Annotated in this window: 52 protein-coding genes and 1 pseudogene; 28 read left to right on the top strand and 25 right to left on the bottom strand. The window is 67.1% G+C overall.

What is annotated here, in order from left to right; all coding sequences use genetic code 11:
- Nucleotides 1–39: 39 nt before the first annotated feature.
- Genes GWK61_RS00260 through GWK61_RS00250 form a run of 3 tightly spaced genes read right to left on the bottom strand, consistent with a single transcriptional unit; the run spans nt 40 to nt 2706 of the window.
- Nucleotides 40–1269: an FAD-dependent oxidoreductase gene (locus tag GWK61_RS00260; protein ID WP_194903638.1), complete on the bottom strand. Its 1230-nt coding sequence runs from the start codon at nt 1267–1269 to the stop codon at nt 40–42.
- Entirely contained in the window at nt 1269–1457 is a 189-nt protein-coding gene (locus GWK61_RS00255) for a ferredoxin (protein ID WP_194903636.1), read from the bottom strand. Before GWK61_RS00255 ends, GWK61_RS00260 begins: the two co-directional genes overlap by 1 nt.
- Nucleotides 1458–1494: 37 nt before the next feature.
- The gene (locus tag GWK61_RS00250) at nt 1495–2706 is read right to left on the bottom strand and encodes a cytochrome P450 (protein WP_194903634.1); all 1212 of its coding nucleotides are present in this window, start codon (nt 2704–2706) and stop codon (nt 1495–1497) included.
- A 522-nt stretch (nt 2707–3228) separates the two neighbouring features.
- Here GWK61_RS00250 and GWK61_RS00245 point away from each other — a divergent pair.
- The 9 genes from GWK61_RS00245 to GWK61_RS00205 all read left to right on the top strand — a co-directional run bounded on the left by GWK61_RS00245 (nt 3229) and on the right by GWK61_RS00205 (nt 14293).
- Entirely contained in the window at nt 3229–4023 is a 795-nt protein-coding gene (locus GWK61_RS00245) for a FadR/GntR family transcriptional regulator (RefSeq protein WP_228561508.1), read from the top strand.
- A 33-nt stretch (nt 4024–4056) separates the two neighbouring features.
- Entirely contained in the window at nt 4057–4860 is an 804-nt protein-coding gene (locus tag GWK61_RS00240; RefSeq protein ID WP_194903631.1) for a FadR/GntR family transcriptional regulator, read from the top strand.
- Between the two features lie 304 nt (nt 4861–5164).
- Nucleotides 5165–6640, top strand: coding sequence for a glutamine synthetase family protein (locus GWK61_RS00235; protein WP_194903630.1), 1476 nt, complete (start codon nt 5165–5167; stop codon nt 6638–6640).
- 36 nt (nt 6641–6676) lie between these two features.
- The gene (locus tag GWK61_RS00230) at nt 6677–8140 is read left to right on the top strand and encodes an aldehyde dehydrogenase family protein (protein WP_323747349.1); all 1464 of its coding nucleotides are present in this window, start codon (nt 6677–6679) and stop codon (nt 8138–8140) included.
- Nucleotides 8130–8873 (top strand): substrate-binding periplasmic protein, encoded by a 744-nt coding sequence (locus tag GWK61_RS00225; protein ID WP_194903625.1) that lies wholly within the window; start codon nt 8130–8132, stop codon nt 8871–8873. Before GWK61_RS00230 ends, GWK61_RS00225 begins: the two co-directional genes overlap by 11 nt.
- A gap of 19 nt (nt 8874–8892) precedes the next feature.
- Entirely contained in the window at nt 8893–9615 is a 723-nt protein-coding gene (locus GWK61_RS00220) for a gamma-glutamyl-gamma-aminobutyrate hydrolase family protein (protein ID WP_228561507.1), read from the top strand.
- 215 nt (nt 9616–9830) lie between these two features.
- Nucleotides 9831–11333: an APC family permease gene (locus GWK61_RS00215; protein ID WP_194903622.1), complete on the top strand. Its 1503-nt coding sequence runs from the start codon at nt 9831–9833 to the stop codon at nt 11331–11333.
- 74 nt (nt 11334–11407) lie between these two features.
- Nucleotides 11408–12784, top strand: a complete 1377-nt coding sequence (locus GWK61_RS00210) for an aspartate aminotransferase family protein (RefSeq protein WP_194903620.1) — start codon at nt 11408–11410, stop codon at nt 12782–12784.
- Nucleotides 12785–12835: 51 nt separating this feature from the next.
- Entirely contained in the window at nt 12836–14293 is a 1458-nt protein-coding gene (locus GWK61_RS00205; protein ID WP_194903618.1) for an aldehyde dehydrogenase, read from the top strand.
- A 122-nt stretch (nt 14294–14415) separates the two neighbouring features.
- Here GWK61_RS00205 and GWK61_RS00200 read toward each other — a convergent pair whose 3' ends face one another.
- The 4 genes from GWK61_RS00200 to GWK61_RS00185 all read right to left on the bottom strand — a co-directional run bounded on the left by GWK61_RS00200 (nt 14416) and on the right by GWK61_RS00185 (nt 19154).
- Entirely contained in the window at nt 14416–15381 is a 966-nt protein-coding gene (locus GWK61_RS00200) for a zinc-binding dehydrogenase (protein ID WP_194903616.1), read from the bottom strand.
- Between the two features lie 68 nt (nt 15382–15449).
- Nucleotides 15450–16271 (bottom strand): enoyl-CoA hydratase/isomerase family protein, encoded by an 822-nt coding sequence (locus GWK61_RS00195; RefSeq protein ID WP_194903614.1) that lies wholly within the window; start codon nt 16269–16271, stop codon nt 15450–15452.
- A gap of 31 nt (nt 16272–16302) precedes the next feature.
- Nucleotides 16303–17556, bottom strand: a complete 1254-nt coding sequence (locus tag GWK61_RS00190) for an MFS transporter (protein WP_194903612.1) — start codon at nt 17554–17556, stop codon at nt 16303–16305.
- Between the two features lie 44 nt (nt 17557–17600).
- On the bottom strand, nt 17601–19154 hold the full coding sequence (locus GWK61_RS00185; RefSeq protein WP_194903610.1) for an AMP-binding protein: 1554 nt from the start codon (nt 19152–19154) through the stop codon (nt 17601–17603).
- Between the two features lie 138 nt (nt 19155–19292).
- Between GWK61_RS00185 and GWK61_RS00180 the strand changes: the two genes are divergently transcribed.
- The 10 genes and pseudogenes from GWK61_RS00180 to GWK61_RS00140 all read left to right on the top strand — a co-directional run bounded on the left by GWK61_RS00180 (nt 19293) and on the right by GWK61_RS00140 (nt 28572).
- On the top strand, nt 19293–20465 hold the full coding sequence (locus GWK61_RS00180; protein WP_323747348.1) for a CaiB/BaiF CoA transferase family protein: 1173 nt from the start codon (nt 19293–19295) through the stop codon (nt 20463–20465).
- A 100-nt stretch (nt 20466–20565) separates the two neighbouring features.
- Nucleotides 20566–21717: an acyl-CoA dehydrogenase family protein gene (locus GWK61_RS00175; protein ID WP_194903608.1), complete on the top strand. Its 1152-nt coding sequence runs from the start codon at nt 20566–20568 to the stop codon at nt 21715–21717.
- Nucleotides 21718–21744: 27 nt separating this feature from the next.
- On the top strand, nt 21745–22251 hold the full coding sequence (locus tag GWK61_RS00170) for a MaoC family dehydratase (RefSeq protein ID WP_194903606.1): 507 nt from the start codon (nt 21745–21747) through the stop codon (nt 22249–22251).
- 32 nt (nt 22252–22283) lie between these two features.
- Nucleotides 22284–23474 carry a thiolase family protein gene (locus GWK61_RS00165; RefSeq protein WP_194903971.1) on the top strand — a complete coding sequence of 397 codons (1191 nt, stop codon included), beginning with the start codon at nt 22284–22286 and terminating at the stop codon, nt 23472–23474.
- Nucleotides 23474–23620, top strand: a pseudogene (locus GWK61_RS61440) (zinc ribbon domain-containing protein); the annotation flags it as partial. The gene GWK61_RS00165 and the pseudogene GWK61_RS61440, both read left to right, overlap by 1 nt.
- 63 nt (nt 23621–23683) lie before the next feature.
- The gene (locus GWK61_RS61435; RefSeq protein WP_438939748.1) at nt 23684–23881 is read left to right on the top strand and encodes a Zn-ribbon domain-containing OB-fold protein; all 198 of its coding nucleotides are present in this window, start codon (nt 23684–23686) and stop codon (nt 23879–23881) included.
- A gap of 1 nt (nt 23882) precedes the next feature.
- Entirely contained in the window at nt 23883–25091 is a 1209-nt protein-coding gene (locus tag GWK61_RS00155) for a CaiB/BaiF CoA transferase family protein (protein ID WP_194903604.1), read from the top strand.
- Nucleotides 25081–26229: a CaiB/BaiF CoA transferase family protein gene (locus GWK61_RS00150; RefSeq protein WP_194903603.1), complete on the top strand. Its 1149-nt coding sequence runs from the start codon at nt 25081–25083 to the stop codon at nt 26227–26229. Before GWK61_RS00155 ends, GWK61_RS00150 begins: the two co-directional genes overlap by 11 nt.
- Nucleotides 26230–26252: 23 nt before the next feature.
- Nucleotides 26253–27584: a phenylacetate--CoA ligase family protein gene (locus tag GWK61_RS00145; protein ID WP_194903602.1), complete on the top strand. Its 1332-nt coding sequence runs from the start codon at nt 26253–26255 to the stop codon at nt 27582–27584.
- 52 nt (nt 27585–27636) lie between these two features.
- On the top strand, nt 27637–28572 hold the full coding sequence (locus GWK61_RS00140) for a LysR family transcriptional regulator (RefSeq protein ID WP_194903601.1): 936 nt from the start codon (nt 27637–27639) through the stop codon (nt 28570–28572).
- A gap of 262 nt (nt 28573–28834) precedes the next feature.
- On the opposite strand, the gene GWK61_RS00135 is transcribed toward GWK61_RS00140, so the two are convergent.
- From GWK61_RS00135 to GWK61_RS00090, 10 genes are read right to left on the bottom strand one after another with little or no spacing between them, the layout of a single operon-like run.
- A complete protein-coding gene (locus GWK61_RS00135; protein WP_194903600.1) occupies nt 28835–29992 on the bottom strand; it encodes a CoA transferase in 1158 nt (385 codons plus the stop codon).
- Nucleotides 29985–30806, bottom strand: a complete 822-nt coding sequence (locus tag GWK61_RS00130; protein ID WP_194903599.1) for an enoyl-CoA hydratase/isomerase family protein — start codon at nt 30804–30806, stop codon at nt 29985–29987. Before GWK61_RS00130 ends, GWK61_RS00135 begins: the two co-directional genes overlap by 8 nt.
- Nucleotides 30803–32476, bottom strand: coding sequence for a CoA-transferase (locus tag GWK61_RS00125; protein ID WP_194903598.1), 1674 nt, complete (start codon nt 32474–32476; stop codon nt 30803–30805). The genes GWK61_RS00130 and GWK61_RS00125 overlap by 4 nt, the downstream gene beginning before the upstream one ends.
- 10 nt (nt 32477–32486) lie before the next feature.
- A complete protein-coding gene (locus GWK61_RS00120) occupies nt 32487–32939 on the bottom strand; it encodes a MaoC family dehydratase (protein ID WP_194903597.1) in 453 nt (150 codons plus the stop codon).
- A complete protein-coding gene (locus tag GWK61_RS00115; protein WP_194903596.1) occupies nt 32936–34150 on the bottom strand; it encodes an acetyl-CoA C-acetyltransferase in 1215 nt (404 codons plus the stop codon). The genes GWK61_RS00120 and GWK61_RS00115 overlap by 4 nt, the downstream gene beginning before the upstream one ends.
- Complete coding sequence (locus GWK61_RS00110) at nt 34143–35021, bottom strand: HTD2 family dehydratase (protein ID WP_194903592.1); 879 nt, start codon at nt 35019–35021, stop codon at nt 34143–34145. The genes GWK61_RS00115 and GWK61_RS00110 overlap by 8 nt, the downstream gene beginning before the upstream one ends.
- Nucleotides 35021–35740: a 3-oxoacyl-ACP reductase FabG gene (gene fabG / locus GWK61_RS00105; RefSeq protein ID WP_194903591.1), complete on the bottom strand. Its 720-nt coding sequence runs from the start codon at nt 35738–35740 to the stop codon at nt 35021–35023. The genes GWK61_RS00110 and fabG overlap by 1 nt, the downstream gene beginning before the upstream one ends.
- Nucleotides 35741–35749: 9 nt before the next feature.
- Nucleotides 35750–36898, bottom strand: a complete 1149-nt coding sequence (locus GWK61_RS00100; protein WP_194903590.1) for an acyl-CoA dehydrogenase family protein — start codon at nt 36896–36898, stop codon at nt 35750–35752.
- Nucleotides 36895–37734 (bottom strand): HpcH/HpaI aldolase/citrate lyase family protein, encoded by an 840-nt coding sequence (locus GWK61_RS00095; RefSeq protein WP_194903589.1) that lies wholly within the window; start codon nt 37732–37734, stop codon nt 36895–36897. Before GWK61_RS00095 ends, GWK61_RS00100 begins: the two co-directional genes overlap by 4 nt.
- Nucleotides 37731–38888, bottom strand: coding sequence for an acyl-CoA dehydrogenase family protein (locus GWK61_RS00090; RefSeq protein ID WP_194903588.1), 1158 nt, complete (start codon nt 38886–38888; stop codon nt 37731–37733). The genes GWK61_RS00095 and GWK61_RS00090 overlap by 4 nt, the downstream gene beginning before the upstream one ends.
- A 227-nt stretch (nt 38889–39115) precedes the next feature.
- Between GWK61_RS00090 and GWK61_RS00085 the strand changes: the two genes are divergently transcribed.
- The 3 genes from GWK61_RS00085 (at nt 39116) to GWK61_RS00075 (ending at nt 42441) form a co-directional block, all read left to right on the top strand.
- The gene (locus GWK61_RS00085) at nt 39116–39793 is read left to right on the top strand and encodes a GntR family transcriptional regulator (RefSeq protein WP_194903587.1); all 678 of its coding nucleotides are present in this window, start codon (nt 39116–39118) and stop codon (nt 39791–39793) included.
- Between the two features lie 374 nt (nt 39794–40167).
- Entirely contained in the window at nt 40168–41220 is a 1053-nt protein-coding gene (locus tag GWK61_RS00080) for a LacI family DNA-binding transcriptional regulator (RefSeq protein WP_194903586.1), read from the top strand.
- A gap of 204 nt (nt 41221–41424) precedes the next feature.
- Complete coding sequence (locus GWK61_RS00075) at nt 41425–42441, top strand: glycoside hydrolase family 5 protein (RefSeq protein ID WP_228561504.1); 1017 nt, start codon at nt 41425–41427, stop codon at nt 42439–42441.
- A gap of 329 nt (nt 42442–42770) precedes the next feature.
- Here the strand turns inward: GWK61_RS00075 and GWK61_RS00070 are convergent, their stop codons facing one another.
- Genes GWK61_RS00070 through GWK61_RS00060 form a run of 3 tightly spaced genes read right to left on the bottom strand, consistent with a single transcriptional unit; the run spans nt 42771 to nt 44420 of the window.
- Complete coding sequence (locus tag GWK61_RS00070; protein WP_194903585.1) at nt 42771–43190, bottom strand: (R)-mandelonitrile lyase; 420 nt, start codon at nt 43188–43190, stop codon at nt 42771–42773.
- Between the two features lie 31 nt (nt 43191–43221).
- Complete coding sequence (locus tag GWK61_RS00065) at nt 43222–44064, bottom strand: SDR family NAD(P)-dependent oxidoreductase (protein WP_194903584.1); 843 nt, start codon at nt 44062–44064, stop codon at nt 43222–43224.
- Nucleotides 44065–44096: 32 nt separating this feature from the next.
- Entirely contained in the window at nt 44097–44420 is a 324-nt protein-coding gene (locus tag GWK61_RS00060; RefSeq protein ID WP_194903582.1) for a carboxymuconolactone decarboxylase family protein, read from the bottom strand.
- A gap of 221 nt (nt 44421–44641) precedes the next feature.
- Between GWK61_RS00060 and GWK61_RS00055 the strand changes: the two genes are divergently transcribed.
- Entirely contained in the window at nt 44642–45544 is a 903-nt protein-coding gene (locus tag GWK61_RS00055) for a helix-turn-helix transcriptional regulator (RefSeq protein ID WP_194903581.1), read from the top strand.
- Nucleotides 45545–45969: 425 nt separating this feature from the next.
- On the opposite strand, the gene GWK61_RS00050 is transcribed toward GWK61_RS00055, so the two are convergent.
- Complete coding sequence (locus GWK61_RS00050) at nt 45970–47322, bottom strand: amidase (RefSeq protein WP_194903579.1); 1353 nt, start codon at nt 47320–47322, stop codon at nt 45970–45972.
- 125 nt (nt 47323–47447) lie between these two features.
- Nucleotides 47448–47921, bottom strand: a complete 474-nt coding sequence (locus GWK61_RS00045) for an Lrp/AsnC family transcriptional regulator (protein WP_194903577.1) — start codon at nt 47919–47921, stop codon at nt 47448–47450.
- 113 nt (nt 47922–48034) lie between these two features.
- On the opposite strand from GWK61_RS00045, the gene GWK61_RS00040 reads away from it, so the two are divergent.
- The 4 genes from GWK61_RS00040 (at nt 48035) to GWK61_RS00025 (ending at nt 51678) form a co-directional block, all read left to right on the top strand.
- Nucleotides 48035–48928, top strand: a complete 894-nt coding sequence (locus GWK61_RS00040) for an alpha/beta hydrolase (protein ID WP_194903575.1) — start codon at nt 48035–48037, stop codon at nt 48926–48928.
- Entirely contained in the window at nt 48919–49818 is a 900-nt protein-coding gene (locus GWK61_RS00035; protein WP_228561503.1) for a tryptophan 2,3-dioxygenase, read from the top strand. Before GWK61_RS00040 ends, GWK61_RS00035 begins: the two co-directional genes overlap by 10 nt.
- Before the next feature lie 33 nt (nt 49819–49851).
- Nucleotides 49852–50310 carry a nitroreductase/quinone reductase family protein gene (locus GWK61_RS00030; protein WP_228561502.1) on the top strand — a complete coding sequence of 153 codons (459 nt, stop codon included), beginning with the start codon at nt 49852–49854 and terminating at the stop codon, nt 50308–50310.
- Nucleotides 50311–51003: 693 nt separating this feature from the next.
- Complete coding sequence (locus GWK61_RS00025) at nt 51004–51678, top strand: TetR/AcrR family transcriptional regulator (protein WP_369125538.1); 675 nt, start codon at nt 51004–51006, stop codon at nt 51676–51678.
- 266 nt (nt 51679–51944) lie between these two features.
- On the opposite strand, the gene GWK61_RS00020 is transcribed toward GWK61_RS00025, so the two are convergent.
- The 3 genes from GWK61_RS00020 to GWK61_RS00010 form a co-directional block, all read right to left on the bottom strand.
- Nucleotides 51945–53018 carry an iron-containing alcohol dehydrogenase gene (locus GWK61_RS00020; protein WP_194903571.1) on the bottom strand — a complete coding sequence of 358 codons (1074 nt, stop codon included), beginning with the start codon at nt 53016–53018 and terminating at the stop codon, nt 51945–51947.
- Nucleotides 53019–53062: 44 nt separating this feature from the next.
- Entirely contained in the window at nt 53063–54046 is a 984-nt protein-coding gene (locus GWK61_RS00015; RefSeq protein WP_194903569.1) for an amidohydrolase family protein, read from the bottom strand.
- Nucleotides 54047–54165: 119 nt separating this feature from the next.
- On the bottom strand, nt 54166–55116 hold the full coding sequence (locus GWK61_RS00010) for a VOC family protein (RefSeq protein WP_194903567.1): 951 nt from the start codon (nt 55114–55116) through the stop codon (nt 54166–54168).
- A gap of 278 nt (nt 55117–55394) precedes the next feature.
- On the opposite strand from GWK61_RS00010, the gene kynU reads away from it, so the two are divergent.
- Entirely contained in the window at nt 55395–56690 is a 1296-nt protein-coding gene (kynU, locus tag GWK61_RS00005; RefSeq protein WP_194903565.1) for a kynureninase, read from the top strand.
- Nucleotides 56691–56967 lie beyond the last annotated feature (277 nt).

The following is a 56967-nucleotide window of genomic DNA, read 5'->3' as shown; positions in this document are numbered from 1 at the left end:
GTGCCGCGTGGGCGACAATGCTCGAACTGGATTGGAACCTCATGCTGTCGAACCGATTTGAACAAATGCGGACCGTAGCTCGCGCTGGCGAGCTGGACTCAGGTTGAGGGCGAGCGTTCCGACGTGCTGTCCTGAGCGGTGGTACGTGGCCAGTAGCCCGGAGCCGAGATGAGCGGTGTCGCCTTCCGTGACGACGACCTCATCGCCGAGCCCGGGTGAGCCGTAGCTTTGGAACCGGAGTCCGAACTGGTCGCTCCAGAACGACGGGATCGGGGCGAAGGGGACTACGTCAGGTGGCTCGTCCCGGAGAAGTGACAGCAGCGTTCCGGCAGCGCGTTTTGCGGTGTCTCCCGGGATCGACCAGTGCTCTACTCGTCGAGGGATGTCGTCGAACAACGGGTTGGGAAATCTGACGACGTCGCCGACCGCGACCGTTCGGGATGTCCCTGCGACGAGAAGGTCGTTTCCGGCCAGTACGCCGTCGCGGAGGTCGAGTGAGTTCCCCTGCAACCACTCGACGTTGCAGGCCGAGCCGATCGCCTCGACGACGAGGTCCGCGGGCAGCACTTCGCCGGTGCTCAGCGCGACGCCATCGATCCGGGCATCACCGGTGAAGCCCGCGACTTCACCCCCGGTGACGAATCGGACGCCGTGCCCTTCATGGTGGCGCTGGACGGCGTCGGCGACGATCTGCCCGAGCACTCGGACCATCGGCGGGCCGGCGGGTTCCACGATGGTCACGGTGTGACCGAGGCTGCTCAGCGTCGAGGCCACCTCGCAGCCGACAAAGCCGGCCCCGACCACCACGACATGCAGGTTTCTCGGCGGAGCGATCGCAGTGCGGATCCGGTGACAGTCTTCGACTGTGCGCAGCACATGGCGTCCGAGAGCGGGGCCGGGGACGTTCAGCCTCCGCGGCCGCAAGCCTGTGGCTATAACGAGTCCGTCATACGAAGCGTAATGGTCATCTTCGGTGATCAGCGTGCCAGAGGCCAGGTCTGCGCTGATCACGGGGTCGCCGAGCCGGAACGTGACGTCGCCCGTGCTCGCCCGCCGGCGAAGGAGCAAACGCTCGGCCAGCTCGGTAATGCTCTGGTGATCGCTGGAAGCCAGGGCTTCCTTGGCGAGTGGCGGCCGGTTGTAGGGCAGGTGCGCCTCTGCTCCGAATACCGTGATCGGACCGGAGTGTCCTGCGGACCGCAGCTGCTCAGTCGCCCGCAGGCCCGCCAAAGACCCGCCGACGACAGCGATCCGAGGCGGGCCGGCCATCAGTTCTCGACCAGAATCGCCTGCACCGGGCAAACATCCGCTGCCTCCTCGATGTCGTCGCGTACCTCCTCGGCGGGGGAGGTCTCGTACTCCAGACTGCCCTGGTCGTTGATGCGAAACACGTCGGGCGCGGCGATAGCGCACTGACCGTGGTCCTGGCATTTGGCCATATCGACGATGACGCGCATGGGGGGCTCCTGGTGATTCCGTTGGTCGGCGTGGCTGTCAGTCCGAGAGTGTGAAGCCGATGGGCAACCGGACAGGCCCGGTGTTTCCGGAGTCCGGCAGCCAGCTCTGGCCGGGCAGGATCCGGATGCCGCGCAGCCGGCGTGCGAGCAGCGTGAGCGCCTCGCTCATATCGGAACGGGCAACGAAGTGTCCAAGGCAGTGGTGCGCTCCGCCGCCGAATCCGAAGTGCGGCTGACGTTCCACGGTGATGTCGAAGCTGTTGTCGAAGGACCTCGGATCGGTGCCGGCGGCTTCCGTATAGAGGTGGATGGTGGTGCCCGCCAGCAGGTCCAATCCTTGAAAGGTGAAGTCCTCCAGGACCTCGCGGGTCACCCACCGAACTGTCGGGTTCACTCGCATGACCTCCTCGACCGCCCGGCTGCCAAGCTCGGGTCGCTCTCGGAGCAGGTCCCACTGGTCGAGGTGGCGGCTGAAGGTCTGCATCGCCAGGCCGAGCTGGCGGTGTGTGGTGTCGTACCCGCCAAGGATGAGCATCACCATGGCATCGCGGAGCTCGATGTCGCTGAGCCGTCCGTCCTCGGGAAGTGTCGCGTTGGTCAGCGCGCTCACGAAGTCCGCGCGTGGCTGGGCGCGCCGATCGGCGATCACGGCGTCGGCGTAGGCGTAGAGATTGCTCAGCGCACTCTCGATCTTGGGCATGTCGTTTCGCATGGAGACACCCAGTGCCAGAGCCAAAGTATTCGACTCCCGCACGATGACGGGATATTCGTCCTCCGGGAGCCCGAGCATGATCGCGAGAACTCGCGCCGCGTACGGCTCGGCGAACTCCGAGAGGAACTCGCAGCTCTCGCCGTGCTGGAAGCCTTCGACCAGCTCGGCGGCCAGGTTCTGAAAGCGGGGCGCCAAGGGGGCGATGACCTTGGACGAGAAAGCGGGGTTCATCAGGCGGCGCAGACGGTTGTGGTCGGCACCCTCCTTGTGCAGGATCCAACTGGCCCACCAACGAGCGAACGGGCCTTCCGTGACGCCGTTCAGTGCCGGCCACGCACCGCTTCCCTGGCGGAGATTGCGGTGCTTGAGCAGGTGACCCACCTCGTCGTAGCGGAGGACGGCGAACCCGTAGGGGGTGGTGGCGTACCAGCTGCGTTCCCGTGCGTCGTGGACCTCGGTGGAGGTGATCGAGAAGGACGGGTCGGTCACGTTGAGCGCGGGGACCGCGTCGGGCGCGAGGGCCGATTCCAGTGACATGAGCACGCTCTCTGAGTTGAGGAGCAGGAACGCTAAACACTCTAGAAGTAGATGCTACGGTTTTTCAACCGGACGATGGCCGGCGGTGTTCGGCAGAGTCGTCGCCGGTCGGCGCCTCTGCAGGCGGGTAAGGGCTGCGGGGGATCGACGACGTGTCCTTCACCTGGGAACCTGCGAGTCGGGTGCGAGCCGGGCACGCTGCCTGGAGTCGCCCGGCAGGAGAGGTGAGCGAACTTCGAAAGGTAGGGGCGAACCTGTCCCAGTGCTCCAAGGGCCCTCGACGCCCTCGTGGTGAACGGAAGCGGTTCGGGCGCGCGAACCGGTCGCCTTGTCAGATTGCCTGGCGTGGTGGCCGCGGGCCGAAAGCCAGAACGGCCAGGTGAACGGTATCGAGCGTGCGGCGCGCGTTCGCAGGAGGTGGCGCGACCTCCTCCGGCCGGCAGGAACCCGATCGGCGCCGCGTGGTCGCGCAATGTCTGGAACTGGCCCGGGCCAGTGCTATGCGGTAACTTATAGCCTCTAATGGTAGCGAAATCACAGTCGCCTGGATCGGAAGATCATGCCGACCAACGAGACCTGCTTTTCTCCCCGTTCGTCGACGGCAGTCTGGTGCAACAGACGCAGCGGCGCTTGACGGAGGCGATCGTCGCCGGCCTGCTACAGGTCGGGGAACGGCTACCGCCTGAAACCGAGTTGGCGGAGTTGTTGGGGATCGCGCCGATGACGTTGCGTACGGCCCTGGGAGCGCTGCGTCGGGCGGGTTACCTGGAGACTCGTCGTGGGCGTACCGGTGGGACGTTCATCGCACGCATGTCTTCACCGCCTGCTCGGTACGAATCGGAATCGGATACCTCGGCCGAGTTGAACGCCGAGTACGTCCAGGACTTGTTCGACTACCGGCGCGCCATCGCGGCGCATGCCGCCGCGCTTGCCGCCGAGCGGGCCGGCAATGAACAAGTGGTGGCCCTCGAGCAACTGGTGATGGCGGTCGAGTCGTGCACCAGCTATGCCGAGTGCGTCCGGCTGGATGCCCAGCTTCACATCAACACGGCTGCCGCGTCCGGGTCCAAGCGCTTGTGGAAGGAGCAGGCCGTGCTGGAGATGGAGTCGAACTTCGCGACGCTGGCCATCGCCGAGCCCGCACAGGAGCAAGAGGTCATCAGGCTGATCGTCGCCGATCAACGGGAGATAGTCCGCGCTATCCGCGCGCGTGAGCCGCAGCATGCGCGAGCAGCCGTGGCGTCGCACCTCGATCGAGGGTGTGTGGCTCTGCTGGCGATGATCGGACGAGTCAGAAACCGGCCCACTGTCGGCTGACGTGCCGCGCCCGTTGTCGAAGGAGCACCACTGATGCCTGATGCCCACCACGTTCAGGACTTGATCACCGACGTACGCGCGTCGGTCGTTCGCGACGTCGTCTACTCGCCCATCGGTGGCGAGGCGTTGGCTCACCAGGTTGTCCGGCGCATCGCCGAAGGGATCGGGGTGGGGATCCTCCAGCCCGGAGACCGGCTTCCTCCGGAGGCGCGGCTCGCGTCCTGGTTGGGGGTATCGGTCACGGTTGTTCGTGAGGCGCTGTCCATCCTTCGGGAGACCGGCTATGTGGAGACAGTGCGTGGCGCCGGGGGAGGCACAAGGGTGCGTCAGCGCCCGGCCGCTCCCACGGACGACGAGGCTCGGACGTTTTTGGCGACCTTCACGCCGGAGCATGTTTCCGATTTCGCCGACCTGCGCGTCGCGATCAGTGGGGAAGCGGCGGCGCTGGCAGCCAGGCGTGCCCGTGCCGACCGTCTGGCCCAGGTCAGTCAGCTCGCCACCCAGATGAAGAACGCCGCGGACTTCGCGACCTATCGAGAGATCGACGCGCGGTTCCACATCGCCATCTCTGCGAGCTCTGGTTCGGCTCGGCTGGCGACTGCCGAGGTCAGGCTGCAGGTGGAACTCGGCGAGATGCTGAACGCCGTTCACAGGCTCACGCCGGACATGGAGATCGCGGCGATGATCCACACGTCGGATCGTGACCACGAGAAGATCGTGCGCGCGCTGCAAGCGCGAGACCCCGAGCGCAGTCGAAGCGCGGTCGCGGCGCACGTCATCGGGATACGTGACCTCTTCATCGCGGTGGCACCGCGTCGAGACCAGATCCAGGGTTGACCGGCCCGATCCCCGATAATACAGTAACCTATAATTCCATAGTTCAACGGATGGAAACGCGAAGGCTAACCCGGGTCGCGTATGCCGCCGTCGAACGTCGCGGGTAGAGAGCCCGTAGGGCTGCGGTCGACGCCCGTGAGCATGACGCTGCGAATGGCCAGGCCGGTGTGTGCCTGAATGAACACCTTGTCTGTCTTGAAGGGGCAGGTCTATTCGGCACCGGCCGATCGACGGTTCTCCATCTGTACGTGAGCGTGCGGATGGATGCCAGGGCCCGGCCAGCCCGTGTCGAGGACGAGGTTCCATGCCTTCGCCGGCAGGTCCAGCGGCCGGCGCGTCGGTACCCCTAGCCCCGATCGTCCGTGGAGCATCCAGTCGAAACGTCGGAGGAAGCATGCCCGTGAGTGATCTCGAAGAACAGCTCAACCAGCAGGGCCGCTCGGCGAAGGTCGAGGAGGTCGCCAAGGAGATCGAGCGCCTGGGCGTGAAATACCTCTATTTCCATATTGTTTCGATCACCGGACGTGTTCTCGGGAAGGTGGTGCCGGCGGCACATTTCCGGCGCATCGCCGAGGACGGCACGCGCATGCACCCGGCGGCTATCGCCGACGTGAGCGCGACCCGCGCGGGTCGGCTGATCGGAGCGGATCCCGATTCGGCGGAGATGGTGGTGATGCCCGACTTGACGAGTTTCCGGGTCCTGCCGTGGGATCCGGAGTACGGCCGCTTCTTCTGTTTCGCCTACGAGAGCTCGCTCAGCGATCGTCCGGGAGCCGCGCTCGAGCAGGATCCGCGCGGAAACCTGAAACGGCAGGTCGAGACCTTCCAGCGGGACCTCGGTCTGGAGCCGATGAGTGGCTGCGAGCCGGAGATGAGCTGGTTCCGTCCAGGTGACGAGACCGGTGGGCTCAAGGTGGACGCGTGGGCGCCGGGCTATCACATCGGCCACCTGGAGGAGATGCGCGAGGTCGTCAAACGTGTGATGGGCTACGCGCAGGCGATGGGCTTGGACATGATCCAAGGGGACTACGAGGACTTCGCCCAGCTGGAGCTGAACTTCGCGTTCGGGAACTTCTTCGACACCGCCGACCGGCTCACCACCTACCGGCAGGTGTGCGCACAGGTCGCGCGTGAAACGGGCTTCATCGCGTCCTTCATGCCGAAGCCGATCGCGGGACGGTGGGCCAACGGCTGTCATCACAACCTGAGCCTGTGGCGGGACGGCAAGAACGCGTTCGCCGATGAGGCGAAAAAGGGAATCCACCTGAACGAGCTGGGCAAACAGGCGCTGGCCGGACTGCTCGAGCACGACAGGGGCATGACCGCGGTCCTGGCGTCGACCGCGAACTCCTATGCGCGTCTGTGGGACGTCGGGGCGTTCGCCCCATCGACGAGCAGTTGGGGGTACGACAACAAGACGTGCAGCGTTCGCGTCACCGGCGGTCCCCGCCTCGAACACAAAACGGCTGACGCCAGCGTCAATCCCTATCTGTCGCACGCTGTGATCCTGCACGCGATGCGAGACGGCATCGAGCGCAAGCTCGACCCCGGGGCGCCTCAGCAGGTGAACGTCTACGAAGGCACCGACGGCGAGGCCCGGCTTCTTCCCAAGACCCTCGCGGACGCGCTCGATCTCCTGAGCCAGGACAAGGTCGTGCGCGAGGCGCTGCCCGGGAAGCTGTACGAGATCTTCGATGCCTGCAAGCGCAACGAGTGGGAGCTCATGATGGCCGCGGTCACGGACTGGCACCGGGAGATGTACCTCAATGCGATCCCGTAGACCGCTCTTCGACGGCGTCATCAGCCGAGGATGGAGGTGAGCGCTGTGTCGTACGCCGATGTCGGTGGGGTGAATGTCTCGACGTGGCACTACATCGATGGTGCCAGGGTGCCGAGCCCCGACTCGTTTCCGGTGCTCTCGCCGATCGATCAGCGTGAGATAGCCCAGGTGGCCAGCGGAACCGCTGCGGAGGTCAGCTTGGCGGTCAGCGCCGCCGAGGCGGCGTTCGACGATTGGGCCGCGCTGGGTGCCCGGGGCCGTGCGGAGTATCTGTATCGCCTGGCGGACCTGATAGACGCCAACGTGGAGTCGCTCGCCATCGTGGAGTGCGAGGACGCGGGGATGATGCTTCGGCCGCTCCGCGCCTACGTGGCCGCATTCGGCGCTGTGAACTTCAGGGCGTTCGCGGACATGGCGCTCGCTCAGACCGAAACCGGTTGGAGCTACAACGGAAGCAAGGTCCGTGTGCAGCGAATGCCGGCCGGCCCGGTCGGCATCATCACGTCCTGGAACGCCCCGATCGTCATCTCGACCTGGAAGCTGGCGCCGGCCCTGGCCGCCGGGTGCACCGTCGTTCTCAAGCCGTCCGAGTGGGCGCCGCTCACCTGCTCGATGATCGCGGATCTGGCTGGTGAGGCCGGGATTCCAGCCGGTGTCCTCAATGTGGTTCAGGGGCTCGGGCGGGAGGTCGGTGAGGCCCTGGCCGCCGACGAGCGCCTCACGCGGCTCTCGTTCACCGGATCCTCCCGGACCGGCCGGGCGGTCGGCCAGACAGCTGCCAACAACATGGTCCCCTGCACCATCGAAGCAGGCGGTAAAAGCCCGCTGGTCGTGTTCGCGGACGCCGATTTGGACGCGGCGGCCAAGACGGCTGCGTTCCAGTACGACGACGCCGGCCAGATGTGCATCGCGGGCAGCCGATTGCTGGTTGAGGAAAGCGTCGCCGCGGAGTTCCTGACATTGCTCGGCAAACACACCGACGCACACGTGGTCGGCAACCCCCGCGATCCCGAGACGACGGTGCCGCCGCTCATCCACCCGGATCATCTGGCGCGGGTGTCCGGCTTTGTCGAGCGCGCCGTCGCCCAGGGGGACACGTTGCTTCGAGGCGGGCGAAGCCTCGGGGGTCTGCTCTACGAGCCGACACTGATCAAACCGCGCTCGAACGACGCCGAGATCGTGCAGGAGGAGGTCTTCGGGCCGGTCCTGACCATCCAGACGTTCAGCGACGAGGACGAGGCCGTCAGGTTGGCCAACTCCACCAGATACGGGTTGGCCGGCATGGTGTTCACGCGCTCGGCGGATCGCGCCGAGCGGGTGGGCCGTGCGATCCGCTCCGGAATCGTCTGGGTGAACGCGTTCAATCTACGAGACGCGAGCGCGCCCTTCGGGGGCCGTGGAATGTCGGGCGTGGGCCGCGAGGGCGGCCAGTACGCGCTGGATTTCTACTCCGATCTGAAGGCGCTCTACATCAAGGAGGACACGACATATGAGGACTGAGTCACGTTTCGCCGACAGCTCAGCGCTTCGCTTGCTGCAGGTCGACTGTCCCGATGCGTTGCCTATTCGGGCCCGGAACGACCAAGGGGGCCTCGACGGCTACGAACCCGCCGTGGCCACGCTCGTGGGCGAAGTGCTCGGGAGAGAGGTCGTGTGGGTCGACTGCCGGTGGGATGAGCTGCACTCGAGCCTGGAGGCCGGTAACGGCGACGCGATCTGGATCGCCCAGGCGATCACCGAAGAGCGGCAGAAGATCGTCGACTTCAGCCGGCCCTACGGTGCGTTCGGCGAGTGTGTTCTGGCGCGCGCCGGATCCGGCATCACGAGTCCCGCCGACCTTGCCGGCCGCCGGATCGCGGCTCTCGGGAACAGCACCAACCTCGCGGTCGCCGAGACATTCGCCGATGTGGAGATCGTGGTGTTCGACGGCAGCAGGTCCATGGACGTGTTCGCCGACCTGCTCGCCGCCGTGCGCACCGGCGAGGTCGACGCGATGGTCGACGATGACGTGGTCTGCTTTCCGGTCGTCGAGAACGACCCGGCGTTGGAACTGGCCTTCCTCGTACCGACCCGTCACGAGTGGGCGGCGTCGGTCTCCAAGCGCCGCCCGGACGTACGCGAGGCCATCGATCACGCGATCGCGACCATCTCCGCGGACGGGCGACTGCGTTCGACCTGGGAGCGGTGGATCCCGACGCTGCCGTATCCGTTCGAGGAAAAGACGGCGGCGTGAGAAGAGTCGAGAGGCGAGCATGAGAGACATACGAATCGGGTTCTGTGCGGTTCTCGACGACATCAAGCTCGGCCATTACGACCTGACAGCGCACCTGGTGCCCCAGGAGTACGTCGATGCCCTCGAATCTGCTGGAGCGCAGCCGATCATGTTCGCCTCCGGTGATCGGATCCAAGACGATCCTGACAGCGTGCTGGGGTTGGTGGACGGCCTCCTGCTGCTCGGAGGCTCCGATATCAGCCCTGAGTGCTATGGGCGGGACAGGTTGCCGGAGACCGGCCGCAGTTCTGCTCGGCGCGATGTGTCGGAGTTGGCTCTTACGCGCAGGGCACTCGAGATCGGACTCCCGGTCCTCGGCATCTGCCGGGGGATGCAGATGCTCAACGTCGCCGCCGGAGGCACCCTGGTACAGCATCTGCCCAACGCCGATCATCACTCGGGGCCCGCGGGGCAGCCTTTCGTCCGGCACGGAGTCCGCCTGGAGCCGGGAACATGGGCGGCCCGTTTCGCCGGGGCCGAGCGTCTCGAAGTCATGTCCGAGCACCATCAATGCCTCGGTGAGCTGGGCGCGGGTTTCGTCGCCACCGGTCACAGCGTGGAGGACGGAATCGTCGAATCCATCGAGCACGACCGGCATCCCATGGCGCTCGGAGTGCTGTGGCACCCAGAGCGTGATGTCCGGTCACAGGTGATCGGCGGGTTCGTGAAGTATGTCGGCGAACGCGTCGCCGCCGAGCTGTAGCGGTTGTGAGGCACGGCGCTCGGCTGTCTTGACAACATCTAAAAGCGATTTATAGTGTTTTTAAAGTGGCCCAGCTCGGCCCCGCAGCCGGTTTCACCGGCCGGGGCAAGAGCCGGCCGACGCGAGAAGTGACGCGTCAGTTCCCGGGCGATCGTGGCATCGCAGTCCGAAGGCGCCCGTTTCGAGGCGCGGACCCAATGGCAGGGATGGGGCACATGGCGGACATGCAATCCTCTGCTCCTTCACCGAAGGGGCGGCAGCCCGGCGGGGTCGCCGGACTTGACCAAGGTCATCTCAGTAAGTCGCGGCTCGTCTTGTTCGCGCTCACTGCGATGACGCCCGGAACGGGTATGGCTCTCGTGCCGATTCTCGTCTTCGGCTACGTCGGTGAGACGAGCTGGGCGTCCCTGCTCGTGGCGATGCTGGCGGCGGTCTGTATCGGCGCCGCAGTGCGGGTTTTCGCCCGCCGGTACATCGTTTCGGGATCGCTGTATTCCTATGTGGGCGAGGTGCTCGGGACCTGGGGGCGCCGGGTCGTCGGTGCTTCGCTCCTGCTGGGATTCATCGCGATGCTGGCGGCGGTCGTGGCCCAATGCGGATTGTTCGCGGGCAGCTTCCTCACGTCGATCGGCGTACACCACGCGAACGGGGTGTTGGGACAGGCGTTGATCTACATCGTGGTGTTGACGATCTCGGCCTACATCGTGATCATCGGACTCAGTGCGTCGCTGCGGACATCGCTGATCCTGAGCGGCATCGCTGTTCCCCCGATTCTGGTGATCACGATCGCCAGCGCGGCCCATACCGGATTGCGTCTGTCCTCCCAATTCGACTTCAGCGGGATGACCTGGAACGGTGTTTTCCAGGGCGTGGTGGGCGCACTGGCGTTCCTCATCGGCTTCGAAAGCTGCGCGGCGCTGGCGGTCGAGACCAAAGATCCCAAGCGCTCGGTTCCACTGGCGCTCATGGGAGTTCCGGTGATCCTCGCGATCATGTGGATCATCCCGACGGTCGCCCAGGTTCCCGGACTCGCCGACGCGTCGCGGCAGATCGCTTCCGGCCAGTCCGCTCCGGCTGCTCTGGCAGTGCAGGCGGGCCTTGGCGAGTCATTCGCGAAGGCGACAGATCTCATCTTCGCCTTCGAGGCGTTCGTCGCCATCATAGGTTTCCTCAGCTATGGCTCGCGGGTCTTCGCGACGTTGGCGACCGAGGGGTTGCTGCCGCGCAGGATCGCAGATGTCAGTGCCCGTCTTCACACGCCCGTCAAGTCGATTGTCACTCTGTCCGCGCTCGGTCTTCTGACGATGGTGTGCACCATGGCCGACGTCGGAGACATCACCAATGGATTCACAGTCGTCGCGACGTTGCTCACCTATGCGTGGACGCCCTCGTACCTGCTGGCCGCCATCGGGGCGATAGTCCTCCTGGTTCGCGATCTGCGAGGGCCGGGACGTTCTGCCCGATCCTGGATCGGCTCGTTCGCCGCGTGCGTCGTCGTGGTGGTGACGGTCGTGGGGATTTACGTGAATGGCGTCATCAATCCGCCGCCGGCGCCTTATGACGCCGCGATCTGGATCGCGGCCGTGGCATTGGGCGCCGTGATCCTGGTCTACACCGTCGGACCGGTGGTGAGAAGCCGGTGCGGTGGCGGATTCTTGGCCAGGCACAACCCCGCGGAAAATGATCCGGACTCGCGCGCGATAGCCGTGCCGGAGTAGGTCTCGTCGGCACACTGATCACTCACCGATTGTCAGGGCTGTTCGTTTATCTCCGAGTAGAAGAAGGTGCCAAGGTGAATCGGACTGAGGAAGCTGAGCTTAGGGGCGACTTTCAAGCTGCGGCACATCGACACCTGTGGATGCACAACTCGGATCTCGGGGACTTCGCCGGCCGCGAGATTCCGACCATCGTGCGGGGTCAGGGTGTGCACGTGTGGGACGACAAGGGGAAGAGGTATCTCGACGGAGTGGCGGGCTTGTATGCCGTCAACGTGGGTCATGGCCGACGCGAGATCGCTGAGGCCGTGCATCGGCAGATGAACGAGCTGGCGTACTACCCCATCTGGAGTTTTGCCACGAAGCCCGCCGTCGAGCTGGCTGAGAAGGTGGCGGAGCTGGCTCCGGGAGATCTCAACCGCGTCTTCTTCACCTCTGGCGGCTCGGAGGCCGTCGAGTCGGCTTGGAAGTTGGTGTGCCAGTACCACGCCCTGCGGGGGCAGGCGGGTAAAACCAAGGTCATCGCGCGTGCCGGTGCCTATCACGGTTCGACGATCGGTGCCTTGTCGATCACTGGGGTGGAGATCTTCAGACAGCCGTTCCGGCCCCTCCTGGGCAACACCGCGCACGCGCCGGCCGTGAACAACTACCGGGCAGAAGTGTCTCCGCATCAGCATGCGCTGGACTGTGCGGAGGCGGTCGGCAGCCTGATCGAGAAGGAGGGAGCTGACACCGTCGCCGCGGTCATCCTGGAACCGGTTCAGAGCGCGGGTGGTTGCCTGCCGGCGGATCCGGTCTACTTCGCGCGTCTGCGCGAGATCTGCGATGCCAACGACGTCCTGCTGATCGCCGACGAGACCGTCTGCGCGTGGGGCCGTCTCGGTGGCTTCTTCGGTTCTCCCAAGGTGGGGTACGAGCCGGACATCATCACGACGGCCAAGGCCATGACTTCGGGCTACGTGCCCATGGGCGCGGTCATCGCGTCGGACCGGGTTGCCGAGCCCTTCCTCCAAGCAGGCGCGATCTTCGAGCACGGCTTGACCTTCGGCGGGCATCCGGTCGCGGCCGCGGCGGCTCTGGCCAACATCGCCATCATCGAGAACGACGGCCTCTGCGAGCACGCCGACGCCATGGGTAAGAGGTTGCGTGCCTCGCTCGAGACGCTCTACAGGTTTCCCATGGTCGGTGACGTACGCGGCGCCGGGATGTTCTACGCGATCGAGCTGGTGGGCGACCGGGCGACCAAGGCTGCGGTTCCGCGTGAGCTCCTGGCCGGCTGGGCGTCGCGCATCCCGCAGTACATCTACGATCACGGACTCATCTGCCGGGCGTTCTATCGCGGATCGCCGATCCTCCAGTTCTCGCCGCCGCTCGTCATGACGGAGCAGGACGTCGACGAGATGGTCGGCATCGTCGCCGACGCCCTGGAGCTGATGAGCGCCGACCTGACATGACTGCGCTTCGGGGATGGGCAAGGCAGACCAGCGAAGGGAACGGAAGCGGAGATGTGGCAGGGTGATTTCGGTCGGCTGTTCATCGGCGGCGAGTGGGTGGCACCAGCCTCTTCTGATGTCCTCACGGTTGTCTCGCCAGTGACGGAACTACCGATCGCGAGCGTTCCGTCGGCGTCGGCCACGGACGTCGATCGAGCTGTGACCGCGGCGCGTGACGCGTTCGACCGGGGTCCGTGGCCGAGGATGCCGTTGGAGGAGCGGATCGAGGTCCTGCGACGATTGAGCGGTCTGCTCGCCGAGCGGGAAACGGACATGGCTGAGCTGTGCACCGCCGAGATGGGTGCTCCGATCGCTCAGTCCCGGCTTGTCCAAAGTCAGCGATCCAGGGCCATCCTCGACGCCGCGATAGACCAAGCAAGGTCGTACCCGTTCGATACGTACCGCGACGCCCCCTCAGGATTCGCGAGGGTGATGCGTGAGCCGGTGGGTGTGGTCGCGGCGATCGTCCCTTGGAACGCTCCTCACCTGACCGCGATGATGAAGCTGCCATACGGCCTCCTGGCAGGATGCACGTTCGTGCTGAAGCCTTCCCCGGAAACGCCGTTGGACGCGTACTTGCTCGCCGAGCTGGCCGATCAGGCCGGCCTGCCGTCCGGAGTGCTGAACGTCGTTCCGGCAGGCAGGGAAGCGAGCGAATACCTCGTGCGGCATCAGGGGGTCGACAAGGTCTCCTTCACCGGTTCGGTCGCCGCCGGCCGGCGGGTGGGTGCGATCTGCGGCGAACTGATCCGGCGCGTCACCTTGGAGCTGGGCGGCAAATCCGCCGCGATCGTGCTCGACGACGCGGATATCGAAACGGTCGTGCAGTCGCTGCGGATGAGCTCGTTCCTGAACACCGGTCAGGTGTGCAGCAGCAAGAGCCGCATCGTGGTCTCTCGGCGCAAGGCCGACGAGCTCACGCAGGGCCTGGTGGGAATGCTCGACTCGCTGCCCGTGGGCGATCCGATGAACCTCGCGACTCACTTCGGTCCCTTGGCGACCGAAGTACACCGGCGCCGTGTCGAAGAGTACGTCCAGATCGGACGGGACGAAGGCGCCGAGGTCGTGACCGGTGGCGGGAGGCCACAGGGTCTTGACCGCGGATGGTTCGTCGAGCCCACAGTCTTCACCAAGGTCGACCCGTCCATGCGGATCGCCCGGGAGGAGATCTTCGGGCCCGTCGTGTCCATCATCGAGTACGACGACGAGGACGACGCCATCGCTATCGCGAACGACTCGGAGTACGGCCTCAACGGGCAGATCTACACCGGTGACCCCTTCCACGGGATCGAGCTGGCGCGTCGCGTGCGGACCGGGACGGTGGAGATCAATGCCAGTCCGGCGGGCTTGGACGCGCCTCAGGGCGGGTTCAAGGCCAGCGGGATCGGCCGGGAACTCGGCCCCGAAGGTTTTGATGCCTTCATCGAGATTCAGGCCATCGGGTTGCCGCGCGACTTCGTCGTGCAGTAGGCGGCCGACGGCGGAACTGTTGCCCATCGGCGCAGGTGCTGGACTCGCAGCCGGCGTTCGGTCGTGACCGAACGCCGGCTGCTGGCTGCGACGTCAGCTCGCGGACCTCGGGCAGTGTGGACTCAGCGAGTGAAGACGATCTTTCCGGCGGTCTCGCCGTCTCTCATTGCGCGGAACCCTTCGAGAGCCCGATCCATCGGCAGCGTCAGGCCGACCTCGGGGGTGATGCCGGCATTCGCGACGAAGGACAGCAGATCGGCGAGTTCCTGCCGGGTGCCCATCGTCGATCCTTCGACCCGGACCTGTAGGAAGAACAACCGCTGCAGGTCGGCCGACGGGGCGGGCCCGCTCGTCGCGCCGCAGCAGATCACCGCGCCGCCGGGGCGCACGGAACGCATCGAATGCGCCCAGGTCGCCTGGCCGACCGACTCGAACACCGCATCAGCCCGTCCCGGCAGGCGGGCGCCCGGTTCGAACGTCGCGTGCGCGCCGAGCCGCTTGGCGAGCTCGCGCTTCGCCGGCGTCCGGCCGGTCACCCAAACGGTCATTCCCGCCGCGGCGCCGAGCTGAACGAGGGCGGTGGAGACCCCGCCCGAGGCCCCTTGCACCAGCATCGTCTGACCCGGCTGCAGGCCGGACTTGGTGAACAGCATCCGGTAGGCGGTCAGCCAGGCGGTGCCGAACACCGACGCCACGACCGTCGACATCCCCGGCGGAACCGGCAGCACGTTGCGCTCCGGCACGACGAGGACGTCGGCGAACGCTCCTTGGTGCTTCTCGGTCAGCAGGGTGCGACGGGGGTCGAGCGTCTCGTCGCCGGACCAGCCAGGATCGCCGATCAACGGATAGACCACGACGTCCGTACCGTCGGTCAGCCTGCCGGTCGCGTCTCCGCCGAGGATCATCGGATACTGCTCGGGCTTGAGCCCGACACCCCGCAGGGTCCACAGATCGTGCATGTTCAGGCTCGCCGCCGTAGTGTGCACGGCGACCCAGCCTTGCGGGACCTCTGGCTCCGGCCGTTCACCGATCACAAGGCCGGCCAGAGGATCGTCGGGATTCGGTTCGGCGGCATACACGGCAAACATGGGTTCTCCATTCAATTCGGGAGGACTGAAGAGGCCCCGTCGTCGAACGGCGACGACGGGGGCGGCGATCAGTTGTTCTCGAGGTCTTTGAACTGGTCATCGCGCCACTTCAGCGCGGCCTTCAGCCCGTCACGTTCGCTGATCTCGGTGAACTTCCGGAACTCCTCTGTCGCGGTCCCGTCCACCATTGCCGCCAAGACGTTGTGATGCCTCATGGAACTCAGCAAGCCCATTGTCTCGTACATATCGTTGATGCCCTTTTTGTGCATCTGCGCGCACAGCGGGGAGACGGTTGCGACGACCTGGGCCTTCCGCAGTGCCGCCGCGCGCAGGTCGCCGTCCGGCACCACCTCGTTGACCATCCCGATCTCGAGCGCTCGCTGCGCGGTGATGGTGGCGCCGGTGAGCAGCAACTCTTTGGCGATCTTCAGAGGGACCAACCACGGCAGGATGAGCGACGGCGATGCGGAGGAGAACCGTACCTCTGGCTCGCCGAACACGCAGGATTCCGTGGTGATCGTGAGGTCGCACAGCATGGCGATCTCGGCTGCTCCACCCAGGCAGTAGCCATGTGTCGCGGCGATCAGCGGTTTGCGGAACCGCCAGATCTTCTCGGCGAAGTCGTGCACGTATCTCGCGTACTCGAACATCTTCGTCGGCCCGAGTCTCGTGGCATCGTCGTCCAAGGTGCGAAGATCGTAGCCGGAAGAGAACGCTCTGCCAGCTCCCATCAGTACGACCACTCGGATATCGTCGTCCGCCGCGCAGCGATCCAGGTGCTCGGACAGCTCGGCGACCATGGTCGCATCGATCGCGTTGAGAACCTCCGGCCGATTCATCGTGACGATCTCGACGGTATCGACACGTTCGACGCTGAGAGTCTGTTCCATCTGTTGCTCCGATCTTGTTGTTCGCCGGCCCTCAGGTGATGGCCGGTACATCCGGCTTCGTCGATGTCTGTTGGCGGCTCGGGACCATCACCACACCGATGCCCGCCGCTCCGGCAACTGTCAGGAGGGCGAGCACCGCGCCGGCGAGGATGTAGTCACCTGTCGCCTGGTAGAGGCTTCCGGTGACGATCGGTATGACGAGGCCGACGATTCCCGAGGCGAAGTAGGTCATCGCCAGCAGTGTCCGGAACTGCGGCTTGCCGAAGATGTCGGTGAGCAGGATGGGTACCAGGACGCTCGCGGCCCCGACGCAGGCCCCGATCAACATCGCGCCGATCAAGTAGCCGGGCCACCAAGGGGTGACGAAGACCAGCAGCAGCGAGAGCAGCTGCATGGCGAAAAGCACCAGCGCGAGAGCTGGACCCGATATCAAATTCAGTGCCAGCGGCGTGAGGAGCCGGACGAACACGCTCACGAGCACCCCGACCGTGAACGCGGTCACGCCCGGCCCGATGCGGCGATCCGACGCCGTGACCACCAATTGAAGCTCGACGAGGCTCGAGACGCCGAACAGGATCGAGGTCCCGGTCGTGAACGCCCAGAAGTGGCCGCTGGTGAGGTGCGATCTGCGAGCGAGCCGGTCGAGCGGTTCGACCGCCTCGGCTGATGCCGGCGCCGCGTTCTTGACCGACGGAAGCCCCATCGCCAGGGCGGATACCCCGACGAGCGCGATGAGTCCCATCCCTATGAGAGCCGAGGTGTAGCCGAACGCGTGTACCGCGCCCGACAGAGTCGGGCCCGTGATGACACCGCCGATCGCGGCACCGGTGGCGGCCACACCGATGACGCTGGCGGAATCCGATCCCGTCGTCGCGACGATGATGACGAACACGGCGATGTAGCCCCCTGCGGCGGCTCCCAACCCCAGGCCGATGAAGCCGAGGTAGACGGTGATCACGTTGCCGGCCACGGCAAGAAGGCTGACGCTCGCCGCGATGAGCACCCCGCCGGTCATCACCACGGTCCGCGCGCCGATCTTCGCGATCGACCACCCGACGATCGGGCTCACACAACACACCACTGCGAAACAGACTCCGACGGCTCCGCCGACCTCCGGGGTGGTGTACCTGGTTCGGGCGACGATGGAATCCAGGAGCACGGCGGTGGAGTAGTACGCGATTCCGATGGCGAACAGCAGGATCAGGGTGCCGAGTACTGTGATCCGCCAATGAGCGGTAACCGCGGAGATTGAGATCCTGGACTTACTCTCGCTTGCTTCGGACATGCCGGCCCTCTCCTCGATGGGGAGTATGTGCAGCAGCGGGAAATCTACGTCGTTCGCTTCAAACGGTCAGACATCTGTGCGCCGTGCTCCGTGGGGAGGAGATGTTTCTGAATCACTCCTGTTCCAGGGCTCCGTACCACGGCAGTCGCGCTGATCGGCTCCACATATCGCGGGACCGCGAAGCGGGCGAGATTCTGTTCGCAGTACGCGAATAGACCTTCGGGGTCGAAGGCCGCACCGTCTTCGAGTACGACGAAGACCTTGATCTCGTCCTCTCCGCCGAGTTCGTCGATGACCCCGATGGCCGCGGCGTCCACCAGACCCGGCGCCTGGCGCACGATCTGCTCCAGTTCCCACGCGGAGACGTTCTCTCCTCGGTAGCGCAGCGAGTCCTTGAGCCGGCCGACGAAGTACAGATAGCCGTCATCGTCGATGAATCCGCGATCACCGGTGTGCCACCAGAGTCCCCGCATGTTGGCCAACGTCGCTTCGGGGCGACCCCAGTAGCCCATCGTCACCACGTCGGGATAGTTGGGGCGATAGACGATCTCGCCGTGTTCACCGGTCGGTACCTCGCGGTCTTCCGGCGTGTGGATTGCGATGTCGAACGCGCTGCACGCGATTCCGAGGCCCCCGAGTCGGCTCGCGTCCAGGGGCATCACGACCGGCAGGTTCGCCTCCGTCTGGCCGTAGCCCTCGACGATCGTGATTCCTAGCCCCTTGTAGTACTCGATCAAGTCCTCCGGCAGGGGTGCGGCCAGCCCCCACTTCGCCTTCAGCGGCAACGATGGGTCGGGCGGCGGATTCTTCCGTATCGCGGCGAGCATGGAACCAGTGGCGAGAAAGCCTGTCGCCCCGACTGCCGACATCTGCTGCCAGAACCGCGACGCGCTGAACTTGTCCGGTACGGCCAGTACGGCGCCGGTTTGCAGGCAGCCGGCCAAGACCATGTGCGAGTCGACGTGGTACAGCGACATGAGGTGGTAGATCACATCGTCGGGCCCGAAATGGTAGACGCCGGCCAGAACCGCTCCGAGGTTGGAGAAATAGCCCTGCGACAACATCACGCCCTTCGACGGGCCGCTCGTCCCGGACGTGTACATGATCGCTGCCAGGTCCCCGGGCCTGCTGGGAACCATGTCGAAGTCGGCCAGCCCCTCAGCGGGGAAGTCGTCGTCGAAGTCGATGACCGGAGCCCAATGCCCGCCGAGCTCGTCGAGAGCTGCGGCCCCCTCGGGTTTGGCGACGATCAGGGCGGGATCCAGGTCGTCCATCACATGGCGCAGGACCGGACCTCGCAGGTCGGTGTTGACCTGGCCCTCGACCGCTCCGAGCAGGTAGATGCCGCAGAACCACGCGAACATCCGAAGATCGCCCCTACCGAGGATGGCAACCCGGTCGCCGCGATCGACACCATGTGCACGAAGCGTGGCCGCACAGGCCCTCGCTCGGCGCGCCAGCTCGCCCACGGACCAGGTCTGTCCGTCGCTGAACCGGATGGCGGGCGCCTCAGGCCGCGCGGACTCCGCGTGGAGAAGGTCGTTGAGCAGGCCGTCCCGGGGGAGTTCGACGCCCGGGTAGAGCTCAGCGCGCAACATTTGCAGCTCCCTCGACAGGTTGGGAATTGCGGGGAAGTGTAGGCTGCTCCGCGAAAGTCAATCAATTCGGAATTCTCGAATCGCCACTTCGAGTCTGTGAAATAGGATTACCTTCCGGTCGCGCGTAGCATTCGACGTGTGGATCATTCGACAGAATCACCAATTCCCGGTGGACCGCTGACGGGTGTCCGGATCGTCGAACTGGGGGGCGTCGGGCCGACCCCCTTCGGCTGCATGCTGCTGGCTGACCTGGGCGCCGACGTGGTACGCGTCGAACGGCCCGCCGGCTATGACGGCGGAGCGCCGATCGACCCCCGGTACGACCTGATGAACCGGAGCCGTCGTGGCGCGATGATGGATTTGAAGTCCCCGGCCGCCGTGGAAGCGGTACTCCGCCTGGTCGAGCGGGCCGACGCGCTCGTGGAGGGATTCCGACCGGGGGTCGCCGAGAAGCTCGGGCTCGGGCCGGACGAGTGCCTGGCCGTCAACCCGTCGCTGGTGTACGCCCGGATGACCGGCTGGGGCCAGGACGGGCCGTTGGCGCGCGCGGCGGGCCACGACGTCAACTACGTTTCTCTGACCGGCGTCGTGCACTCGATCGGCGAGGCGGGCGGCCCGCCGGTGATCCCGCTGAACCTGGCCGGCGATTTCGGCGGCGGTGCGCTTTACCTCGCACTCGGCGTGGTGTCCGCGCTGCTGGAGCGCCGGACGTCGGGGAAGGGCCAGGTCGTGGATGTGGCCATGGTCGACGGGTCGGCGTCGCTCATGACGGCGTTGTACGGCTTGCGGGCCGCCGGGTACTGGACCGACGAACGGGGGACCAACCGGCTCGACTCCGGCGCGCCCTGGTACCAGGTGTACCAGACGAAGGACGGCGGCTGGGTCAGCATCGCCGCCAACGAGGCGCGATTCTGGCGAGCGACGCTGGAGTTGCTCGGTCTCACCGAGAACGACGTTTCGGACCAGCATGACCGGAGGGGATGGCCCGAAACGAAAGAGCGCTTCGCCGAGGTCTTCCGCACGCGGACCCGTGACGAATGGTGTGATCTCGCCGAGGGGCGGGATGTATGCCTGGCCCCGGTGCTGTCCATGGCGGAGGCACCAGCGCACCCACACCTGCGAGCCCGCGGCACGTTCGTCGAGGTCGACGGCATCGTGCAGCCCGCGCCCGCACCGCGGTTCAGCCGCACCCCGGGCGCGATCCGGCGGTCGCCCGCGCCGCCCGGCGCCCACACGGACGAGGTGTTGGGCGACTGGGCGTTCTCGCCGGGCGAGGTGGCCGCCCTGCGGGCCGCCGGTGCACTCGGCTGAAACCGATTCGAGCCCGGCGAACCGGCGGTTCGAGAACCGTCAAAGAGCGTGCCGGCCCGGGCTGATTAGCCTTGAAGATACCGTGATAGGAGCAAAAGTGATGTCAGCGAACTTTCTGAACGAGTCGCAGGCGGCGTGGTTGGAAACCGTGAATGACTTCATGGACCACGAGATCACCGTCGAGTATGTGCGGAACTGCGACCTGGAACGGAAGTACCCCTACGAGGCCTACGACAAGATCGCCAGACAGGGGTGGCTCGGCATCCTCATCCCCGAGTCGGAGGGCGGCTCCGGCGGGGACATCTTCGACTACTCGCTGATGGCCGAGGGCCTGGGCAAATTCGGCTTCGACTTCGCCTGCTCCGTGCTGGTGCCGACCTTCACCGCGATGAACATCATCAAGTACGGCACCGATGAGCAGAAGGCCCGCTATGTCAAGCCGTTCATCGACGGGCGGATCCGGTTCTCGGTCTCGATCTCCGAGCCCGACGCCGGTTCGGACGCGGCGAACTCCAAGACGCACGCTCGCCGGGACGAGAACGGCGACTGGGTCGTGAGCGGCGCGAAGCTGTGGTGCAGCGGCGCGGCTGCGAAGGACACCGTCATTGCGATGCTGGTGCGCACGGACACCGCCGACAAGCATGGCGGCCTGTCCGTTCTGCTGATCCCGAACGACACCCCCGGCCTGGACATCCGCAAGCTGCCAACGTTGTCCCGGCACGCGACGGGCACCACCGAGATCTTCCTCGATGAGGTCCGGGTGCCGGCGGACGCACTGCTGGGCGAGGTCGGCCAGGGCTGGAAGATCATCACCGAGCATCTGGAGTTGGAGCGCTGCGCGGTGGCCGCGGCGTATGTCGGCAACGCGCAGGAAGCCGTCGACAACGCGAACCGCTACGCGCACCAGCGGGTCCAGTTCGGCCAGCCGATCCGGGAGTTTCAGGTCCTCAAGCACATGCTGGCTGAGAACCAGACCCGCGTCGACGCGGCCCGGCTGCTCTGCTACCGCGCGGCACAGATGAAGGCCGAGAACAGGCCGGCCGCCCGCGAGACGTCGATGGCCAAGCTCTACGGCTCAGAGACGCTGAAGGCCTGTGCGCTCGACGGTATGCAGATCCTGGGCGGCTACGCGAACCTGCCCGAGGGGGACATGGAGCGCTACCTCCGCGAGAGCATCCAGTCGACGATCGGCGGCGGTACTTCTCAGATCCAGCGCACGATCATCGCGAAGTCGATGAGCCTGCCCGCCTGAGAACCGCTGAGCCGAGAGGAGAGATCGATGGAGATCAACAACCGCATCGACATGACCTACGACGAGCTGGAGGTCGGGCAGACCTTCCGTTCCGGCGGGCGGACGGTGACCGAGGCCGACGTGGTCAACTACTGTGCACTGACCGGCAATTGGATCGAGATCCACTCGAACAAGCACTACGCGGAGCAGACCCGCTTCGGCAAGCGGTTGGTGCAGGGTTCGCTGACGTACTCGATCATGACCGGTCTGATCCAGTTCGGCCCGTCGATCCAGGCGAACTACGGGATCGACAACCTGCGCTACCTCAAGCCGGTGGCGATCGACGACACTCTCTACGTCGTGGCCGAGGTCGTCGCGAAGAAGGAGAAAGACGACAAGTACGGCGTCACCACGTTCATGATGAAGGCGCTCAACCAGGACGGGTACGTGGTGCAGCGCAGCGAGTGGAGCCTGCTCATGCTGCGCCGCCGGGAGGACCTCGAGGCGCTGCTCGCCGCGTCTTTGCCCACCGAGAAACAGCCGGAGCGGAAGTGACCCCGGGCGAGCCGGTCGCCGCGATCATCGGAATGGGCGACGCCTACGCGTCGAAGGCCGACCGGAAGGATCCCCTGCAACTCGCCACCGAGGCGACGATGGCTGCTCTGACCGACGCCGGGATCGGCAAGCACCAGGTGGATGCGGTGTTCACCGGGCGCTCGCCATGGGCGGACAAGCGTTCCCAGTGGAGCAACATCTTCATCTCGCATCTTCAGATGCCGGTGACGCTCGCCAGTGAGATCACCTTGCACGGCGCGGGACTGACCTCGACGATCGCCGTGGCCGCGCAGATGATCGCCGCCGGCGCGGCGGAGTACGTCCTGTGCGTGCAGAGCGATGCGACCGAGCTGTTCGTGGATGCGGTGGCGATGGGTTCGGAGGCTGACGCGGACCCGCAGTTCGAGGTGCCCTACGGCCCGACCATCCCGTCGCTCTACGCCCAGGCCGCCTGCCGGTACTTCCACGAGTACGGACTGACCGAGGACGACTTGGCCGACGTCGTCGTCGCCAACCAGCGCTGGGGTGCACACCATCCGTACGCCGTGAAGCGCAAGCATGGGCTGATCGACCGGGAAACGGTGCTGTCCTCGCCGTACGTCGCCACGCCGCTGCGCCGGTGGATGTGCTCCACATGGGGCGGTGGAACCGGTGGCGCGCTCGTCGTCACGTCGCCCGAGCGGGCGCGGGCGGCCCACGACCCGGTGTGGGTGCGGGGCTATGGCTCGGCGACTACCCATGAGTACCTCACCGACCGGGTGAACATGCGGGACGGCCGGTTCGCCGGACTCGGGGAGTTCCCGAACCTGACGCACACCGCGACCGTCGAGGCCGCCCGGCAGGCGTACACGCGATCCGGACTCACCCCGTCCGACGTGGACATGGTCCAGCTGTCGGTGAACTTCGCGCACATGGGCCCGATCATCATGGAAGACCTCGGCTTCGCGAAAAAGGGGCACGGGATCGACATCTACCGCGAGGGCCGCACCGGCATCGACGGTGACCTGCCGGCCGACACCAACGGCGGTTGGCTCTCGTTCGGCCAGCCCGGCATTTCGTGCAATATGGACAGTCTCGTCGAGGCCGTCCGGCAGTTGCGCGGCACGGCGCTGGGCCTGGCTCCCGCGCGCCGGCCGCGCACCGTCCTGGTGCAGGGTGCGGGCGGGATGCTGGCCGCCGCAGGCGTAGTGCTGTTGTCCGGTGAAGAAGCGAGGAAGCCCTGATGAGTTTGGACTGGCCCCAGCCCTACCGACTGCTCGATGCCGAGCCTTACTGGGCTGCTCTCGAGGAGCAGCGGCTTATCGTCCAGCGGTGTGGTGCCTGCCTCGAAGTAGTCTGGCCCGCGCACTCGGTCTGCCCGTACTGTTCCGCGCGTTCGCTGACCTGGGAAGAGTCCAGTGGGCGCGGAACGGTGTGGTCATTCAGCACGGTGATGCGTGGCCCGACGCCGGTGTGGGCCGCGATGGTGCCCTACACCGTCGGATTCGTCGAGCTGGCCGAGGGCTACCGGCTGTTCGGCCAGATCGACGCCGAACCGGGCACCGTCCGGATCGGTACCCCGGTCGAGGTGCGGTTCGTGCGCCGCGGCGAGCAAACCCTCCCCGTGTTCGCGCCGGTATCAGGAGGATGACATGACCGGACCGCTCAACGGCGTGCGGATCCTGGATCTGACCTCGAACTTCATGGGCCCGTACGCGTCGCTGCTGCTCGCGGACATGGGTGCGGACGTCGTCAAGGTCGAATCACCCGACGGGGACACCACCCGCGGCGTCGGCCCGCACCGCAACCCGGGAATGGCTGCGATCTTCCTGCACCTCAACCGGAACAAGCGCAGCCTGGTGCTGGACCTCAAGCATCCCGATGGCCGGAACACGCTTACCCGCATGGTGCGGTCCGCGGACGTTTTACTGCACAGCCTGCGGCCGACGGCGATGGACCGGCTCGGCCTGTCATATCCGGACGTCCGTGACAGCAACCCGAGGTTGGTCTACTGCGGTTGTTTCGGGTTCGGTCAGGGCGGTCCGTACGCTGCGAAGCCCGCGTACGACGACCTGATCCAGGCGGCGGTGGGCATGCCGGTGCTCCAGAGCCGTGGACAGGGCGAACCTGTGTACGTAGCCGCAGCGATCGCGGACCGGGTCGTCGGGATGGCCGCCTCGACGGCGGTCGCGATGGCCCTGTTCCACCGGGAACGCACCGGTCGCGGACAAGAGGTCCAGGTCCCGATGTTCGAGACGTTCGCGCATTTCGTGATGGGCGACCACCTCTATGGGCACACGTTCGTGCCGCCGATCGGGAACTGGGGTTACGCCCGGATGATGAACTCTGATCGCCGTCCCTACCGGACGCTTGACGGCTATCTCGGCGTCAACATCTATACCGACCGGCACTGGCAGCGATTCTTCGCCGCGGTCGGCCGGCCGGACCTCGCAGCGGACCCGCGGTTCGCGGACATCCACGGCCGGACCGAGCACATCGGCGAACTGTACGCGTTCCTCGCCGAGGCGTTCGCCACCCGGTCCACCAGCGAGTGGGTGAAGCTTCTCGAGGAAGCCGACATCCCGGCGATCCGGATGAACACCCCGGAGACCCTGCTGGACGATCCGCACATGACCGGGGTCGGGTTCTTCGCCGAGCAGGACCATCCCTCGGAGGGCCTGCTGCGCACGATCGGCATCCCACAGCGGTGGAGCGAGAGCACACCGGAGGTGCGGTATCCCGCGCCGCGGCTCGGCGAGCACTCGGCGGAAGTGCTGCGGGAGTTCGGCTTCAGCCAGGACGAGATCGGCGAGCTGTTCGGCTCGGGCGCCGCCGGAACCGGAGGACATGATGACGCGTGAACTGCCCCTCGCGGGGATCGTGGTGGTGGAGCTGAGCGACAGCGCGTCGGCTCCGTTCGCAGGCAAGATCCTGGCCGAGCTCGGTGCCGAGGTGTGGAAGGTGGAGCGTCCCACGGGCGACTCTGCGCGCGGCTGGGGGCCCAGCAAGTGGAAGGGGGACGGAGCTGCGTTCCACGCCCTGAACCGTGGCCGCCGATACCTGCGCCTGGATATCAAGGACGGCGGACAGCTCGCGACGCTGCACCGGCTGATCGCCGAGCGGGCGGACGTCTTCCTGCACAATCTGCGACCCGGCAGCGCAGCGCGGTATGGGCTGGACGCGGACAGCCTGCGCGTGACCAAGCCGGAGCTGATCCACTGCGAGATCGGCGCGTTCGGCAAGGCTGGACCGCTGCGCGAACTACCCGGCTACGACCCGCTTATGCAGGCGTTCTCCGGCATCATGGACATCACCGGGGAGGAGGACGGCGGACCGGTGCGGGCCGGAGTCTCCATCGTGGATTTCGGGACCGGGATGTGGGCCGTGATCGGCGTGCTCGCCGCGCTGCACCGCCGACACCTCAAGCACACCGGCGCGACCGTCGACGCCTCCCTGCTGGAGACGGCGATCGCGTGGATGTCAGTCGGCATCGCAGGCCACCAGGCCGACGGGAACCCGGGAAGCCGGCACGGGTCCGGGGTCGCGTTCATCGTGCCGCACCGTGCCTTCTCCACCACGGACGGCGCACTGATCGTCAGCTGCGCCAACGACGCTCTGTTCACGCGGTTGTGCGCCGCGCTCGACCGACCGCAGTGGGCGGATGATCCCCGTTTCGCCACCAACTCCGCGCGGCTGGACAATCGCGCAGAGATCGACCGGCTCATCGGGGACCGTCTGGCGACGGGCACCCGGGCGCAGTGGCGGGCGCGGCTGGAAGACGCCGGGATCCCGTGCGCGCCGGTGCAGACGACCGCGGAGCTCGTGGCCCACGAGCAGACGCGCGAGCTCGGCATCATCGGTACCGCGGACCCCGGTGAGATCGGCGTGGTCGGGCTCCCGCTGTCGTTCGACGGCCTGCGCCCGCCACCCCTGCACAGCGTCCGCGAAATCGGGGCGGACAACGACCTGCTCGGTTCGGTCCTGCCGGCCCGCGCCTGATCCTGGAAGAGAGGAGACGCGTCATGGTTGCTCCCCACTCGGCGGCCCACTGGAGCGCGATCGAGTCCGCATCGCCGACGGAAGCCCGGGCCGTCCAGGACGAACGGTTGCGCGAGCAGCTGGCATACCTGGCTGGACGAAGCGCCTTCTACCGGGCCAAGTTCGCCCAGGCCGGCGTCGATCCGGCCGGGGTGCGGACCGTCGAGGATCTGGCCGGGTTGCCCTTCACCGAGAAGCACGAGTTGCGTGACAGCCTGGCAGCGGCCCCGCCGCTGGGGACGCACATCGCGGCCGAGCGGGCGGAGGTGGTGCAGATCCAGGCGTCCTCCGGGACGACCGGGAGCCCCTCCTACGTGGGTTTGACCCCGAGCGACATCACCACGTGGTGCGAGCTGGGAGCCAGGGCGCTGTACGCGAACGGGTTCCGACCCGGCGACCGGGTGTTGCACGCGTTCGGCATGAGCAAGGGGTTTGTCGGCGGGCTGCCGATTGTGCAGATCCTGCAGTACATGGGGATCGTGGACATCCCCATCGGTGCCGAGGCGGGCGCGGAGCGGCTGTTGCGTGTCCAAGCCGACCAGAGGCCGGATGCCTTGATCGGCACCCCCTACTTCCTGGTCTACCTGGCCGAGCAGGCCCCGGAGATCGTAGGGAAGTGCGCGCGGGAGCTGGGGGTGCGGGCGATCAGCGTCGGCGGCGAACCTGGAGGAGGTCTGCCCGCGGTCCGGGAGAAGCTCGAGTCGCTGTGGGGCGCGACGTCGCGTGAAATGCTGGGCGGCACGGACATCGCCTGTACATACTGGGGGGAGTGCGGGGCCGCCGACGGCATGCACTTCCTGTCTCCAGACCTGATGGTGGCCGAGCTGATCGATCCGGAGACCGGTGATCGGGTCGAGCCGGTGGCAGGCGCGCAGGGTGAGCTCGTCTACACGGCACTGCGGCGGCAGGCTTCGCCGCTAGTGCGGTTCCGCACCCGCGACCACGTCGTCGTCACCGACACCGACTGCCCCTGCGGCCGGACCGGCTACAAGATCCGCTGCGTGGGCCGCACCGACGACATGCTCATCGTGCGCGGGATCAACGTCTTCCCGTCGGCCATCAAGCAGCTGGTCGCTGAGCTGACCCCGGGCGAGATGCGCATCCGCCCCGACTTCGACGGCCATTCCACCCAGAAGCCGCTGCCGATCGTCGTCGAACACCCGGACAGCACGGACGCCGGGCTGCGCGCCATGATCGAGCAGCGGATCCGGTCCGCTCTCAACGTCAAGGCCACTGTCACCCTCGTCCCGGCAGGGACGCTCAAGCGGCCCGACCACGTGAAGGTCGCCCTGGTCGAGCGAGGCGGACCGGCCTGAGTTGTCGGCCGCCGGGGGAGCGGGTTGAATCCAGGCAGACGGAGGTGGTGGTGTGGGCGCGTTCAACCGATTGCACCTGATCAGGCAGGTGGACCTCCTCACGCTGCGGCTGTTCCTGTCCGCGGTCGAGGAGAAGCAGATCGGCCTGGCCGCGATCCGGGAGAACGTGTCCGCGTCGACCGCCACCAAGCGCATCCACGATTTGGAGCACATCGCCGGGATCGAGCTGCTCGAGCGTACCCCGCGGGGCGTGGTGCCGACCCCCGCGGGCGCTGTGCTGGCCCGGCACGTCGGCAAGATCTTCGGCAGCCTGGAGGACATCCGGTCCGAGATCGCGGCCTTCACCGAGGGCGTGCGGGGCGACCTCACGACGGCGTCCGCGCAGTCGATCATCGCGCCGTTCCTTGCCCGCGAACTCGGCGAATTTCGCAAGCAGTACCCGAAGGTGCGGCTGATCGTCCACGAGGTTGAGAACAAGGAGATCGTGCAACAGGTCGCGCGCGGCGAAGCGGATCTCGGTGTCTTCGCCGCCGCGCACGAACTCGATCTGACCGGAGTCGACGTGACGCCCTACCGGCGTGACCGGATCGTGGTGGCACTGCCCCGGGACCACCGGCTGGCCAGCCGGCTCAGCGTGACCTTCGCGGAACTGCTCCCGGAGACCGTGATCGCGGTGGGCCCGATGGTCGACGTGTTCCGTGCTGCCGCGCGCCGGCTGGGCCAGGAGTTCGAACCAGCGCAGAGCGTGCGCACCGGCGGGGTCGCGCTCAGCCTGGTGCGAGCCGGGCTAGGGGTGACCGCACAACCGGAGAGTCTGGTCGGCAAGGAGTTCCTGGACTCGGTCGCGGTCGTCGAACTGGCCGAGCCCTGGGCCGAGCGCAGGATCCACATCGCGACCTCGGCAGGTAGGCGACCGGGCCCAGCTTGCCGGGCGTTCATGGAGCAATTGCTGGACCGCCCCGCTGACGACTCGCATGACCAGGGTTGATTCGCTCCGCCGCCTACGTTCCGCCGACAGGGTCGGCCGTGAGACGGCCGCTGCGGCTTCTTCGAGGTCAGACTTGGCCGATGGCGACACCAGGCTGGGCATTCGTTCTGGGACGCTGGTCGGCCGCCGGCCGGTCTGCCGGCGTCACGGCCCGCGAAACTGCTGCCGTCATCGAGGGCTGAGGTGCTGATCTACATCCTGGACGGCAATGACGATCCAGCACCGCCTGCAGCGGGTCACAACTGATGCGGTGGCCTACTGTTCAGGACAGTTGTGGCGGCGACAGCAGGTCGGCGTTGTGCTGGCCGACAGCCGGCGCCGCGAGAGGTGCGGCGCGGCCGCCGTCGACGAGTATCGGTGACTTGGGAGCCAGGTGGGTGCCGACACCGGGCTGGTCGACCGGAGCGAACAGGTCCAGGCCCTGCAGGGCCCCGCCGCCGTCACGGCCCAGTTCCTCGAAGGTCCGGTAGCGCTGCCACAGGATCCGGTGGCGGTCGAGCGACTCGGCGGCGTCGGTGAATCGTGTACGCCCGAACCATCGGCTCAGGAGCGTCGAGATCACGTCACGGTATTCGAAGCGGGTGGACTCCTGGGAGAAGTCGATGTCCAGCGACTCGCTCAGAGCGGCGAAGGCAGCGCTGAGTCCGGTCGCGTTCAGGAGTTTGGTCCAGTGGCGCTGCGTCAGCACGACCACCATGACGCGGATGCCGTCCGCTGTCAGGAAGTCGCGGCCGTACGTGCCGTAGACGTCATTGCTCGATTTCGCGCGCTCATGGCCCGTCACCTGTGCTTCAGCCAGGTAGCCGAGGTTACCCGCCGTGGCGAGGGCGACTTCTTCGAGGGCGACTCGGATCGAACTCCCGCGGCCGGTCTCCAGCCGGTGCCGTTCGGCGGCGAGCAGCCCGACAGCCAGGTACAGGCCGGCGGCGATGTCCCACGCAGGGAGCACGTGGTTGACCGGTGCCGGCGTTTCGGCCGGGCCGGTGATCAGCGGGAACCCGGTGCCCGCCTGGACCGTGTAGTCCACCGCGGCGCCGCCGTCTGCGCGGCCTTCCAACAGGACGTGGATCATGTCCGGGCGGCAGGCAGACAGCGCCGGGTAGCCGAGGTCGGGGTGGCGGTCGGTGTTGCTGACGACGACGCACGGGCCACCGTGGACGATCAGGTCGGCGACCCGCTTGCGGTCCCCTTCGGACTCCAGGTCGACGGCTATCGCACGCTTCCCCTTGTTCAGCCCTGACCAGTACAGACTCGTGCCGGAGTCGGCCAGCGGCCACCGGGTCCGGTCCGCCGCACCTCCGAGCGGCTCGACGCGTACGACGTCGGCGCCCAACTGCGCGAGGGTGAGGCCGCACAACGGTGTCGCGACGTAGCTCGAGATCTCGACCACACGCAGTCCGCTGAGCAGAGCGTCAGGCATCGTGGTCTCCCGGCCGCCGGGTGAAGTCGGGCTTGCGCCGTTCGCGGTGGGAGGCCAGGCCTTCGCGAACCTCGGGCCCGCCGAAGCCGTAGAACTCGAGCGCGAGTGAGGAGTCGAAGATGGCTCCTGCGACCTGCCGGTACCACGCGTTGAGGCTCTGTTTGGTCCAACGGATGGCGTCCGGGGCGCCCAAGGCCAGCTCGCGGGCGACTTCACGCGCGGTCGGCAGCAGTTCGGCCTCCTCCTCGACGCAGAGCGAGACCAGTCCGATCCGCTCGGCTTCCTCACCGGTCAGCGGGCGGCAGGTCATCAGGTAGTACTTCGCCTTCGCCATCCCGCACAGCAGCGGCCAGCACACCGCCGCGTGGTCGCCGGCGGCGACGCCCAGGCGGGTGTGCCCGTCGATGATCTTGGCGGTCTTCGTGACCACCGAGACGTCGGCCAGCAGGCCGGCTACAAGCCCGGCGCCGACCGCCGGGCCGTGGATGGCCGAGACGATCGGCTTCGTGCAGTCGATGACGTTGTAGACCAGGTCCCGGGCCTCGCGCATCGTGCGAGTCCGCGTCTCGTAGTCGGTGGAGAGCTTTTCGACCAGATCGAACGAACCGCCTGCGGAAAAACCCTTGCCCTCGCCGCGCAGCAGCACGGTGTTGACGCCCGGATCGCGGTCGAACGCGCGCCAGATGTCGGCGAGGTCGCCGTGCGCGGCTTCGCTCACCGCGTTGAGGTTCGGCGCTTCAAGGACCAGCTCGACGACGCCGACGTCGTCAGGTCCGTCCACCCGCAGGTTTTCGAAGCGGGAGTAGCGGTTCATGCGTTTCCCTTTCGGAGGAACAAGCCCTCGCGGTCGTACTTCCGGAGCTGCTTGACGTCAGCGTCCGAGATGGACGGGAGTTCTGCCAGGTCGTCGGCGACTGCCAGGTCCCAGCCGCAGCGGGACCGGACATGTTCGACACTTTCACCAGGCGCGATGTGAGTCAGGACCAGATCGTCGTCGCGGCTGGTCAGGATCCCGAGGTCGGTCGCCACGGCCCGCACGTGAGCGCCGGGGCTCGTGATGTAGCCGCATCGTTCGACGAACCGGCGCGGGCTCATCGTGCCGACGACGAGGGTTTCGTCGGCGTTCGTGACGACGTCGTTCGCACCGCCCGAGCCGACGAGGTACCGGCCGTCGGCGAGCCGGGTGGTGTTGATGTTGCCGTGCCGGTCGATCTCCGCCGCACCCACGCACGCGATCGACCGGGTGGACGGGCCGTTCACGACAGTTCCCAGCACCTGCTCGGTGTCGAGCAGCATCGACGACGTCGGGAAGTTGGCAAAGCTGAAGATGAACGGGTCGCCCTCGGCGGGGGTGTAGTCCCACAACCCGAGTTCCGCCGCGAGCGCGACCTGGTGGCCATCGGCCTTCGCCTTCTCGACGCCCACCCAGGCGGCCAGGTTCGCCAGCCCGGCGCCGGCCAGTACGGTGGCTGCGCCGGTCTGCGCGATCCGGGCCCGGACCAGCTCGCTCAGCCACGCCGCCGCGCGTTCGGCCGGGGTCACGGGACCGGTGTGCTCGCCCCGGCCGGTCGGGGGAGTCGGCCTGCCGACCGCGCTCGCCAGGCCCGACAGCCGCTCTTGCCCGAGTTTCGCCAGGTAGGCTTCGTGATCCGCAGGGTCGAGGATCCACTCGCGGATCCAGTCGTCGAACGCGGGTGACCGGCTCGCCTCGCGTGCGCAGACCCAGAACGCGACGTCCTCGGCGTAGCCCTCCACCGGCAGCCGGGTGCCCGAGGGTCCGGCGAAGACGCCGCCGGGGTGTGCGCCGAACGGCGCCTCGACGACGGCGAGCACCCGGTGTGCCGGGATGCGGACCAGCGACGACCAGGGCCGGAGGTCCTCGACCACCTTCTCCACTGTGGCGAGCACGCCCCGGCGGGCGGCGAACGCGCCGATCGAACCCTCGAACATCGGCGGTGCGATGGCGAGGTTGCCCTGCCGGTCGGCGATCGCGGCGTGCACGAGGGCGATGTCCGGCGCCAGTGGCGAGACCAGGCCGACCCGGCCGAACCGGGTGTCAACCTCCTCATAGCCTTCGTTCGCCGCCATCGAGGAGTCCCGCACTGAGCCGGTCACGACCGCGGGGACCCCGGTGGCGGCCGCCCGCAAACGCTGGATGTAACTCAGGAACGACCAGTTCTCGACCGTCACCGAGCCGTCGGCGTAAGCCTGCTGGAAGACCGGGTTGGGCGTGAACACCGGGAATGAGTCTCCGGAGTAGACGGTGATGACCTTCTCGATGCTTCCGGACCGGAACAGAACCGCGCCGAGGGAGGACAGGCTCGCCATGATCAGAGTGAACCGCGAAGGCTTGTTCCAGTGCTGCCGGGCCAGCTCGCGGACCAGCGCGCTCCAGCGGCTGTGTCCCATCATGACGTGGACGGCGTCGCCGGGCCGGACGTACCTGGCGACGGCTTCGTCCAGCCGGCAGAAGTCGGGGCTCATGATGCACCCTTCAGAGGATGGCGACGAGGTTTTCGGCGACACAGGCCGGCTTGGCCGCACCGTCGAGTTTGATGACGTACCGGGTGGTCACGATGATCCCGCCCGCGCCGGGGCGCAGCTCGGTGAACGTCGCGGTGGCGCGCAGCCGCGAGCCGACCGGTACCGGGGCGGGGAAGCGGACCTGGCCGAGGCCGTAGTTGATCCGCGCCGTCCCGAAGTCCAGCCGATACAACTCCCGCGCGAATTGCGGGATCAGCGACAGTGTCAGGAAGCCGTGGGCGATGGTGGTGCCGAACGACCCGGTGGCTGCTTTCCCGGGGTCGGTGTGGATCCATTGGTGGTCGCCTGTGGCGTCGGCGAAAGCGTCGATCCGCGACTGCTCGATGGCGAGCCAATCGGTCGGGCCGAGCTCTTCGTCGAGCGCGCCTCGCACTTCGTGTGCGGAGCCGAACGCGCGCGTCACGCCGTCACCTTCTCGAACACGGCGGCCAGCCCCTGACCACCGCCGATGCACATAGTCTCCAACGCGTACCGGGCATCGCGGCGGTGCATTTCGCGGGAAAGGGTCGCCAGGATGCGGGTGCCAGTGGCGCCGACGGGGTGCCCCAGGGAGATGCCGGAGCCGTGCACGTTGAGGCGGTCGAAGTCCGCCGCGCCGAACCCCCATTCGCGGGTGCAGGCGAGCACTTGCGCGGCGAACGCTTCGTTCACCTCCAGGAGGTCCATGTCCGCCAATGTGAGTCCGGCCTTGGCGAGCGCGGCTGCGGTGGCGGGCACCGGCCCGATACCCATGATCTTCGGGGGCACCGCGGCGACGCCGTAGGACACGAGCCGCAGCAGCGGTCGCAGGCCCAACTCCGCTGCGCGGTCAGGGTGGGTGACGACGCACACGGCCGCTGCGTCGTTCTGCCCGCTGGCGTTGCCCGCGGTCACCGTCGCCTCAGGATCCTGTTTACCTCGCACTGGCTGGAGCGCGGCGAGTGAGTGCGGCGTCGTGTCGGCGCGAGGGTGTTCGTCCGTGTCAACGACCGTCCGGCCCTTCTTCGTCTCGACCACGACCGGGATGATCTCGTCTTTGAACACCCCGGACGCCTGCGCGGCGACTGCCCGCTGGTGGGAGGCGGCCGCCAGTTGGTCCTGCTCCTCACGCGTGATTTGGTAGTCGCGGCGGAGGTTCTCCGCCGTCTCCAGCATGCCGCCCTCCACCCGGTGGTGCTTGCCGCCGGGAGTCGCACGCCCGCGGTTGAGCGCGTCGTGCAACATCACACCTGCCCCTCCGGCGCCCCACCGCAAGTCGGTGGCGTAGAAGATCGCGTTGCTCATGCTCTCCGCGCCACCAGCGATGATCACATCGCTGACTTCGGCCTGGACCTGCAGTGCGGCCTGCAGCACGGACTGCAGACCAGACCCGCAGCGCCGGTCGACCTGCATACCGGGCACCGAGACCGGCAGCCCGGCGTCGAGCGCTACCACACGGCCGATCGCTGGTGCTTCGGCGCTGGGGTAGCAGTGGCCGAGGATCACGTCGTCGATCACCGCGGGGTCAAGACCGGTGCGCTGGAGCAGGCCGACGAGTGCCACTGTGGCTAGATCGGCCGCGGGGACGCTCTTGAGAGAGCCGCCGAAGCGGCCGATCGGAGTCCGGACGGGTTCACAGATGACGGCGTCACGCATGGGCAGAGCCTTCCTCGGACAGGTCGATTTCCAGGCTGGTACGCGGCGGCCCGGCCGGTATCCCGCCGGGTCCGAACAGGCCGAGTGTGACCGTGTTCGCTGCCGGCTCCGCCCGGAGCTGCGCGGGTTCCCCGCAGAACAGCGGGGCGTTGTTCCGGTGCCTCAACCGGCGCACTCGGACGCCGGGCCGGTCCAGGCGGAGCACTTCCGCCAAGGCTAGGGACATCAGCGGGCCGTGCACGACCAAGCCGGGGTAGCCTTCGGCGCGCGTGGCATAGGGCCAGTCGTAGTGGATGCGGTGGGGGTTCGCGGCGGCCGCCGAAAACCGCATCAGCAGCGTCGGATCTGTGGTGAAGTCCCACGTCCCGTCCTCTGCGCGGCGCAACGGCGCTCCGACGGGGTTCTGGTCGGCCGGTTTCGGTGGGACGGGCTCCCCGGGCTCCCGATAGATCAGGTCCTGCCGCTCTTCCAGGCATACGGATCCGTCCGCGGCGGACAAACGGGTGCGCACGACGACGATTGCCAGCCGTCCGGACCGTCCGGACTTCTCCGTAACGGAATCCACAGTGGACTCGCGAGTGACCGTGTCGCCGACCCGGATCGCGCGGTGGAACACCACTTCGCCACCGGCGAACATCCGGCGGGGCAGGTCCACCGGCGGTAGAAAGGTGCCGCGTGCCGGGTGCCCGTCGATGCCCAGCTCCGAGGACGCGGGCCAGCGGGGGAGTGCGACCCAGTGCCATAGCGGGGGTAGCTCCTCGCCCGGTAGCGGGGCGGGCAGGCCGTCATCGAAGAGGCTTGCCAGCCCGGTGACCGGTGCCGGGTCGACCAGCTCACGTGTGGTGACCAGGCGCGGAGCCCACGGTTCCATCACATGAACCTTCCGCCGGTGACTTCCAGCACGGAGCCGGTCATGTACGACGACAGATCCGAGGCCAGGAACAGCGCCACCGACGCGACTTCGCCGACTTCGCCGGCACGGCCCATGGGGATCTCGGCCATCTTCTGGTCCCATGCCTTCGTCGGCATGGCCTCGGTCATCGCGGTGCGGATGAGTCCGGGCTGGATCGCGTTGACGCGTACCCCGTGGTGGGCCAACTCCTTTGCGGCGGCTTTGGTGAGCCCGACTATCCCGGCCTTCGCCGCCGAGTAGTTCGTCTGGCCGACCATGCCGACCTTGCCCGACAAGGACGAGAGGTTCACGATCGAGCCGCGTTGGTGTTCGCGCATGATCGTCGCGGCCTTGCGGACGCCGTTCCAGGTTCCCTTGAGGTGGACGTTGATCACTTGGTCGAACTCCTCTTCGGTCATCGTGCGCAGGGTCGCGTCGCGGGTGATGCCGGCGTTGTTGACCAGGATGTCCACCGGTGCGGGGGCGGCTGCCAGCAACGCCTCCACGTCTGAGGCGTCAGTGACGTCGCAGCGGATGCCCATGCCGCCGAGCCTGTCAGCGGCGCGGGCGGCCGCGTCGCCGTCGATATCGCCGATCACCACACGGGCACCTTCGGCGGAGAACAGCTCGGCGATGGCGAAACCGATGCCTTGGGCGGCGCCGGTGACGACCGCGGTCCGGTCGGTCAGCAGGGGCATGGCGGGTCCTCAGATCCGGTTGCGGGCGATGAGCTGGGAGGCGATGACGTTGCGCTGGATCTCGTTGGTGCCCTCGCCGACGATCATCAGCGGTGCGTCGCGGAAGTAGCGTTCGACGTCGTATTCCTTGGAGTAGCCGTAGCCGCCGTGTATGCGGATGGCGTCGAGCGCGACCTGCATCGCCGTTTCGGAGGCGAACAGCTTGGCCATCCCGGCTTCCATGTCTGCGCGCTCACCGGAGTCCAGCCGTTCGGCGGCGTCGAGGGTGAGCAGGCGGGCGGCGCTCATTTTGGTGGCCATGTCGGCGAGCAGGTTGCCGACTGACTGGTGCCTCCAGATCGGCTTGCCGAACGTCTCCCGTTCCTGGGCGTACCTGACGGCGTCGTTGAGGGCGGCCTGGCCGACGCCGAGGGCTCGTGCGGCGACCTGGACGCGGCCGACCTCCAAGCCGCGCATCATCTGGGCCCAGCCCTGGCCGGGGGTTCCGCCGAGAACTGCGTCGACGCCGACACGACGATCGTCGAAGACGATCTCGCAGGCCTCCACACCGCGGTAGCCGAGCTTGGGCAGCTTCTTGGAGATGGTCAGGCCGTCACCGGGCTCGACCAGCAGCATGCTCATGCCGCGGTGGCGGGGGGAGGCGTCGCGGTCGGTGATGCACAGCAGGCCGATGAGCCCGGAGTGGGCGGCGTTGGAGATCCACGTCTTCGACCCGGTGACCGAATAGCCGTCACCATCGGGCACGGCCTGGGTGCGCATGGCCTGCAGGTCGCTGCCCCCACCCGGCTCGGTGAGCGCCATCGTCGCTCGGATCGCCCCCTCGGCCATCCGCGGCAGGTACTTCTCTCGTTGTTCGGCGGTGCCGAACGTCTTGATCAGGTAGGTGATCACGGAATGCCCGCCGATCGCCCCGGCCAGGCTCATCCAACCGCGCGCGAGCTCTTCGGTGACCCTGGCGAAGCACGCGGTGCTGACGTCGACCCCGCCGTACTCGGCCGGCGCGAGGAGGCCGAAGAAGCCGAGCTTCTTCATCTCCTCGATGAACTCGGCCGGGTAGACGTCGTCGGCTTCGAACTCGCGTACACGGGGTCGGACCCGTTCGTCGACGAACTCCGCGACGAGCGCGACCATCTGCCTTTCGTGGTCGGTGAGCGTCATGTCCCGATCCCTTCTCGTGCCTGCCGGAGGATGTGCCGCGCGCGGTCCAGCACCGGCTTGTCGACCAGACGCCCGTCCACCGAGATCGCGCCGCCGCTCCCGGCGGCGTCGAGCACGGACTGGGCCCAGTGCGTTTCCTCGCGGGTCGGCCGCAGCACCTCGGTCGCGACCGGGACCTGCTTCGGATGGACGCAGAGCTTCCCGGTGAACCCGAGCCGCCGTGCGTTCCGGACCTCGTCAATGAGCTGGAGTTCGTTGTTCAGGTCCGCGGTGACGCCGTCGACGGGGCCGGGCAGGCCCGCCGCCGCCGAAGCCAGAACCAGCGCACCCCGCGCCGCGGCGAGGGCCTCGCGGTCCGCCGGGTCGGCGCCCAGCTCGGCGGCCAGGTCGAAGGTGCCCAGGGCGAGCCGGTGGACGTTGGGGACGGCGGCGGTCTGGCGCGCGTCGAGCACGCCGCGCGCGGTTTCGACCAGCGCGATCAGCACCGGAAGCATCCCGAGCAGCTTGGCTGCCGTCCGCGTGGACTCAGGATCGGCCTTCGGCAGCATCACCGTGCACAAGCGCTCCCGCAATACGGCTAGGTCTTCGTCGTGCCATGCGGTGCCCGCCGCGTTGACACGGACCGCGCACTCGCGGTGCTCCGCAAGCCATGTGACGACTTGCTCGCGCGCGTACACCTTGCGGTCCGGCGCGACACCATCCTCCAGGTCCAGGACGACCAGGCTCGCCCCGGCAGCGGTTGCCTTGCCGAACCGGTCCGGCCGATCACCCGGGACGAACAGCAGGGTGGTCGCTGCCCGGGCGCGAGCAGCGGTGCGGTGCGCGCCGGCGGTCATCGCCGTGCCCCGCGGATCAGGCCGCTGCCGATGATCAGCCGCTGGATCTCGCTGGTGCCCTCGTACAGGCGCAGCAACCGGACATCGCGGTAGATCCGCTCGACCGGCAGCTCGCGCAGGTACCCGCTGCCGCCGTGGATCTGGACCGCCAGATCGGCGACCCGGCCGGCCATCTCGGTGCAGTACAGCTTCGCGGCGGACGGGCCGATCCGCCGGTCCTCGCCGGAGAGGTAGCGTTGAGCGGTCTCCCGAACCAACGCTCGACCGGCCAGGACGCCTGTCTGCTGATCGGCGAGCATCGCCTGCACCAACTGGAAGTCACCGATCGGCGTTCCGCCTTGGGTGGCGGTCGCGGCGTAGGCGACTGACTCGTCGAGAGCGCGTTGTGCGGTGCCGACCGCCAGCGCGGCGATATGCACCCGGCCGCGGGCCAGCGACGTCATCGCCGCACGGTAGCCCGCGTCCGCGTCACCGCCGACCAGGCCCGCGGCGCGCACCCGGACGCCCGAGAACGCGACGTTCGCGGTCCAAGCGCCTTCCTGGCCCATCTTCTTGTCTTTGACGCCGACCTGCACACCGGGGGTGTCAGCCGGAACCAGGAAGACTGCGATCCCGGTGCCGGACTCGTCGGCCGGGCGGGTGCGCGCGAAGACGACGAACAGTCCGGCGATGGGGGCGTTGGTGATGAAGCACTTCTCACCGTCGAGCACCCAGTCGCCGCCGTCGCGGACCGCCTTGGTACGCAGGCCCGCCGGGTTGGACCCGGCGCCGGGCTCGGTCAGTGCGAAAGAGGCCACGACTTCGCCTGAAGCCAGGCGCTCCAGCCACTGCGCCTTCTGCTCGTCGGTGCCGAAGTTGACGAGGACCTGCCCGGCGATGCCGTTGTTGGTGCCGAACATCGAGCGCAGCGCCAGCGCGGTGTAGCCGAACTCCATCGCCAGCTCGACGTCCTGCGCGAGGTCGAGCCCGAGGCCGCCCCACTCCTGGGGGATCGCGTAGCCGAACAGGCCCATCTCGGTTGCCTGCCTGCGCAGGTCGTCGGGGATCGCGTCGGTGTCCATGATCTCCCGCTCGCGCGGCATGACCTTCGTCCGGACGAAGTCGTGTACGAGCTTCAGGATCATCTGGAAGCTCTCGGGGGTCACCGCTGACATGCCGCCACTGCCCTCCACTAGGTCGAGACAGAAAATACTTTATCAGAAATCATCGGCTGCGCCATGGGTGATCGAGGTCAGCGCTGATGGGTGCGCGGCCATACTGCCAGTTCAGAGGTATGAGCTGGCGGTGGTTCGCGGTAGTGCGCGCAGGAGGGAGTCGAAGCGCGGCCATCAGATGCCGCCCGTGTGTAATAATTTATCCGGAAGAAGAGGAGGTCGTGGCGATGCCCGAACCCGTGTACGCCGGACTGCGCCGAACCGGCCCCGCCAACCTGAACGCCATGGCCGCCCAGGAGATCAGGCGCCGGATCTTCGCCGGCGAGCTCCGGTCCGGCGCCAAGATCGACCAGGACGCGCTCGCCGAGGAGCTCGGCATCAGCAAGCTCCCGGTCCGCGAGGCGCTGATCACGCTCGACCACGAGGGTATGGTCGAACACATCGCCCGGCGCGGTGCGTTCGTGACCAGACTGACCCGGGACGACATCAGAGACCACTACCGCGTGTTCGGCGTGGTGTCCGGCCTGGCGGCGGAGCGGGCCGCGAAGAACCTCTCGCCGGAAAGCCTCCAGGCGCTGAACGACCTCGCCGACCGCATGGAGTCCGGTGTCGATCCGGCGGAGCAGGAACGCCTCAACTTCGAGTTCCATCGCCGAATCAACTACGGTTCGGACTCGCGCAGGCTGATCTCGATCCTCGGCATCCTCGCCAAAACGGTCTCCCACGGGTTTTACGAAGCCCACCAGGACTGGCAGGGCAAGGCGCAGGAAGATCATCGCCGGATCCTGAACGCGCTGTCGGCGCGTTCGGCCCCCCGGGCCAGATCGGCCGTGGAGAAGCACTTCACTGACGGCGCCGAGCAGGCTGTGACCCTGCTGGAAGCTCAGGGCTTTTGGGACCACTGAGAGTTTTGACTGGCAGCTGTCGCTCAGTACTCGGCATCCGCTTGAGCCACCTCGTCGACTCATGAGCCGGATGGGTTTCACGGGTACGGTCTCGGCCATGTCTTGACGATCCGCCCGTGATCCACCCCAAGTCGGCGTGAGTGACGTATTTCTGCGTGGCCGGCCGGGCGGTGTCGGGCTGCCGCGGTTGAGGGACAGCGCCCTCGATCTTGCTACTGCTGCTTACCAGGAGGCGCTGGGTTCAGTCCGTTTATGAAGCCGGCATGCGTGACGGTCATGATGACCTCGACAGCCTGCTGGGCGACCTTAGCCCTGTCTTGCGCATGCTGGGAGAGTTTGCTGAGGTCATCGATGTGGATGAGAGGACCTTCGTGATGTCCGACGAGACCAAGGCGGTGCGGGCCCGCCCGTCGCGCGTCGATGTCGCCGTCCACGCCGGCGTCTCGCCGCAGACGGTCTCGCGCGTGTCGAACGGGCACCACAACGTCGATCCGGTGACCAGGCAGCGGGTCGTGGACTCGATGCGAGCGCTGGGCTACCGGCCGAACGGGGCAGCCCGCGCGCTCAAGAGCGGCCGGTTCAACACGATCGGCGTCATCATGTTCACGCTGGAGACGTTCGGCAACACGCGCACCCTCGACGCCATCGCGAAGGAAGCCGCGCGCGCCAACTGTGCCGTGACCCTGATCCCCGTCACCGATCCGACGATGGGCCGGGTCGCCGGCGCCTACGACCGGCTCAGCGAGGCGGCGGTCGACGGGGTGGTCATCATCTTCGAGGCGCACCTGCTGGACGACGCGGAGTTCAGCCTGCCGCCGGGCATCCCGGTCGTGGTGGTCGACTCCGACGCCGGCTCCGGCTACACGGTCGTGGACACCGACCAGGCTGCCGGGGCCCGCCAGGCCACACAGCACCTGCTGGACCTGGGCCACCGTCAGGTCTGGCACATCGCCGGGCCCCCGAGCTCGTTCTCCGCGGCACACCGGGTCGAGTCCTGGCAGCGCACTCTGCGGGAGGCGGGCATCACCCCGCCCGAGCCGTTGTACGGCGACTGGACGACCGAGTCCGGCTACCGGCACGGTCTCGTGTTGGGTCGGATGCCGGAGGTCACGGCGATCTTCGCGGGGAACGACCAGATGGCGCTGGGGGTGATGCGCGCCCTGCACGAGCTCGGCCGCCGGATCCCCGGCGATGTCAGCGTCGTGGGTTTCGACGACATGGAGGAGTCCGGTTCGTTCTGGCCGCCGCTGACCACCGTGCGGCAGGACTTCGCCGCGGTCGGCCGGCTCAGCATCCAGAAGCTGCTGAGCAAGATCGACGCCGTCGAACCGGACGCGGCCGACCGGACGCTGATCCCGACCAGGCTGATCGTGCGCGCCAGCACGGGAGCGCCACCGCGTTCGCCGCAGTTTGAATCAAAGGGCTGATTCAGAGCAGAGTCGAGCGGATCACCTCATTCCCTCCACCAGCGAGTGGTTGCGCAACCATGGTTCGGACCATGCCACGACGACGCCGCGCCGGCAAGGCTTGACAGTCGTCGAACAGCGCCCCACTATCAGCCGTGGTTGCGCAACCATTGCCGAGAAATCACACGTGGGGGATCAGGAAACACATCCGTGACGAGGAGTGACATGGTTGCCCAAGCACCCGCGCGCCAAACGCCCGCGCACCGCAGGATCGCCCGCGTGCTCGCGGCGCTCGCCGTTCTGGCCGCTTCGATCCTGTCCGTCGCCCAAGCCCGGCCCGCGGCGGCGGCCACCAACCAGTTCAAAGGCGTGAACTGGGCAGACACCCGCGACAACTACAACTCCGGCTGGGTCATCCCCGACGGGCTCGCGGCCTCCGACAGCTACTCGCAGGTCTACTCGGTCGCCGACACCTACATCAAGGCGTTCCAGTCCAACCTCGGCGCGAACACGGTCCGCCTGCCCATCAACCCGCCGAGCGTGTCCCAGTCCTGGTGGGGCGCCTACAAGGGGGCGATCGACGCGGCGCTGGCCGACGGTATGAAGGTGGACATCGCCTGCTGGACCGAGAGCAGCAGCGTCGGAACGATCACCAACATGTCGGCGTGGCAGAGCATGTGGAGCACCGTCGTCAGCGCGTACGGCGGCAACAGCAACGTGTACTTCGAGCCGCTCAACGAGCCGTACGGCTACTCGTCCAGCCAGTGGATCTCGATCGCGTCGTCCTGGCTCTCCGAGTTCTCCAGCGTTCCGCGCAGCCGCGTCATCATCGCCGGCACCGGCTACGACGACCACGTCACTGCCGAGGGTGCCTCCTCGGCGCTCAACGGCACCTTGCTGTCACTGCACTACTACGGCACCTGGGCGAGCTATACGACCGAATCCGCCTGGCAGTCCGACCTCAACAGCCGTATCGGCGGCTACACGGGCAGGACGGTCATCACCGAGTTCGGCGGCCCGATGACCACCGGAATCAACTACCTGACGAACCACAGCAACGGGCAGTATCAGTCGTTCCTGGCTGCGGTCACCGATACGGCCCGCTCGGACTCGTTCGGGACCGTGTACTGGGCGGGGCTCAAGACCGGTGACAACTACTCGATGGAGAAGCACAACGGCAGCGGGTTGTCCAACAACAATGCCTCTGGAGTCACGCAGGTCCGCTGGGGCTGGGGCTACTAGCCAGGTGCAAGGTCCGCCGATCGGCGTGGCCGACGCAGCGAACCACTTGGGCCGGGCACTGGAAGCGGTGCCCGGCTTGCCAGGGTCAGGGTTGCCCGGCCATCAGGGTGTGGAGAAGGCGTTGCGCGACGACTACGCGCTGTGATGTCTCCCGGCCCGAGTCAGGTCGGTCGCGGTACGCAGTATGGTCCCGTCGGCGGCCGCCACCCTGCGGGTCCGGCAGTAGCGGCTCAGTTCGCGCCCACTGCGCGTCACTCAACCCCACTGCCGGATCAACGACCAACCGATCTGAGAGGAACGTCTCACCGGAGGAACGAAGAGATTCGGGCTCAAGGCTTTTCGTTGACCGTGGCCAGCGCCTGAGCGTACTGCTCGTCCGTGACCGGCTCCAGCCAGGTCGTGCCGTCACCGTTGCCGTCGCCGACGACGATGGCGACGTGGGCCATGAAGTTGGTGTCGGTGGCGCCATGCCAGTGCTCTTCCCCGGCGGGGCACTTGACGGTCTGGCCAGCGGTGGCGCGGGCGACCTCGCCATCGCGGGTGCCGACCAGAGCCACACCGTCGGTGATGTAGAGGACCTGGCCGTTGGCGTGGGAGTGCCAGTTGGTGCGCGCCGAGGGCGTGAACCGGACCAGGCCGACAGCCAGTCGGGCCGGCTCGGCGGGAGCTTCGATCAGGTTCAGATAGACGTCGCCGGTGAAGCGCTCGGCAGGAGTCTTGATGGTGGCGGTGCTGGTGATGTGTTCCATGATTCTTTCCTTGAGATGAACGGGCAGCCGGTCAGGCTGCGTCGGCGTAAGCGAGGCCCGAACCGAGCTCGCGGGAGGCTTCGACTTGGGCCAGGAGGTCCTTGGCCTTGGACTGGACCGCTTCGAGGCAGTCGTCGCCGGCGACGAACCGCAGCGGAGGCTGGTCGAGGTCGGTGACTCTCAGAAGTGCGTCGGCGAGTTTGACCGGGTCGCCGGTCTGCTGGCCGTTCATGGACTCCCACTGCTTCTTCGTGGCGGCCGTGCGCTCGGCGTAGTCGTCGATGGAGCCGTCGGCGTAGCTGGTGGAGGCGTCCACCAGCAGCTCGGTGCGGAAGAAGCCCGGCTCGACGATGGTGGTGTGGATGCCGAACGGCGCGACGTCGTGGTGGAGGACTTCCATGAACCCCTCGACACCGAACTTCGCGGCCGAGTAGGCCACGCAGAAGTCGACGCCTACCACGCCTGCCAGCGAGGAGACGGTCATGACGTGGCCCGATCGCTGCGCGCGCATGATCGGCAGGACAGCGCGCGTGACGTTCATCGGACCGAACAGGTTCGTCTCGATCTGCGAGCGGACCTGCGCGTCGCTGAGCTCCTCGAAGAAGCCCGCGTAGAAGTTCGCCGCGTTGTTGATCAGCACGTCGATCCGGCCGAAGCGGTCGACGGCGTCCTGGACGGCGCGCTCGGCCGCCTCGGGGTCGGTGATGTCCAGCAGAGCGGCCAGCAGATTGTCCTGCTCGCCGCCGAGGACCTCCAGGACCCGCTCGGGCCGACGGCCGGTGGCGATGACCTGGTGTCCCGCAGCCAGGGCTCGGCGGGCGATGTCGGCGCCCAGGCCGCGGCCGGCGCCGGTGATGAAGAAGACCTTGCTCATGGGAGTGTCTCTCGGTGTGAGATGGATCCGGCTCAAATGGCGTCGCGCGTATCGGCGATCTTCTTGAGCTGGTTGATCGCGGTCATGGCGTTGGGCCAGCCGGCGTAGAAGGCGAGGTGGGTGATGGCCTCGGACAGCTCCTCGACGGTGAGCCCGTTGTCCAGCGCTACACCGAGGTGGTAACCCAGCTGCTCGCTGCGGTACAGGGCGGCGAGAACGCTGACGGTCACCAGGCTGCGGTCACGCGGCGACAGTCCCGGGCGCTCCCAGACGTCGCCGAACAGGACCTCGTTCGTCACCTCCACCAGCTTCGGCGCGATCGCGGCCAACTCCTGGGGTGCGGACTGCTTCGGCATGGAAATTCTCCTTGTTTGAGCCGATATGGTGCTTCATGTGCGACTGTGGCTTGAGGCAGGTTCTGCGGCAGCTGCCGGAGGCGGGAACCGATCGGTTCCCGGACCGTCCAACAACTTCCAATATCAAGGAAACAGCAGGTCAAGGAGCTGGAGAAGGATCTGTCGTTACAGGTACTGACAGGACCCCCCACGTCTCAGCCATCCGGCTTAACCTGAAAAACGTGAGCACCGAGAGCGATATCCGCGACTTCCTGGCATCCCGCCGCGCCAAGATCACCCCGCAGCAGGCAGGCCTGCCCGCCTACGGCGGCGCCAACCGGCGCGTCGCGGGTCTGCGCCGCGAGGAGGTCGCCATGCTGGCCGGCGTCAGTGTGGAGTACTACGCGCGTCTGGAGCGCGGCCAACTAGGCGGCGCGTCCGAGGAGGTTCTCGATTCGATCGCCAAGGTGCTCCGATTCGACGACGCGGAACGCGCCCACCTCCACGATCTGGCCCGCGCCGCCGCGAAGCGTCCCACACGCGGTGCCAAACCGCCCCGCGGCCCCGTGCCCGACAGTGTGCTGCGCGTGGTGAACTCCATGAGCGACTGCCCGGCGTTCATCCGCAACGGTCGCCTGGACGTCCTCGGGGCCAACCTCCTGGGCCGTGCTCTGTACAGTCCGATGTTCGGTAAGGGCGCTCGGCAGCCGGTCAACCTCGCGCGCTTCCAGTTCCTCGATCCCGCCGGGCGCGAGCTTTACCCGGACTGGGAACAGTCCGTGAACACCACCGTGTCCCTACTGCGTACTGAGGCAGGCCGCGCTCCCGGTGACAGGGAGCTGACGGGGCTGATCGGTGAGCTCGTCACGAACAGCGACGAGTTCCGCATGGCGTGGGCGAAACACAACGTCCGTCTCCACTACGCCGGCCGTAAGTCCTTCCGGCACCCTGTGATCGGCGAGATCACACTCGACTTCAATGCCATGGAGATCCCGTCCCAGCCGGGGCTCACCGTCACCGCCTACAGCGCTCCACCCAACACTCCCGACCACGACAAGATCCAGATCCTCGCGGCCTGGGCCGCTACTGATATTGCAGCGACTCCGGGCGTCTACGGCACCAACGCCGTCAACAAGCAGGCATGAGGAGCGCTCGCTGCGGTTCGCGGCAATGCCGTGGTGACCTCGAAGCGCCACCTGAGCTGCTTCGGTTCCAACACTGCGATGCCGTACTTGACCAAGACCAGTGCCATCGACCACGGATCCTGCGACGGCCGGCAGATCCAAGGCCTGCACGGCCGGACCATGCGAGACCCTCGGAGCCGGACCGGACAGCACGGCCGGCTCTCCGCTGTGGGGTCGATAGCTGACTCTGCCTGGTTGCCCAACGGCACCGGGGCCTCGTTCTGGCAAGCGCGCCCCCCCGCCAGACATATGCGCTGCGCCGCGCGATGAGGCGGCTTGCCCGCAGCCGTCGACCAGGTCGGGTGGACGTGAGCCGTGTCATGCTCGCGATGCTCGCCAGCGGTCGGCCTGAGCGCAATCCGTTGTAGATGACTACCCCGACGGCGTTAGAGCACGGATGGCGGGGCGCTGCTGGGGGATGTGACCTCGGCGATCCGAGCGGCGACGTCGAGCAGGAATCCGTCCCGACCGGGTGCGGCCATCAGCTGCGCACCGAGAGGCAGTCCGCTTCCGTCGAGTCCGACTGGAAGAGTGAGCGTCGGCGCCCCGATCAGGTTGGCGAGCGCGGTCTGCGACATCACCTGCCGGCGGAACGCGGTACGGCTGGCATCACTGCGGTCGTCCAGGTGAAGGGGCTGCGCCAGTGATACCGGACTGATGATCAGGTCGAAAGTCTCGAGAATCTCCGCGGCCTTCTCCCGAATGCCGACCCTGGCAAGCTTGGCCGAAGCGTAGTCGCCGTCACTTAGCTGTTGAGCGGTCGACAGCCGCGTCGCGACGTCCGGTTCATACTCGGCGTGACGAGTCGGCCACAGCCCCTTTTGCCGGTGGACGCGCAGGCCCTCGAACCCGACGACGACGGCTGCGACGGCAAGGGCGTCCTCGGCGAACGGGGCGATCGTCTGAGTGCGTAGACCGATGCGGTTCAGCTGTTCTCGTAGACGCGAAACGGCAAGCCGGCCGGGCCCCTCGGGAGGCAAGTAGGCGCCGATGCGCACATCGGGGGGTGCTGTCCGCTCGGTCGGGGCCGGGGGGCCCTGGGCGCACATCTTCCATAGCAGCCGCACATCATCGACGGTGCGTGCGATCAGACCGACATGATCCAGCGATGGGGCGAGCTGGAACACGCCACCGCGATCGATCGCCCCGAAAGTCGGCTTGAAACCGATGACTCCGCAGAAGGCGGCCGGGATTCGTACCGAGCCGACGGTGTCCGTGCCGATCGCCACGGGCGCCAGGCGTGCGGCGACGGCGACCGCGGAGCCTCCGCTCGACCCGCCGGCCGTTCTGGCCGTGTCCCATGGATTGCGAGTCGGCCTGTAGGCGTGTCCGTCTGTCGTGATACCCCATGCGTACTCATGGGTGGCGGTCTTGCCCAACACGATTGCGCCGGCGTTCTGTAGGGCGGTGATGACTCTTGCGTCGGTCGCCGGGACATGGTCGCGGAAGATCGCCGAACCGTATGTGGTGCGGAGGCCGGCGGTGTCGATCATGTCCTTCACGGCGATCGGCAGACCTTCGAGCGGGCGGGCGGTACCGGCGGCGTAGCGGGCGGTGGATCGGGCCGCGGCTGCGGTGACCTGGCGTGGTTCGACTGTCAGGAACGAGTTCAGGGAGGCGTCGTAGCGCGCGATTCGCGCCAGATAGGCATCGGCGGCATCGAGCGGGGTCGCCCGCTGGTCGCGGAACGCATCCAGTAGATCGGTGGCCGACCAGTCCTCGAACGCGACATCCGGCATGTGGCCAACGTCCTCTCGTGACATGTCCCGGCGCAGCACAGGTGTCCTCAGGTGGCCCGAGCGGCCACTCACGGCAAACTGTACTACTGAGTTCATTCACGGTGTTGACGGTCTGTGCATCGGTATCACAGGTGGTCGTCCTGTGGGCTCGCCACTGTCATGACTGCCCGGCGCAGTGGTGCGTTTTGGAGCGGGCTGGAAAGGATCAGAGTCGTGGAGGCGCGGCTCCATCGCGACAAGCGGTCGAGCAGCGCTTCGAGGTGCGCTATGTCACGGGTGTGGGCCACCAGGATGGAGCAGTCGTCGCCGCTGACGCGGTGCAGTTCGGTGACCTCGGGGAACTCGGCGGGGTCCAGCTCGCGCCGGACACAACTGATCTTGTTTTCGCACCCCATACGGATCAATGCCTGGATGCCCAGACCGAGCGCGCGAGGGTCGATGATCGCGCGGTAGCCGGTGATCACCCCCGCGGCCTCGAGGCGACGAACACGTTCGGCCACCGAGGGGGCAGAAAGCGGCAGGCGCCGAGCCAGCTCGTTGATCGACAGTCTGCCGTCCGCCTGAAGTTCCTCGATGATGGCCCAGTCAGTCGCATCCATTTTGTGATCATAAGGAGAACCGGTTCGAAGGTCCACTGGTTGCAAAGTCAAGACGCCCAGGTTCATCACATCGCGTATGTGGGATGCCATCCCGCCTGACTAGCGTTAGCGGCATGTCAGCTGAAGCCTGGACGGAGCGCGAGCGCGAGTACTCGCCGAGCTCGATGGTGCGCAGCCTCACCGAGCTCACTGACCGCTACCGGACTGAGAGCGAACGAGTGCGTCGTGAGGTGCCGTATCGCACCTATTCCTATGGACGGCATGCGAGCGAGACGCTCGATTTCTTCGCGAGCGGGCTCGGGAGCGCCGCGCATGTGTTCGTCCACGGTGGCTATTGGCAGGATCTGAGCAAGGACGATTCCTCGTTCCCGGCCGCCGGCTTCCATCGACTCGGCACGAGCTATATCTCCGTCAACTACGGTCTGGCCCCGGCGTTCTCTCTTGAGGCCATCATCGACCAGGTCGTGCGGGCTGTGCGCTGGATCGGGATCAACGCCGACGGACTGGGTATCGATCGCCACCGGATCGTGCTGTCCGGCTCTTCGGCCGGCGCCCACTTGGCGGCCGCTGCCGTTCTGCGCGACGTGGCAGACTCGCGCGACGCCGGTGGTGCGGCCGATCGCGGCGCTGATGTACCGGTCGCAGGCCTGATCCTGCTGTCCGGGATCTACGATCTGCAGCCGCTGGTAGGCACCTACATCAACGACGCGGTGGGGCTGGACGCCGACACCTCCGCGATTCTCAGCCCGGCGATGATGCTCGAGGCAAGGCCTGACGACGCCCCAGGGCTGCCGCCATTGCTGGCTTGCTGGGGCGAACACGAGACGGCGACCTTCAAGCGGGAGTCGATCGGATTCGCCGACAGGTGGCGTCGCCACGGCGGATCGGCGGTCGCGACTGAGATCGCTGACCGGAATCACTTCGACATCGTGCACGACCTCGCCGAGCCGGCTAGTCAGCTCGGTGCCCTCATACACAGCCAGACCAGGGAGTGGCAATGGCCATAGATCCGAACATCAGCGAGCCCCGTCGAGTCGAAATCGCAACCGTGGCCGTCCGTGAGGCGCAGGCCCAGAAGACCGGCGGCAAGCCCATGCTGGACTTCGAGGGGGAGAGCACTCCCTACATCGACTACGAGTCGATCGACGTGCTGCTGTCCCTCCAGCATCCGCGCAGTCCCGTGCACGACGAGATGGCGTTCTACATCGCCGGCCAGGTCATGGAGTTGCTGTTCAAGCTGGCGGTCACCGAGACCCGCGCGGCCACCGCCCACCTGGAGGACGACAACATCCCCGCCGCGTGCAAGCTGCTGCGGCGCATCACCAAGATCGAGGAACTGCTCACCACCATCTGGCCCATGCTCGAGACCATCACTCCCGCTGACTTCAAGGGTTTCCGGGACTACCTCGGCACCTCATCGGGGTTCCAGTCCTACATGTACCGCGCGCTGGAATTCAGCCTCGGCAACAAGAACCGCGCCATGCTTCAACCCCACCGCGGGGTCCCGAGCGTCTACCCGGAACTGCTGCGAGCGTTCGAGAGCCCCAGCATCTGGGATGTGACCGCGAAGCTGCTGGCCCGGCGGGGCTACGCCATCGACCCGGACCACCTTGAGCGCGACGTCACCGCTCCGTACCAGCCGAACGCCTCGGTGGAGGCGGTGTGGCTGCAGATCTACGAGGCGAACGACCCGGCGAACGAGCTGTTCGAACTCGGCGAACGCCTCATGGACGTCGCCGCGGCGTTCACGACCTGGCGGATGAAGCACCTGGTGATCGTCGAACGGATCATCGGGTTCAAGGTCGGCACCGGCGGCACGGCGGGGGTCTCCTGGCTGCGCTCGATCATCGACCATCGCTTCTTCCCGGAGCTGTGGACGCTGCGCACCGTGGTATGACCGCCGACGACGGGTCCAGATCGGAGACAGGCGATGACCATGTCCTCAGAAGAATGGGATCGGAAGGCCGCCGCCGTGACGGCCGAGTTCCGCGCCAATGCGGGAGTCGTCGGAGGCGAGTTCGAGGGCTACCCGCTTCTCATCTTGCACACGACCGACGACGACGGCTCAAGCCGAAGCAATGTGGTCATGTACCGGACCGACGGCGATCGCCGCATTGTCTTCGCGTCCCATTCGGGTCTGCCGTATCACCCCGTCTGGTATGGCAACCTCCGGGCGCGGCCCGTGATCGCCATCGAGGTCGGAGCCGGCACCGAGACCGTGCGCGCGGTCGAACTCGGCGGCGAGGAACGCGACAGACTCTATGAGCTGCAGGCCGCCGATTACCCGGACTTCGCTGTGTACCGCACGCGCACCAACAGGCGTATCCCTGTCCTCGCCCTCATGCGGGAGACCGGCGCGGTGACGACGGAGCCTGCACAGCGCGTCTGACCACCCACGACCCGAAGGAGCCAAGGAGGCCCGGCCGGCGCGGCCGGGCTCTTGGCATGTCCACGTCGTGGCGCCGGCATACGAACGGCGCACCAGGCTGATCAGCGGGTTCGGAACAAACGTCGGCGTCGGAGTGCCAAAGGTTGACGTGCCCGGGGTCATGCGCGTGATGAGCGCTGACGTCCGGCGGCTCTCGGCAGCCGGGGCGCGCCCAGTAGCCTGGCTATCAGTGCGGTGGGATCCAGTCGCGAAGATGTTGGCCCGCTGTGGCGGCTTTTCCGTATCTTCGTCTGCGCTGTAGGGCCGGACATCGGCCGGGCCGGTGTATTCCAGTTTTGCCATTTCCTCCGGAACAAGCCGTTTCACCGCGCGCAGCAGCAAGGCGTTCCGTGATCCGGCGCGAACGCTTCCGGGGATGCCGAGAATGCCCATAGAGGCCCCTGGCGCGGGATGCACGCCTCTAGGGATGAACTGTACGGTATAGTGTTAACGCGGTGTGTCGATACTCGCTCGGGTGACCGGGAACGGGGCGTGGACTCACCGCGACCGCCTGTACTGTCGGTCAAGTTCGCCCGTGTTCGGCTGCCGACAGCGCCGAACAGGAACCGAGTGAGAGACGCGGGGCACGATGTGAAGACCTTGCCAGGCGCCGGTCAGGTGGATGACGCCGCGGGTGCGAACGGAACCCGGCACATCGGGAATTCTGGATCTTCGAGCGGGCTCCAAAGCGCGAAGGCGCGTCGCAAACGTGCCGACATCATCGCGGCCGCGTGTGACGTCTTCCTTGCTGAGGGGTTCGGCGCCAGCATGGACGCGGTGGCCGACCGCGCCGGAGCGTCCAAGGTCACGGTCTACAACCACTTCAAGAGCAAAGAGGCATTGATCCTCGCGATCATCGATGACCAGCTCGACGTCGCTCTGGCCCCGGCCGTGGAACTGGTGGACTCCCATCTGAGCGACTCCAGCGACGTCAGAGGCGACCTTGTTTCCGCGTGTCGCGCGTGGGTGGCCGGAGTGGCTTCACCGCGGATGCTGGCGTTGCGCAATCTCGTGGCCGGGGAGATGCGCCAGCTTCCAGAACTCGGTACGGCCTGGCAGCAGCGCGGTCCCCAGCGGTTTCACCCGGTGGTCGCCCGGGCGCTGCGGGCGCTGTGCGATCGCGGTGTCCTGAGTATCGCTGACATCGACATCGCGGTTCTGCAACTGTCCGGCCTGGCCGTATCCCCGAATATCGTGTACGGCGCCTACGGCAACAGTGTTCCGGACGCCGTCGCCGAGCAGCTCATCACCGTTGGCGTGGACATGTTTCTGACCTACTACACCGCGGCAAGCGATTCCGGTGCCTCCGGGGGACCGGTCCGGGGCTGACGAGAGATCATCTCGACACCCGTCATCAAGCGTGGGATCCGGGTGGCGTCCGGCGTGACGGTCTCGATCTCCCGGACGATCGAGACCGACGCCGAAACGTCAGCGAATCGCGGCACCATGAACTCGCCTGGGGTTGGCAGGAGGTATGTCGCGAACAGGCCGACCACCTCAGGCTCTCGATAGGCTGCTCACGCGGATCGTGGACCATCCACGGCAACTCGCAAGCGCCTTTGCACCTCGCGGTGCAGCCGGAGCATCGTGACGGATCACCATAGGCCCTCTAGGAAACTGGTGAGCGCCTCGTCCCCGTGTCCGAGGGCGGCGATCGCCTCCGGGTAGTGCTGCCTGAGAAGCTGTGCGATGTGGGTGAGATCACGGGGGTCACGAAGGCCGGCCGTGCGGAGATGCCGGGGCAGACCAAGGGCGCTGACAAGATCGTCCAGGCGGTCCGCGGCCGCGTCGGCCGGGTCTGCTGAGCCGGCGTCGGCGCCCAGTGCCGTGGCGATCGCTCGAATCTTCTCTGAACGGGTCCGGGCGGTCGCGCGCACAACCGGGGCGAGGGTGATCGCCGAGGTGAGGCCGTGCGGTAGTCCGAACGTGCCGCCGAGGATGTGGCCGAGCCGGTGGCTGAGCCCATAGCGGACGTTGGCGGGCGCGAAGTAGCACTGCCATGCGGCCAGTTGTGTGTCGACGCGGGCCTGCAGGTTGGCGACCGAGGATTCGAGGCTGGTGGCAAGGCGGTGGACTCCGTCGTACGCGAGGGGTGACACGACCGGCAGGGGCTGCACGTCGAGGAGTCCTTCGACGGCGTGGTCGAGGGCTTTGACGCCGGATGCCGCCCACAGACGGGGTGGGGTCGTCGCGGTCATCTGCGGGTCGTAGAACACGACGGTGGGGCTGACCGCGGGGTCGCGGTGGCTGTGTTTGAAGCCGGCGCCATCGTGGATCTCCGTGACACCGTAGCCGCTCGACAGTTCCGCGCCGGACAGGTTGGTGGGCACTGAGAGATGGAGCACGGGAGTGCCGATGGTGGCCAGGAGCGCTTTGGCGCCGTCTATCGTGGATCCGCCGCCGAAGCTGATCACCGCGCCGACATCGGTGGCCGATGTCTTCAGGTCGTGCGCCAGGGTGTCGATTGCTGAGCGCGGTACGTGAGCCGGGATGTCGACCACCTTCTGAACACGGCCACGGCAGGCGGTTCGGAGCTGGTCCAGCAGCGGGGACCGTCGCAGGGACTTGTTCGTCACGATCAAGGCGTTGCCGACGTCGTGGCCGTCGAGGACGTCGGCGATCTCGACGATGCAGCCGACGCCCCAGTGGACGGACGACAGGGCGGGCATCGTCATCACCCCGGCGGGGCTGAGTCGGATGGGCCGGTCCTGGCTCATATGTCGATCGCCGCCGCCGCTCCGGTGACGCGGGCGGCCAGGCTGGGCAGCAGGTGTAGTGCGTTTCCGCTCTCGACCTGGGCGAGCCGGGGTGCGTCGTAGTAGGCCGTCAGCCCGGAGACCGTCTCGGCGGTCGTGCTCTCGGGCATGAACGGGTAGTCCGAGCCGAACAGCACGTGGTCATCGGGGATGAACGAGGTGAGCGCTGCGAGGGTGTGGTCGTTGGCTGACATCGCGGTGTCGTAGTAGAGCCTGCGCAGTGAGTCCAGCAGGGCTTTGGGCTCGCGCTCGGCGATCGTCGGTGTGATCGTCGCGGCGTAGGTGAGGCGCTTGGCCAGGTAGGGGACGGCGCCGCCGGCGTGGGGCACGATCATCCGCAATCCGGGGTGGCGGTCCAGTGTCCCGCTGAACAGGAGGTTGGCGACCATGCGCGTGGTCTCGAACGGGAACTCGTACAGCGACGGTGGGAGACCGAACATCGGCTGGTCGGTGGACGGCGGGACCGTCGGGTGGACGAACACGACGGCGTCGCGCTCGGCGAGCACGGCGAACAGGCGGTCCCACGCGGGGTCGCCCAGGTAGGTGCCTCGGTAGTGGGTGAACAAGCCGATGCCGTCGAATCCGAGTACGTCGAGTGCGTAGTCGACCTCGTCCAAGGCGGCGTCGAGGTCCGGCAGCGGCAGGAGCGCGAACGCGCCGTAGCGCGTCGGATGAGCCGCGATCAGCTGTGCGAGTGCCTCGTTGGTGGCCCGGGCGGCGGCCGCTGCCGCGCGGCCGTCGGTGAAGGAGACGCCGGGCGCGGTGATGGACAGTACCGCCGCCTGGATTCCGTGCCGGTCCATCACCTCCAAGTCTGTGTCGACGTCCCAGGTGGGATAGGCGACGTCCACGATGGGCTCGCTCACCCCGGCCAGCTTCAAAGCGTCGATGTAGGCCTGGGGGATCGCATGGTGGTGGACGTCGATGCGGTGGCGGTTCAACGCGGTCGCTCCTTTTGTTGAAGGTCTTGTCGAAGGTCGGGCGGCGCCGGCCGGGCAGGCTCATGCCGGGGCACGGGATACGCGTGGTATCCCGCGTCCCGCCGGCGTGTTGCGGGTGGTCAGTCGAGGGGTTCCAGGGTGTTGATCTCGGCCAGCAGCTCGGGCTGCCGCTCCTCGATCCATTGCGGCAGTTGCAGGCAGCTGCCGAGGCTGTCGAGCTCCTCGTCCTTCAAGAAGCCCAGCGGGTGGCTGCGGGTGGCCTCGAACATGGCGCCCGCCGGCGTGCGGAAGTACACCGAGTAGAAGTAGTTCCGATCGCGCGGTTCGGTGACGTCGATGAATCCCATGGCCTCGAGGCGGTCCTTGAAGCCGAGTTGGGCCTGGGCTTCGCGGATGTCGAAGGCGACGTGGTCGATGGTGTTGCGCATATAGCCCCAGGAGCCTTGCGCCACATCGGGCCGGTGGTCGATCTCGACCAGCTGCCCCGCATGGCCCTGGGCCATGGCGTAGGAGCTGACCGAGCCGTCCGTGTCGATGGAGTCCAGACCCATGCCGTCGAGCAGGAACATGTTCAACTCGTCCACCTCGCGGGTGCAGACGGTCACGCTGTGCACGCCGCGGATTGCGGCCGCCGGCGGCACGTCGGACTTGTCCCAGGGCGGCCGGACATCGGAGTCGACTCCGACGAGCTGGTACTCGATGCCATCCGGATGAGCGAACCACAGCCGCCGCCGGCCGAGGAGTTCGAACTCGCGGTAGGCGATGCCGCGGGCCGCGAACCGGTCGGCCCAGAACGACAGGCTGTTGGTCGGCACCGACAGAGAGATCGAGCTGACCTGCCCGGATCCGCGCCGTCCTTCGGGCCGGTCCTTGCCGAACACGAACGAGGTGAGCAGCGTTCCCGGCTCGCCGTGTTCGTTGCCGTAGTAGAGGTGGTAGAACGGCCGCTTGCCGTCCAGCAGAACCGTTCGTTTCACGTTGCGCAGCCCGAGCAGACCCACGTGGAAGTCGACGTCGGCACGGGCGTTGGTCACCGTCGCGGTGATGTGGTGGTAGCCGTGGAAGGGCATCGTTCGCCTCTCTTCCTGTCAGTGCGCCTGAGCCCGGGATGATCGGGACGACACGTCCGAGGGCCATGTCGAGCCGGCCGTCGGGCCTGCGGCGCGTATTCAGTTCGAAGGTTCTTGACTGAACTGAACCGTATAGTGCATCATCTCGCCGTGAGTAGTCAATGCTCAGCTCGCCCGTCCGCTACCGGAGCGTGGGCCGCAACGAAGCGGGTCACCTGACCCCGGGGCGGCCTCACCGGCGAGTGCCTCACGGAGAGCTACCTGACAGGGAGCGACGGATGCACACTTTTTCCGAGGCGGAGGCCCTCGAACTCGACCGGGCCGATCCGCTGCCCAGCCGCCGGGACGAGTTCTGGATCCCACCGCATCCTGGACGCGGCCGAGCGCAGGCGGCCTATCTCGCCGGCAACTCGCTGGGGTTGCAGCCCCGGACGGTCGCCGGCGATCTTCAGGCTGAGCTGGAGGACTGGTCCCGGCTCGGTGTCGGGGGGCACATGAAGGCGCATCGCCCCTGGGTGTCCTTCCACGAGATGCTGCGTGAGCCGACCGCCCGGCTGGTCGGGGCGCTGCCCCGCGAGACCATCGCGATGAACTCCCTCACGGTGAACCTTCATCTGCTCATGGCGAGTTTCTACCGGCCGACCCCGCAACGGCACGCGATCGTCATCGAAGACCAGGCCTTCCCCTCCGACAGCTACGCCGTGCGCAGCCAAGCCCAGTGGCACGGCTACGATCCGGACCAGGCGGTCATCCGCCTGAGCCCGCGGCCCGGCGAGGACTGCCTGCGTACCGAGGACGTTGTCGGCTTCTTCCAGAAGCACGGTGACCGCGTCGCGCTCGCGCTTCTCGGTGCCGTGAACTACTACAACGGCGAATACCTCGACATCCCCCAGATCACCCACGCGGCGCGGGCTGCCGGGGCCGTTGCAGCCTGGGACCTCGCTCACGCTGTGGGCAACGTGGAACTCAAGCTTCACGACTGGGGCGTCGACTGGGCGGCCTGGTGCACGTACAAGTACCTCAATTCCGGGCCCGGCGCGGTCGCCGGCGCGTTCATCCACGACCGCCACCTCGGCGACCAGGGCCTCGACCGGCTCAGCGGCTGGTTCAGCACCGACCCGGGCACGCGATTCCAGATGCGCCCGACCCTCGACTTCGTGCCGAACGCGGACGCCTGGCAGGTTTCCAACCCGCCGATCCTCGCCATGGCCCCCGTGCTCAGTTCACTGCGGCTCTTCGACGAGGTGGGTATGCCCGCGCTGCGGGCGAAGAGCGAACGGCTGACCGCCTACCTGTCGGCGGCCCTCGGGCACTTCCTCGACCCGGCCGACGCGTCGATCATCACGCCGGCCGACCCCGCCAGCCGCGGCTCCCAGCTGTCGGTGCGCTTGCACCGCACGCCGGCCGAGGCCGCCGCCGACCGTATGCGAAGCATCGACGGAGTGATCAGCGACGACCGCAAACCCGACGTCATCCGGCTGGCGGCCGCACCGCTGTACGTGACCTTCCACGACTGCTGGCGTGCTGCCATGGCCATCGCCGCCGTGGCGGCCGACCCGAACGCCGCCGCCTGAGACACAGGCCATGGGTTGCGTCTGCATCTCGTCGTCTGCCGCGCATCTCCTCCCCAACCCGGTACCAGGACTCGAAGGAGTACCTCCATGCACCGAACCACGCGCTTCGCGGCTCTGCTCCTGGCCCTGCCGTTGGCCTTGGCCGGCTGCTGGCTAGGGCGGCTTGCCGCAGACCCGCTGCGACGGCCTGAGTCGGGACCATTCAAGGGTTGGCGTGATCTGGTGCATGTGGGCGCGAAGGTAGTGTCGGTCTGAAGTAGACCCACCTGTGGTGTTG

This window comes from Catenulispora rubra (assembly GCF_015356825.1).
GTDB lineage: Bacteria > Actinomycetota > Actinomycetes > Streptomycetales > Catenulisporaceae > Catenulispora > Catenulispora rubra.
The sequence above is the reverse complement of the archived record's forward strand: the minus strand, read 5'-3'. Positions and strand labels throughout refer to the sequence as shown.

Coding starts and splice junctions, on each gene's coding strand:
- GWK61_RS00260 (WP_194903638.1), bottom strand. CDS start 1,269: ATGGCCGGCCCGCCTCGGATCGCTGTCGTCGGCGGGTCTTTGGCGGGC.
- GWK61_RS00255 (WP_194903636.1), bottom strand. CDS start 1,457: ATGCGCGTCATCGTCGATATGGCCAAATGCCAGGACCACGGTCAGTGC.
- GWK61_RS00250 (WP_194903634.1), bottom strand. CDS start 2,706: ATGTCACTGGAATCGGCCCTCGCGCCCGACGCGGTCCCCGCGCTCAAC.
- GWK61_RS00245 (WP_228561508.1), top strand. CDS start 3,229: ATGGTAGCGAAATCACAGTCGCCTGGATCGGAAGATCATGCCGACCAA.
- GWK61_RS00240 (WP_194903631.1), top strand. CDS start 4,057: ATGCCTGATGCCCACCACGTTCAGGACTTGATCACCGACGTACGCGCG.
- GWK61_RS00235 (WP_194903630.1), top strand. CDS start 5,165: ATGCCTTCGCCGGCAGGTCCAGCGGCCGGCGCGTCGGTACCCCTAGCC.
- GWK61_RS00225 (WP_194903625.1), top strand. CDS start 8,130: ATGAGGACTGAGTCACGTTTCGCCGACAGCTCAGCGCTTCGCTTGCTG.
- GWK61_RS00220 (WP_228561507.1), top strand. CDS start 8,893: ATGAGAGACATACGAATCGGGTTCTGTGCGGTTCTCGACGACATCAAG.
- GWK61_RS00215 (WP_194903622.1), top strand. CDS start 9,831: ATGGCGGACATGCAATCCTCTGCTCCTTCACCGAAGGGGCGGCAGCCC.
- GWK61_RS00205 (WP_194903618.1), top strand. CDS start 12,836: ATGTGGCAGGGTGATTTCGGTCGGCTGTTCATCGGCGGCGAGTGGGTG.
- GWK61_RS00200 (WP_194903616.1), bottom strand. CDS start 15,381: ATGTTTGCCGTGTATGCCGCCGAACCGAATCCCGACGATCCTCTGGCC.
- GWK61_RS00195 (WP_194903614.1), bottom strand. CDS start 16,271: ATGGAACAGACTCTCAGCGTCGAACGTGTCGATACCGTCGAGATCGTC.
- GWK61_RS00190 (WP_194903612.1), bottom strand. CDS start 17,556: ATGTCCGAAGCAAGCGAGAGTAAGTCCAGGATCTCAATCTCCGCGGTT.
- GWK61_RS00185 (WP_194903610.1), bottom strand. CDS start 19,154: ATGTTGCGCGCTGAGCTCTACCCGGGCGTCGAACTCCCCCGGGACGGC.
- GWK61_RS00175 (WP_194903608.1), top strand. CDS start 20,566: ATGTCAGCGAACTTTCTGAACGAGTCGCAGGCGGCGTGGTTGGAAACC.
- GWK61_RS00170 (WP_194903606.1), top strand. CDS start 21,745: ATGGAGATCAACAACCGCATCGACATGACCTACGACGAGCTGGAGGTC.
- GWK61_RS00165 (WP_194903971.1), top strand. CDS start 22,284: ATGGGCGACGCCTACGCGTCGAAGGCCGACCGGAAGGATCCCCTGCAA.
- GWK61_RS61435 (WP_438939748.1), top strand. CDS start 23,684: ATGCGTGGCCCGACGCCGGTGTGGGCCGCGATGGTGCCCTACACCGTC.
- GWK61_RS00155 (WP_194903604.1), top strand. CDS start 23,883: ATGACCGGACCGCTCAACGGCGTGCGGATCCTGGATCTGACCTCGAAC.
- GWK61_RS00150 (WP_194903603.1), top strand. CDS start 25,081: ATGACGCGTGAACTGCCCCTCGCGGGGATCGTGGTGGTGGAGCTGAGC.
- GWK61_RS00145 (WP_194903602.1), top strand. CDS start 26,253: ATGGTTGCTCCCCACTCGGCGGCCCACTGGAGCGCGATCGAGTCCGCA.
- GWK61_RS00135 (WP_194903600.1), bottom strand. CDS start 29,992: ATGCCTGACGCTCTGCTCAGCGGACTGCGTGTGGTCGAGATCTCGAGC.
- GWK61_RS00130 (WP_194903599.1), bottom strand. CDS start 30,806: ATGAACCGCTACTCCCGCTTCGAAAACCTGCGGGTGGACGGACCTGAC.
- GWK61_RS00125 (WP_194903598.1), bottom strand. CDS start 32,476: ATGAGCCCCGACTTCTGCCGGCTGGACGAAGCCGTCGCCAGGTACGTC.
- GWK61_RS00115 (WP_194903596.1), bottom strand. CDS start 34,150: ATGCGTGACGCCGTCATCTGTGAACCCGTCCGGACTCCGATCGGCCGC.
- GWK61_RS00110 (WP_194903592.1), bottom strand. CDS start 35,021: ATGGAACCGTGGGCTCCGCGCCTGGTCACCACACGTGAGCTGGTCGAC.
- fabG (WP_194903591.1), bottom strand. CDS start 35,740: ATGCCCCTGCTGACCGACCGGACCGCGGTCGTCACCGGCGCCGCCCAA.
- GWK61_RS00100 (WP_194903590.1), bottom strand. CDS start 36,898: ATGACGCTCACCGACCACGAAAGGCAGATGGTCGCGCTCGTCGCGGAG.
- GWK61_RS00095 (WP_194903589.1), bottom strand. CDS start 37,734: ATGACCGCCGGCGCGCACCGCACCGCTGCTCGCGCCCGGGCAGCGACC.
- GWK61_RS00090 (WP_194903588.1), bottom strand. CDS start 38,888: ATGTCAGCGGTGACCCCCGAGAGCTTCCAGATGATCCTGAAGCTCGTA.
- GWK61_RS00085 (WP_194903587.1), top strand. CDS start 39,116: ATGCCCGAACCCGTGTACGCCGGACTGCGCCGAACCGGCCCCGCCAAC.
- GWK61_RS00080 (WP_194903586.1), top strand. CDS start 40,168: ATGTCCGACGAGACCAAGGCGGTGCGGGCCCGCCCGTCGCGCGTCGAT.
- GWK61_RS00075 (WP_228561504.1), top strand. CDS start 41,425: ATGGTTGCCCAAGCACCCGCGCGCCAAACGCCCGCGCACCGCAGGATC.
- GWK61_RS00070 (WP_194903585.1), bottom strand. CDS start 43,190: ATGGAACACATCACCAGCACCGCCACCATCAAGACTCCTGCCGAGCGC.
- GWK61_RS00065 (WP_194903584.1), bottom strand. CDS start 44,064: ATGAGCAAGGTCTTCTTCATCACCGGCGCCGGCCGCGGCCTGGGCGCC.
- GWK61_RS00060 (WP_194903582.1), bottom strand. CDS start 44,420: ATGCCGAAGCAGTCCGCACCCCAGGAGTTGGCCGCGATCGCGCCGAAG.
- GWK61_RS00050 (WP_194903579.1), bottom strand. CDS start 47,322: ATGCCGGATGTCGCGTTCGAGGACTGGTCGGCCACCGATCTACTGGAT.
- GWK61_RS00045 (WP_194903577.1), bottom strand. CDS start 47,921: ATGGATGCGACTGACTGGGCCATCATCGAGGAACTTCAGGCGGACGGC.
- GWK61_RS00040 (WP_194903575.1), top strand. CDS start 48,035: ATGTCAGCTGAAGCCTGGACGGAGCGCGAGCGCGAGTACTCGCCGAGC.
- GWK61_RS00035 (WP_228561503.1), top strand. CDS start 48,919: ATGGCCATAGATCCGAACATCAGCGAGCCCCGTCGAGTCGAAATCGCA.
- GWK61_RS00030 (WP_228561502.1), top strand. CDS start 49,852: ATGACCATGTCCTCAGAAGAATGGGATCGGAAGGCCGCCGCCGTGACG.
- GWK61_RS00020 (WP_194903571.1), bottom strand. CDS start 53,018: ATGCCCGCCCTGTCGTCCGTCCACTGGGGCGTCGGCTGCATCGTCGAG.
- GWK61_RS00010 (WP_194903567.1), bottom strand. CDS start 55,116: ATGCCCTTCCACGGCTACCACCACATCACCGCGACGGTGACCAACGCC.
- kynU (WP_194903565.1), top strand. CDS start 55,395: ATGCACACTTTTTCCGAGGCGGAGGCCCTCGAACTCGACCGGGCCGAT.